The sequence below is a fragment of the Hymenobacter sp. BT559 genome (assembly GCF_017571525.1).
Classification (GTDB): Bacteria; Bacteroidota; Bacteroidia; order Cytophagales; family Hymenobacteraceae; genus Hymenobacter; species Hymenobacter ginsengisoli.
In genome coordinates this window covers 56857-114527 of sequence record NZ_JAGETY010000015.1, presented here as the reverse complement: position 1 = coordinate 114527, position 57671 = coordinate 56857, and the positions used below count along the sequence as shown (strand labels likewise).

The 57671-nt window shown below is 61.1% G+C and carries 47 protein-coding genes and 3 tRNA genes (1 of these 50 running past the window's edge); 30 read left to right on the top strand and 20 right to left on the bottom strand.

Annotation, left to right across the window (positions count from 1 at the left end):
* Positions 1-52: 52 nt before the first annotated feature.
* Positions 53-1057, bottom strand: coding sequence for a VWA domain-containing protein (locus tag J4D99_RS18410; protein WP_208133206.1), 1005 nt, complete (start codon positions 1055-1057; stop codon positions 53-55).
* Between the two features lie 188 nt (positions 1058-1245).
* Here J4D99_RS18410 and J4D99_RS18405 point away from each other — a divergent pair.
* The 4 genes from J4D99_RS18405 to J4D99_RS18390 all read left to right on the top strand — a co-directional run bounded on the left by J4D99_RS18405 (position 1246) and on the right by J4D99_RS18390 (position 2909).
* Positions 1246-1333 (top strand) — tRNA-Ser (locus J4D99_RS18405).
* 76 nt (positions 1334-1409) lie between these two features.
* A tRNA-Pro gene (locus J4D99_RS18400) sits at positions 1410-1483 on the top strand.
* 20 nt (positions 1484-1503) lie between these two features.
* A tRNA-Arg gene (locus tag J4D99_RS18395) sits at positions 1504-1580 on the top strand.
* 348 nt (positions 1581-1928) lie between these two features.
* Positions 1929-2909: a helix-turn-helix transcriptional regulator gene (locus J4D99_RS18390; RefSeq protein WP_208133205.1), complete on the top strand. Its 981-nt coding sequence runs from the start codon at positions 1929-1931 to the stop codon at positions 2907-2909.
* 6 nt (positions 2910-2915) lie between these two features.
* Here J4D99_RS18390 and J4D99_RS18385 read toward each other — a convergent pair whose 3' ends face one another.
* Entirely contained in the window at positions 2916-3416 is a 501-nt protein-coding gene (locus J4D99_RS18385) for a cupin domain-containing protein (RefSeq protein WP_208133204.1), read from the bottom strand.
* A gap of 249 nt (positions 3417-3665) precedes the next feature.
* On the opposite strand from J4D99_RS18385, the gene J4D99_RS18380 reads away from it, so the two are divergent.
* Together J4D99_RS18380 and rhaM are read left to right on the top strand one after the other, a co-directional pair.
* Positions 3666-4604, top strand: coding sequence for an NAD(P)-dependent alcohol dehydrogenase (locus J4D99_RS18380; RefSeq protein ID WP_208133203.1), 939 nt, complete (start codon positions 3666-3668; stop codon positions 4602-4604).
* Between the two features lie 377 nt (positions 4605-4981).
* Entirely contained in the window at positions 4982-5296 is a 315-nt protein-coding gene (rhaM, locus tag J4D99_RS18375) for an L-rhamnose mutarotase (RefSeq protein WP_208133202.1), read from the top strand.
* A 423-nt stretch (positions 5297-5719) separates the two neighbouring features.
* Here rhaM and J4D99_RS18370 read toward each other — a convergent pair whose 3' ends face one another.
* The 8 genes from J4D99_RS18370 to J4D99_RS18335 all read right to left on the bottom strand — a co-directional run bounded on the left by J4D99_RS18370 (position 5720) and on the right by J4D99_RS18335 (position 15895).
* Complete coding sequence (locus J4D99_RS18370; RefSeq protein WP_208133201.1) at positions 5720-6787, bottom strand: DUF6807 domain-containing protein; 1068 nt, start codon at positions 6785-6787, stop codon at positions 5720-5722.
* A gap of 114 nt (positions 6788-6901) precedes the next feature.
* Entirely contained in the window at positions 6902-7471 is a 570-nt protein-coding gene (locus tag J4D99_RS18365) for a LutC/YkgG family protein (protein ID WP_208133200.1), read from the bottom strand.
* Positions 7468-8850: a lactate utilization protein B gene (locus J4D99_RS18360; protein ID WP_208133199.1), complete on the bottom strand. Its 1383-nt coding sequence runs from the start codon at positions 8848-8850 to the stop codon at positions 7468-7470. Before J4D99_RS18360 ends, J4D99_RS18365 begins: the two co-directional genes overlap by 4 nt.
* Before the next feature lie 5 nt (positions 8851-8855).
* Positions 8856-9596 carry a (Fe-S)-binding protein gene (locus J4D99_RS18355; protein ID WP_208133198.1) on the bottom strand — a complete coding sequence of 247 codons (741 nt, stop codon included), beginning with the start codon at positions 9594-9596 and terminating at the stop codon, positions 8856-8858.
* A gap of 156 nt (positions 9597-9752) precedes the next feature.
* Positions 9753-11087, bottom strand: coding sequence for an FGGY-family carbohydrate kinase (locus J4D99_RS18350; protein WP_208133197.1), 1335 nt, complete (start codon positions 11085-11087; stop codon positions 9753-9755).
* 3 nt (positions 11088-11090) lie between these two features.
* Entirely contained in the window at positions 11091-12371 is a 1281-nt protein-coding gene (locus J4D99_RS18345) for a sugar isomerase (RefSeq protein ID WP_208133196.1), read from the bottom strand.
* A 173-nt stretch (positions 12372-12544) separates the two neighbouring features.
* Positions 12545-13555, bottom strand: coding sequence for a GntR family transcriptional regulator (locus tag J4D99_RS18340; protein ID WP_208133195.1), 1011 nt, complete (start codon positions 13553-13555; stop codon positions 12545-12547).
* A gap of 231 nt (positions 13556-13786) precedes the next feature.
* Positions 13787-15895: a bifunctional aldolase/short-chain dehydrogenase gene (locus tag J4D99_RS18335; protein ID WP_208133194.1), complete on the bottom strand. Its 2109-nt coding sequence runs from the start codon at positions 15893-15895 to the stop codon at positions 13787-13789.
* 232 nt (positions 15896-16127) lie between these two features.
* On the opposite strand from J4D99_RS18335, the gene rhaT reads away from it, so the two are divergent.
* The 5 genes from rhaT (at position 16128) to J4D99_RS18315 (ending at position 20960) form a co-directional block, all read left to right on the top strand.
* Positions 16128-17219, top strand: coding sequence for an L-rhamnose/proton symporter RhaT (rhaT, locus tag J4D99_RS18330; protein WP_208133193.1), 1092 nt, complete (start codon positions 16128-16130; stop codon positions 17217-17219).
* Positions 17220-17330: 111 nt separating this feature from the next.
* On the top strand, positions 17331-17459 hold the full coding sequence (locus J4D99_RS22035; protein ID WP_255555149.1) for a hypothetical protein: 129 nt from the start codon (positions 17331-17333) through the stop codon (positions 17457-17459).
* A 408-nt stretch (positions 17460-17867) separates the two neighbouring features.
* A complete protein-coding gene (gene gyrB, locus J4D99_RS18325; protein WP_208133192.1) occupies positions 17868-19889 on the top strand; it encodes a DNA topoisomerase (ATP-hydrolyzing) subunit B in 2022 nt (673 codons plus the stop codon).
* Positions 19890-19999: 110 nt separating this feature from the next.
* Positions 20000-20536: a GNAT family N-acetyltransferase gene (locus J4D99_RS18320; protein WP_208133191.1), complete on the top strand. Its 537-nt coding sequence runs from the start codon at positions 20000-20002 to the stop codon at positions 20534-20536.
* 43 nt (positions 20537-20579) lie between these two features.
* Positions 20580-20960: a RidA family protein gene (locus tag J4D99_RS18315; RefSeq protein ID WP_208133190.1), complete on the top strand. Its 381-nt coding sequence runs from the start codon at positions 20580-20582 to the stop codon at positions 20958-20960.
* Here J4D99_RS18315 and J4D99_RS18310 read toward each other — a convergent pair.
* The gene (locus J4D99_RS18310) at positions 20957-21409 is read right to left on the bottom strand and encodes a nucleoside deaminase (protein WP_208133222.1); all 453 of its coding nucleotides are present in this window, start codon (positions 21407-21409) and stop codon (positions 20957-20959) included. The two genes, J4D99_RS18315 and J4D99_RS18310, sit on opposite strands and share 4 nt — an antisense overlap.
* A 415-nt stretch (positions 21410-21824) precedes the next feature.
* On the opposite strand from J4D99_RS18310, the gene J4D99_RS18305 reads away from it, so the two are divergent.
* The 6 genes from J4D99_RS18305 to J4D99_RS18280 all read left to right on the top strand — a co-directional run bounded on the left by J4D99_RS18305 (position 21825) and on the right by J4D99_RS18280 (position 29915).
* A complete protein-coding gene (locus J4D99_RS18305; RefSeq protein ID WP_208133189.1) occupies positions 21825-22397 on the top strand; it encodes a gluconate 2-dehydrogenase subunit 3 family protein in 573 nt (190 codons plus the stop codon).
* Positions 22384-24108: a GMC oxidoreductase gene (locus tag J4D99_RS18300; protein WP_208133188.1), complete on the top strand. Its 1725-nt coding sequence runs from the start codon at positions 22384-22386 to the stop codon at positions 24106-24108. Before J4D99_RS18305 ends, J4D99_RS18300 begins: the two co-directional genes overlap by 14 nt.
* Before the next feature lie 8 nt (positions 24109-24116).
* Positions 24117-25001: a sugar phosphate isomerase/epimerase family protein gene (locus J4D99_RS18295; protein ID WP_208133187.1), complete on the top strand. Its 885-nt coding sequence runs from the start codon at positions 24117-24119 to the stop codon at positions 24999-25001.
* 174 nt (positions 25002-25175) lie between these two features.
* Positions 25176-27386: a penicillin acylase family protein gene (locus tag J4D99_RS18290; protein ID WP_208133186.1), complete on the top strand. Its 2211-nt coding sequence runs from the start codon at positions 25176-25178 to the stop codon at positions 27384-27386.
* A gap of 60 nt (positions 27387-27446) precedes the next feature.
* Positions 27447-28478: a DUF1259 domain-containing protein gene (locus J4D99_RS18285; protein ID WP_208133185.1), complete on the top strand. Its 1032-nt coding sequence runs from the start codon at positions 27447-27449 to the stop codon at positions 28476-28478.
* Positions 28479-28643: 165 nt separating this feature from the next.
* On the top strand, positions 28644-29915 hold the full coding sequence (locus tag J4D99_RS18280) for a metal-dependent hydrolase family protein (protein WP_208133221.1): 1272 nt from the start codon (positions 28644-28646) through the stop codon (positions 29913-29915).
* Between the two features lie 48 nt (positions 29916-29963).
* Here the strand turns inward: J4D99_RS18280 and J4D99_RS18275 are convergent, their stop codons facing one another.
* Genes J4D99_RS18275 through J4D99_RS18265 form a run of 3 tightly spaced genes read right to left on the bottom strand, consistent with a single transcriptional unit; the run spans position 29964 to position 31645 of the window.
* Positions 29964-30227: an anti-sigma factor family protein gene (locus J4D99_RS18275; protein ID WP_208133184.1), complete on the bottom strand. Its 264-nt coding sequence runs from the start codon at positions 30225-30227 to the stop codon at positions 29964-29966.
* Positions 30227-30829 (bottom strand): sigma-70 family RNA polymerase sigma factor, encoded by a 603-nt coding sequence (locus tag J4D99_RS18270; protein ID WP_208133183.1) that lies wholly within the window; start codon positions 30827-30829, stop codon positions 30227-30229. Before J4D99_RS18270 ends, J4D99_RS18275 begins: the two co-directional genes overlap by 1 nt.
* 39 nt (positions 30830-30868) lie before the next feature.
* The gene (locus tag J4D99_RS18265) at positions 30869-31645 is read right to left on the bottom strand and encodes a DUF1223 domain-containing protein (protein ID WP_208133182.1); all 777 of its coding nucleotides are present in this window, start codon (positions 31643-31645) and stop codon (positions 30869-30871) included.
* A 236-nt stretch (positions 31646-31881) separates the two neighbouring features.
* Here J4D99_RS18265 and J4D99_RS18260 point away from each other — a divergent pair, with 236 nt between their 5' ends.
* A complete protein-coding gene (locus J4D99_RS18260) occupies positions 31882-32589 on the top strand; it encodes a cytochrome b/b6 domain-containing protein (protein WP_208133181.1) in 708 nt (235 codons plus the stop codon).
* A 27-nt stretch (positions 32590-32616) separates the two neighbouring features.
* Positions 32617-33480 (top strand): molybdopterin-dependent oxidoreductase, encoded by an 864-nt coding sequence (locus J4D99_RS18255; protein ID WP_208133180.1) that lies wholly within the window; start codon positions 32617-32619, stop codon positions 33478-33480.
* A gap of 73 nt (positions 33481-33553) precedes the next feature.
* Here J4D99_RS18255 and J4D99_RS18250 read toward each other — a convergent pair whose 3' ends face one another.
* Together J4D99_RS18250 and J4D99_RS18245 are read right to left on the bottom strand one after the other, a co-directional pair.
* Positions 33554-33949 carry a hypothetical protein gene (locus J4D99_RS18250; protein WP_208133179.1) on the bottom strand — a complete coding sequence of 132 codons (396 nt, stop codon included), beginning with the start codon at positions 33947-33949 and terminating at the stop codon, positions 33554-33556.
* A gap of 88 nt (positions 33950-34037) precedes the next feature.
* Positions 34038-34196 (bottom strand): DUF2256 domain-containing protein, encoded by a 159-nt coding sequence (locus tag J4D99_RS18245; RefSeq protein ID WP_208133178.1) that lies wholly within the window; start codon positions 34194-34196, stop codon positions 34038-34040.
* A 103-nt stretch (positions 34197-34299) separates the two neighbouring features.
* On the opposite strand from J4D99_RS18245, the gene J4D99_RS18240 reads away from it, so the two are divergent.
* Positions 34300-35052, top strand: coding sequence for a class I SAM-dependent methyltransferase (locus J4D99_RS18240; protein ID WP_208133177.1), 753 nt, complete (start codon positions 34300-34302; stop codon positions 35050-35052).
* A gap of 16 nt (positions 35053-35068) precedes the next feature.
* On the top strand, positions 35069-35476 hold the full coding sequence (locus J4D99_RS18235) for an acyl-CoA thioesterase (RefSeq protein ID WP_208133176.1): 408 nt from the start codon (positions 35069-35071) through the stop codon (positions 35474-35476).
* On the opposite strand, the gene J4D99_RS18230 is transcribed toward J4D99_RS18235, so the two are convergent.
* A complete protein-coding gene (locus J4D99_RS18230) occupies positions 35452-36024 on the bottom strand; it encodes a DinB family protein (protein WP_208133175.1) in 573 nt (190 codons plus the stop codon). The genes J4D99_RS18235 and J4D99_RS18230 overlap by 25 nt on opposite strands.
* Positions 36025-36185: 161 nt before the next feature.
* Between J4D99_RS18230 and J4D99_RS18225 the strand changes: the two genes are divergently transcribed.
* The 9 genes from J4D99_RS18225 to ppk1 all read left to right on the top strand — a co-directional run bounded on the left by J4D99_RS18225 (position 36186) and on the right by ppk1 (position 51772).
* Positions 36186-37874 (top strand): AarF/UbiB family protein, encoded by a 1689-nt coding sequence (locus tag J4D99_RS18225; protein WP_208133174.1) that lies wholly within the window; start codon positions 36186-36188, stop codon positions 37872-37874.
* Positions 37875-38098: 224 nt separating this feature from the next.
* Positions 38099-39772, top strand: a complete 1674-nt coding sequence (locus J4D99_RS18220) for a glycoside hydrolase family 43 protein (protein ID WP_208133173.1) — start codon at positions 38099-38101, stop codon at positions 39770-39772.
* A 32-nt stretch (positions 39773-39804) separates the two neighbouring features.
* Positions 39805-41736, top strand: a complete 1932-nt coding sequence (locus tag J4D99_RS18215; RefSeq protein ID WP_208133172.1) for a glycoside hydrolase family 97 protein — start codon at positions 39805-39807, stop codon at positions 41734-41736.
* 82 nt (positions 41737-41818) lie between these two features.
* Entirely contained in the window at positions 41819-43126 is a 1308-nt protein-coding gene (locus tag J4D99_RS18210) for a family 8 glycosyl hydrolase (RefSeq protein ID WP_208133171.1), read from the top strand.
* Positions 43127-43156: 30 nt separating this feature from the next.
* Positions 43157-44749, top strand: a complete 1593-nt coding sequence (locus tag J4D99_RS18205; RefSeq protein ID WP_208133170.1) for a glycoside hydrolase family 43 protein — start codon at positions 43157-43159, stop codon at positions 44747-44749.
* A gap of 51 nt (positions 44750-44800) precedes the next feature.
* On the top strand, positions 44801-46147 hold the full coding sequence (locus J4D99_RS18200) for a family 43 glycosylhydrolase (RefSeq protein WP_208133169.1): 1347 nt from the start codon (positions 44801-44803) through the stop codon (positions 46145-46147).
* A 107-nt stretch (positions 46148-46254) separates the two neighbouring features.
* On the top strand, positions 46255-48186 hold the full coding sequence (locus J4D99_RS18195) for an alpha/beta hydrolase-fold protein (RefSeq protein ID WP_208133168.1): 1932 nt from the start codon (positions 46255-46257) through the stop codon (positions 48184-48186).
* 62 nt (positions 48187-48248) lie between these two features.
* Positions 48249-49205, top strand: coding sequence for a glycoside hydrolase family 43 protein (locus J4D99_RS18190; protein ID WP_208133167.1), 957 nt, complete (start codon positions 48249-48251; stop codon positions 49203-49205).
* Positions 49206-49444: 239 nt separating this feature from the next.
* Complete coding sequence (gene ppk1, locus J4D99_RS18185) at positions 49445-51772, top strand: polyphosphate kinase 1 (protein ID WP_236018734.1); 2328 nt, start codon at positions 49445-49447, stop codon at positions 51770-51772.
* A 176-nt stretch (positions 51773-51948) separates the two neighbouring features.
* Here the strand turns inward: ppk1 and J4D99_RS18180 are convergent, their stop codons facing one another.
* The 3 genes from J4D99_RS18180 to J4D99_RS18170 form a co-directional block, all read right to left on the bottom strand.
* Positions 51949-52926, bottom strand: coding sequence for a Ppx/GppA phosphatase family protein (locus J4D99_RS18180; RefSeq protein WP_208133166.1), 978 nt, complete (start codon positions 52924-52926; stop codon positions 51949-51951).
* A gap of 703 nt (positions 52927-53629) precedes the next feature.
* A complete protein-coding gene (locus J4D99_RS18175; RefSeq protein WP_208133165.1) occupies positions 53630-54919 on the bottom strand; it encodes a BamA/TamA family outer membrane protein in 1290 nt (429 codons plus the stop codon).
* A gap of 192 nt (positions 54920-55111) precedes the next feature.
* Positions 55112-57671, bottom strand: partial view of a hypothetical protein gene (locus J4D99_RS18170; protein WP_208133164.1) — the 3' portion only. It continues 1193 nt past the right edge of the window; the window shows 2560 of its 3753 coding nt (coding positions 1194-3753); the start codon falls outside the window, past its right edge; the stop codon is at positions 55112-55114.

Sequence of the window (57671 nt, the reverse complement as noted above, 5' to 3'; positions counted from 1 at the left end):
CGCCATCCCGGCAGGCCAGAGCTTAACAATAAGAGCAGGAGAAGCCAGCTTTTCATAGTTCCAGGCGCAGCACACGCACCGTTATCAGGCTGTCAAGCAATAGTAGCACGAGCGCGGCCCCTAGCGGGTACCGGTAGCGATTGTCGGCCACGGCCACGCTACGGGCCGTGGTAGTGCTGGCGGGGGGCAGGCTGCGCAAGCTGGCCAGCAGGTTGGGCAGGCCGTTTTCGCGGTCGTTGAGCGATACGTAGTGGCCCCCGGTTTGGGCAGCTATCTGCAACAGCGGCGCTTCGCGCAGGCGGCTTACTACCGGCCGGCCCTGGACATCACGCAGCTCGGTGCGGCCCCCGGGCCCGGGCACTGGCCCGCCCACCGCTGTGCCCACGCCCACGGTATATACCCGGGCACCGGTACGGCCCAGTGCCTGCAGAATAGGCTCCAGGTTTTCGCCAAAGTCCTCGCCGTCGCTGGCCAGCACGGCCGCCACTGTGCGAGGTGGGCTAGCGCCAGCGCTGGTGGGGCTAGCAGGAGCGGCGGGCCCCAGCCGCGTCAGCAGCAAGTCGAGCGGCGCCCGCAGGGTAGTGGGGCCCGGCGCCGTGAGCCTGGTACTCAGTGTATTCAGAAAAAGCTGTAAGGACGCCTGGTCGTAGGTGAGCGGGCATTGCACGTAGGCCTGCGAGCCAAACACGATGAGGCCCAGCCGGTCGGCCGGGAAAGCGGCTACTACCTCGCTCAGGGCCGCCTGGGTGCGCAGTAGGCGAGTGGGCGCCACGTCGGCCGCATCCATCGAGCGCGATACATCTACCAGCAGCCATACATCTTGCCCACTGCTGCGCACAGCCTGCTGGCGCACCCCCAGCGCTGGCCCTAGCCACGCGACGAGCAGCAGGGCCCCGGCCACCAGCCGCAGCGGCAGCTTCCAGGCCAGGCGGCCCACCCCCAGCCCCAGGCGCCGCCCTAGCCGCGCCGAGCGCCCCACATAGAGCCCTAGCAGCACCACCAGCAGCGCCAGCCCCGTTGCGGCAAGCCAAAAATCAGGATAAGCCCAGGTCAACATACGTGCAAAGGAAGCCCGAGCGCCCGCAAAACTGGAAATCGACTGCCCCGGGCAATTTACACCGGGTTCCGTAGCAGAGAGTTGCGTGGGCATGACGAATAAAGTTCTGAAAAATTCCTAGAAATCCAGCCCACGTGCATATCTTTGCAGCCGCTAAGGCCAACAGGGCCTCGGCAAGCCACTTGTACGGAGAAGTGGGTGAGTGGCTGAAACCAGTAGTTTGCTAAACTGCCGTAGCTCTAAAGGTTACCGGGGGTTCGAATCCCCCCTTCTCCGCATATGTTTGAGGATGAGGAATTTAGAAGAAAGAATTGCAAATCAGTTCTCATTCTTGATTCCTCATTCAAGTTTTCGGGGTGTAGCGTAGCCCGGTATCGCGCCTGCTTTGGGAGCAGGAGGTCGTAGGTTCGAATCCTGCCACCCCGACACTTTTTTGCACCGGATTTGACCCCATAGCTCAGCTGGATAGAGCAGCTACCTTCTAAGTAGCCGGTCATTGGTTCGAATCCAATTGGGGCCACCAGAACCCCTCAAAAAGCCCCGTTAAGGGGCTTTTTGCGTAGTGCACCCTTATGTGCACCCACAACTACTGCTGAAGCTGACTGCTTCCGCTTCAGCCCTTGCTGGTATGAAAGCTGGTCGGGCACTCGTAGTAAGTGTGTGGTATGCCTACTCGGGCAGTTCGAATTTGATAGAGGCTAGGGCACAGTTGCAGCGCGCTGCCTGGCAGGGCCTCTGGTAGCAGAAAGCTGCCGTTATTGTCAGCAGTTTTCTGGTTCATCCTCTGGGCCTTGCCCTGGCTAGACTGTGCGCCGCCTGGGCAAGCTGCGTTACCGCTCCTGCTCAACCGCCGCGTATTGCCTTACCTGACATGACGTTCAGTTTTTTTGCGACGCCCGATTTTGACTTTATCACCCAGTTTGCACAGTACCTGCAGGTGCCGGCGCACAACGACCAGCTCTTCCTGCCCGCGCACTTGGGCCAGGGCTACGTCCGCAAACTGCTGTTTGGGGCCGACTTCAAGCTTATCATTCATCGCTACGACCTGCGGGAAGACCTCCTTATCAAGCGCCAAGCCTTCGAGGGGGGCAATGACCAGATTACCATCTTCTTCTACAACAACGAGCAGCCGCTCGACATTGCCTACGCCAACCATCCACAGGTCCGGTTTTCCCAGCGCGACGATTCGGCCGTTCAGCTTACGTCCAACGATTTAAGCTCGACCATTCGCTTCCCGGCTCACCACGCCGTGCACTACCTAGTGGTGGCCATCAAAGCTCCTCGGTTGAAGGCGCTGCTGGCGGGCAGCGAGTCTCACGCGGTGCTGGCTACCCTCACGGAAGCGGGCAGCTCCTTCCTGTTTTTCGACAGCCTGGCGGCCGAAGCCAAGCTGCTGCTCAAGCACATCACGGAGGCGAACCAGCACGATAGTCTGAACCATTTCTACACCCAGGTGAAGGTGCAGGAGCTGCTGTACCTGGTATTTCGCCAGCTGGTGCTGCGCGAATCGGCCCCGCATCAGCCCATCAACAGCGCCGACGCGGAGCGGCTGCTGCGGGTGCACAATCGGCTACTCACCGACCTGAGTACGCCTCCTGTGTTGCGGGAGCTGGCCCAGCAGGCAGCCATGAGCGAAACCAAGCTCAAGCAGCTTTTCAAGCAAACCTTCGGTAGCTCGGTGTACACCTATTACCAGCAGGCCCGCATGAGAGAGGCTGCTTTCTTGCTGAAGCAGGGCCAGCACTCGGTGGCTGAGGTGGGCTATGAGCTAGGCTTTTCCAATCTAAGCCATTTCAGCCGGCTGTTTGAGAAGCATTACGGCCTCAACCCCAAGCGCTACGCGCAGTCGTAGAGGCCATTAGTCGAGGTAGTTGGGCGGAAATACTTGCTGACCATACTCTTTGGCTAGGGCCTGTATGCGCTGGATGGCTACCGCATCGAGCACCGGCGGCGGCAAGAACTGGCCGACTTCTACGGGCTGGCCGATTTCCTGGAAAAACTCTTCCAGGCCTGCCGGCACCACCGTGCACAGCAGCCGGGCGGGCAGCGCGCTCTTGTTTTTGAAGCCGTGCACCACGCCCCCCTTCGGGATGCGGATAAACGAGCCGGCAGTGGCCACGTACGTGCCCGCCTCAGATTTGACTTCTACCTCGCCTGCTACCACAAAGAAGGTTTCTTCGATAGCGGGGTGGGCGTGGGGGCCAGGGCCACCGCCGGGCGGCACCAGCATGTCGATGGTGGCGTAGGCGCCGGCCGTGTCTTTGCCACCGACCAAAATGCGGTAGTTGCTGCCCATAACGGCCAGCGTTTCACCCTGCTGAGGCCCCAGGGTGGTGGGAGCTTGCTTGTGCGTTTCCATGTGATTTTCCTGAATTGTGTGCTGCAAAGGTGGGCGAGCCCCAGCCCCAAGCGCTACTCCAAAACGGCACAAAATCAGCTCAATCGGGCAGCCGCGCCGTCGCATCGGACTGTTTTTGCGCCGTTTTGGAGTAGTGCCCGGGGCTAGGGGCCGCCCACCTTTGTCGGGCAGCTCAAGGCCCGCAGCAAGTGGCCGGCACAACTGTCGTGGGCGTCCTGCCTGCGGCTTATTTTCTTAAGCAACAACACCATGCGTAAAGTATTGTATAACCGGTTCGGCGACGAGCAGGTCGTGGAGGTGCAGGAGCAACCTACGCCCACTATCACCGAGGAGCAGCTGCTGATTCAAGTAAAAGCGGCGTCTATCAACCCCCTGGACTGGAAGATTTACCGGGGAGAGATGAAATTGATGTCGGGGTCGAAGCTGCCGAAGGGCGTTGGTATCGACTTTGCGGGCATCGTGAGGCAGGTGGGTGCCGGCGTCACGCGTTTCCGGGTGGGCGACGCCGTATTTGGCCTGCTAGGGGTCTTCAAGGGCGGCGCCCTGGCCGACTATGTAGCCGTCACCGAAGCAGCTATTGCCCTCAAACCGGCTGCTATCTCGTTTGACCAGGCCGCCTCCCTGCCGGTTGCCGGCTTGGCGGCCCTGCAACTTGTCGACCAGCTGGCCGCCATCGGCAAGGGCCACGAAGTACTGCTAAACGGGGCTACGGGCGGCGTGGGCCAGTTTGCTATTCAGCTGGCCAAAAAGCGCGGCGCCCGGGTAACGGCCGTGGCCGGCCAGGCGGGCGCGCCACGCGCCACGCAGCTAGGGGCCGATTTGGTAGTTGACTACACCAGGCAGGATATCCGCCAGCTGACGCAGCGCTTTGACACCATCATCGACCTCTCGGACAAGCTTGTCTTCAAAGTGGCCAAAAAGCTACTGAAGCCTAAGGGTACGTTCGTCAACACGTTGCCTTCGCCGCAGGGCCTGGTTTTATCGTTTTTTCACAACCTTTTTTCGGCCAGAAAGCGCAAGATTCTCATTCTGAAGCCCACGGCGGCAGGCCTCAGCACCCTCGCCGCCCTCGCCCAGGATGAGCTGCAAATTCCGATTGAGCGGGTGTATGCCCTGGCCGACATCCGGCAGGCTTATCAGGAAACCAGCCGGGGCAACGTGAAGGGCAAAGCCGTGGTGGTGCTGTAGCCCAAGGCCGGAGCTGCATTACGCTTCGCTGCCCAGCTTAAAGCTTTAGTCCGGTCATCAGCCGGATAAGGTGGTGCGCTACGCCACACGTGCGGCGGATGCGGTGGAAACCGTGCCCACGCGGCAGCGCAGCCGCCTCTGCGCCGGGCTGACGCAACAGTACAGGAGGGTTCGACAAGAAAGAGGCAGCTTCTTGCGTCGCTACTGCCCGAACTACCGGCTAGCCGGCGGTGCCGCTACGTGCCCGTTCGCCTTCGCTGCTTCGCAGTAGGGCTAGCCCGCACTTTGTTCGCACCCCAGCTCGCTAGCTGGCTGCCGTGCAGCGCGGCATGACGCTCAAGATAGACATTCGTGCGACGTTCACATAACCACCTAGTATGGAAGAATTAGCCTTCACTATGCAACTCAAGCCCGGCGTCGCGGCCGAGTACCAGCGCCGTCATGACGAAATATGGCCTGAGCTAAGCTCCGCCCTTACCGAGGCGGGCATCCGCGACTACTCCATCTTCCTGGACGAGGCGAGCGGGCGGCTCTTTGGCGTGCAGAAGCGGCTGCCCAGCCACTCGGCCGACGCCCTGCCGGACCTGCCCGTGATGAAGCGTTGGTGGAAGTATATGGCTGAATTAATGTTGGTTAACGATGACAGCTCGCCGGTGGTGACGCCGCTGCGGCGGGTTTTTCACCAGGACTGAGGTAGCTGGCCCTAGCAGGTGAGTGCGGGAAGGTGGCCGGGTAGGCAGCCCGCACTTTTGCCTTGCTTCCCGGTCAGCTAGCCTGCGCGGTCGGCCCGGCACTCCATGAAACGCCATTTCACCCACGTACTACCGTTGCTTCTGCTGGTCTTCAGCTCTGGGCACTCCTCAACGCCCACCGACGATACTGACCCGGCAAAACAGCGCAAAAATTAAGTTTTGAGGGATTATTGAAAAGTGAATACTAGAAGCCGCCTCCAATGGGGGCGGCCTCTTTTTTAAGCGGCCAACCATTTGAGGCCAACGGCTGGCTTAGCGCAGATTTACAAATTAGCGCTGATTAATAGGCTGTTTGAGCGACAATAGTGGCGTACACTGCCCAGGCTTCGAAATATGCCTTTTAAAATCGTCTGGTTAAAATGCCTACCTCAGGGCATGCATACTACGCTTGGCGAAGTCGGCAGCAGCTTCGTTCAGCGCTTGCGGCGACAAGGTGCGGCTGCCTTCATCAATGAGAATGCGGTAGCGGAAGGTGACCGACTCCCCTTTTTTAAGGTGCAGGTTTTTGGCCGCCGCACCGTTGGTGAAAACCTTTTCACCCAGCGGGTTGGCCGCAAATAAGCCGTAGCCGCGTGCGTGCCAGAAGGTAGGGTAATTCGGGTTTTGGGGATGGTCGATGATGGCGATGCTGACTGAGTCGGCGCCCATTTTGCCGTATACCTTGCACCAGGTGCCGCGCGTGCTCCAGGCATCGTTGCCGCGCTTGCCCGCACTGGTCAGGTAGTTGCCGTTGGCCACGTGGTCGGTGCCGGCCTTCACCACCGTCACAATGCCTTTGCTGTCCGTAAACTTCTGGTCCTGGTCGGTGGGTAGTTGCAGCTCGTGAGCCAGGCGCAGGCCTAGCAGGCCGTCCTTGGCATCGTTGAAGGCTACGTCTGTCACGGCCTTCAGCGTCGTCACGCGGTCGATGGTGCGCGCCCGGTCGGTGCCGCTAAACTCGAAGCGGGTGGTTTCTTCCAGCAGTACCTGGTTTTGCTGGTTGGTCCAGTTGGCATGGTAGGCCAGCACGCCAACTGGGCCGCTGCTGGTAGTCAGAATCTTGTCGGTCTTTATCCAGCCATACGAGCCCTTTTTCTCCTTCGGAATAGCGTAAGAATTATTCCAGAAGTCCAGCCCATTCACATTCTCGTAGTTGAACCACAGGCCGATATGGTGCGGATGGTCGGTGGGGTCGCCGGGCTGGGGGTGGAGCGGGAAGCCGCGCGTAACTACGGTGCCACCGGCCGCGCGCAGCGGGTACAGCACGGGCTTTTCGAGCGAGTCGGGGTAGAGGAAGCTGGTAAACAGCTTGTTGCCGACAAATACATCTATCTTCTTGGCGGTGGCATCTTTTGCCACGCGAACTGGCGCGGGTTTTTGCGCCAGCGCACCAGAAAGGCAGGCTAGCGTGAGCACCAGCGCGCCGCTGCCGGGTAAAGCAAGTTTAGTCATTGGGTGGGTCTGAGAAGTGAAGTAGTACTTGAGTGCGTTGCCACCAGTCTTCACTTGCGGGGTTCTCAGCAAGGGGCTAGCCCGCAACGCGCCCCAAGAAACGCCACGTTAGCGCTAGTACACAAGCACAACCAGGCTGCGGGCGCCGTGTGCGCCAATCACGAGCGACTGCTCGATGTCGGCCGTTTTGGAAGGGCCCGCCACAAACAGGCCGTAGCCGCCCGGGCCGTGGGCTAGCCGGGCATAGCCCTGGTGCATGGTCGCCACGAGCTGACGGTGGTCGAGCACCAGGGCCAGGTGCTGGGTCACGGTGGGCAGGGCGCGGTGCAGCATGTTGGCCTCGGGCAGCCACACAGCGCCGTTTTCAGCCACGCCAAACTCAACGGGCAGCACCGCCAGGTCCACGTCGGCCAGCACGTCAACCGGCGTCTGCTGGTCGATGGCCAGCGAGCCAGCAAATAGGGGCGAGGCCACCAGCCGCGCTGCGGGGAAAAGCCGCGCCACGGCGCCGGCTAGCCCCTCCAGCGCCAGCAGGCGCTCCACGGTGCCGCCGATACTGGCCAGCACCTCCGTAAAGCGGGCCAGCGAGGCGTCGCCGCCAAAGTCAGGCACGGCCGGCAGCACGGTTTCGGCCGGCTTATTGGCCCTAGTGGCGGCCAGTATGCGTTCGCGGGCGCTGCTCATGCGGTGGGGGAGGCTTGCTGTTGGTACCATTCGCGGAAGCTTTGCTTGGGCGGCTCGGGCAGCTCGCGGGCAATGGCCCAGGCATTGGCCGCGTGGTGGTGGGTGAGGCCATGCGGCAGCAGGCGCAACGCCTTGCGCCCCAGCGAGCCGCTTATCTTGAATGCGGCGGGGCTAGCCAGCAGCCTGCCCATAAACTTAAGCCCCAGCTTTTTGGCGGTAGGCAAGTGGTTGGCTTCGGCCACAATCTGGCGCCACTTGTAGAGCTGGGTGTGAATGTCGATTTTGACCGGGCACACGTCGGTACACGAGCCGCACAGCGTGCTGGCGAAGGGCAGCGTGCTGTGCTTTTTGAGGTCGATGTTGGGCGAGAGGATAGAGCCAATTGGACCCGGCACCGTGAAGTCGTAGCTGTGACCGCCGCTGCGCCGGTACACCGGGCAGGTGTTCATGCAAGCCCCGCACCGAATGCACTTGAGCGAAGCCCGAAAATCGGGCCGGCCCAGCTGCTGCGTGCGGCCATTATCGACGATGATAATGTGCAGCTCGCGCCCGGCCACCGGCTTGGTATAATGCGCGGTATAGGTCGTAACCGGCTGACCCGTAGCGCTGCGCGCCAGCAGCCGTGTAAACACCCCCAGGTCGCTGAGGCGCGGAATCAGCTTTTCGATGCCCATGCTGGCTACGTGCACCGGCGCCAGGCTCACGCCCAGGTCGGCGTTGCCCTCATTGGTGCACACCACCACCGAGCCGGTTTCGGCGATGGCGAAGTTGACACCCGTGAGCGCCACTTCGCCGGCCAGAAACTTGGCGCGCAGGTGCTGGCGCGCGGCCTCGGCGAGCTGCTGCGGGTCGGTGAGGCCCTTTTCGGTGCCCAGGTGCTGGTGGAAGGTGTCACCCACGTCTTCCTTCTTCAAGTGAATGGCGGGCAGCACGATGTGGCTCGGCGGCTCGTCGCGCATCTGGATGATGCGCTCGCCCAGGTCGGTGTCAATCACCTCGATGCCGTGCGCGATAAGGTGCGGGTTGAGGTGGCATTCCTCGGTCAGCATCGACTTGCTCTTGACCACCCGGCTTGCCCCCCGCTGGCGGATAATGCGGAGCACAGTGTCGTTGTGCTCGGCCGCGTCGGCGGCCCAGTGCACTTGCACGCCATTGGCCTGCGCGGCGGCCTCAAACTGCTCCAAGTAAAAGTCGAGCCGGCTGAGCGTGTGGTTTTTAATCTGCGAAGCCAGCTCGCGCAGCTCCTGAAACTCGGGCACGGCGTACACGGCCTTGTCGCGCTTCTGGCGCACAAACCACAGCGTTTCGTCGTGCCAGCTGGTGCGCTCGTGGTCGAGCACAAAGGCCTCGGCGCGGCCGGCGTGGGTGAGGTAGCTCATGCTTATTAGGGCGTGACGCCGTTAAGGATTTCGGCCGCGTGCAGCACGCGCATCGGCAGCTGCTGGCGGCGCACAATGCCTTGCAGGTGCATGAGGCACGACATGTCGCCGCCCGTGAGCACCTGCGTACCGTTGCGCAGATGGTCGTGCACCCGGTCGTGGCCCATCCGGCCCGAAATGGCCGCCTCGCTCACGCAAAATGTGCCCCCGAAGCCGCAGCACTCGTCGTTGCGGTCGAGCTCGGTGAGCTCAATGCCGTCGAGGCCGCCTAGCAGGCGGCGCAGCTGGCCATCGCGCACCGGCGTCATTTCCGACTCGTTGGCCTGGTGCAGGCCGCGCTGGCCGTGGCAGCTCAGGTGCAGGCCCACTTTGTGCGGGTAAGCGCCGGGCAGCTCTTTAATTTCTAGCACCTGCGTGATAAAGTCAATCAGGTCAATAGTGGTAGCGCGCACCCGCTGCACCTCAGGCGTTTGCTCCAGCTTGTCGAAGTGCTTCTGCACGTGGTACACGCAGCTGCCCGAAGGCACCACCGTGTAGTCGTAGTCTTTGAAGGTTTCGACAAAGTGCCGGTAGATGGGCAGCGCCTCGCGCTCGCAGCCACTGTTGGCCAGCGGCTGGCCGCAGCAGGTTTGGGCAGGCGGGTAGGCGGCTTTTACGCCCAGCTTTTCCAGCAATTGGATAGTCGCGATGCCAACCTGCGGGTAAAACTGGTCGACGTAGCAAGGAACGAATAAGGCGACTTTCATAAGGGATAGTTGAAGTTGCTAGCCAACCTACAGCACGTCATGCTGAGCTTGCCGAAGCATCTCTACCACGCCGTTGGATTAGTACTCCTAGCGGCGCGGCAGAGATGCTTCGGCAAGCTCAGCATGACGTGCTGTAGAGGAGCGCATACATTTCCTTTAGCTAAACAGCAGCTGCGTTTTTTTCCAGGCCTCGCCCTGCTCGAGGTGCACGAGGGCCCCTAGCGCGGTGGCCTGCGGCACTTCCAGCGTACGAATTTCCGCCTGCGGAAAATTCCAGCTCAGCGTTTGCATAAACAGTGGGTTACGGGCAAAGCCGCCATCCACGTAAATAACTTTTTCGCCCTGCCACACTAGCTTCATGGAGGTGAGCAGCAGGTTGATGAGGCCATGAATGAGGTGCTGGTAGGCGTCGTTGGCGGTGCGAAAACCCGTGAGGTCCCACTCGCCGGCCGGCTGGTCGGGCAGGGGGCCGCCGCCAGCCAGGCAGGCGGGCACAAAGCGGGTCGAGGCTTCATCGTAGGGCCTGGCCAGTACCAGCGAGCGGTAGAAATCGGGCTTCACGTGGAAGTGCTGCGCGATGCGCTCAACCTGATAGTCGTGCTCACGGCCCAAAAAAGCCCGTGCCGCCCGCATGGGCTGGCCGCGCGGCGTCAGGAAGCTTACTACATCGCGCCGTAGCAGCTCGGGCGTGAGCGGCTGGCTGTTGAAGGGGTTAATCGTGACCCACCAGGTGCCGGTGCTCACCAGCATAAAAGGCTCATCGATTTCGAGCAGATACGGCATCACCGCCGCCGAGCTGTCGTGCAGGCCCACGCCCACCATAATGCCATCGACCACCGAGGCAATGGAGTCCTGGGTGAGGGGGGCTAGCTTTTCATCGATGCCCTCACGGGTCACCCAGTCGTGGTACTGCCCGCGCTCAAAATCCCAGAGCGCCGTGTGGCAGCCTACCGACGTGTAATCGCTAAACTTCTCGCCCGTAAGCAGATACGATAGGTACTGCGGCAAATGCAGTGAGGTCTGCACGCGGGCATACTGCTCGGGCTTGGCGTGTTTAAGCCAGTACATTTGTAAGCCCGAGTTGAGCATGCCCAGCTGCGGCGAGCAGGTGCAGGCCGTGAAGTCGGCCGCCGACTCATCTAGCTCGGCGTAGAAGCGGGCCGTGAGCTCTTCGGGAATGGGCTTGAGGTAGTTATACAGCGGCAGCACCGGCTCGCCATCGGCCCCCAGGTGCACGAAGCTGGCGCCGTAGGCCGTGAAGTTGACGCCTTTTACAGTGTAGTGCGGGTGATGGCGCAGGCGGTGCCAGTGGTCCTGCATCCACTGCGTGAGGCGCGGCAGGTGGTCGCACGGGAAGCCGTCGTCGTCGAGCACGTCGGTGCACACGTGCAGCATCTCGTCAATAATCTGCCGCTCTTCATCGAAGAGAATCAGCTTCTTATTGGTTTTGCCGATGTCGAACACGGCATAAACTGGTTTCTTGGCTGCCATCGCTTACAGGCCGGTTGAGAGGCTGAATTTGCCGCGCTGCGCAATGAGCTGCTGCCGCACGCCGGCCGCGCGGTAGGCCCGCACCGGGTGCAGCGCGCCGCCAGCCTGGCGGTAGGCCTCGGCCACCAGCGGGCGCACATCGGTGAGGAAGGCGTCGCGCAAGATTTCCTCGGCCCGCACGGTGTCGTTGGCGTCCTGGGCTTCGGCCAGGGCGGTGCGGTCTACGAGCAGGGCCTTGGCGTAGGCGCCCATGATGTTGTCTACCGATTGCAGCAGGTCTTCGAGCGGGTCCTTGGTGTTGTGGCTGGCATCTATCATGTAGGCCACGCTGGCGGCAGTCAGGCTAGCATCCTGGTTAGCGTCAACCAACTCATTGAAGATGAGGAAGAGCTGGAAGGGCTTGGCGCTGCCTGTGGTCAGGTCGTCGTCGCCGTAGCCCGAGCCGTTGAAATGAAAGCCCCCTAGCCGGCCTAGCTGGCGCAGGCGGCCCACTATCTGCTCGATGTTGGTGTTGGGCAGGTGGTGGCCCAGGTCCACGAGCACCTGCGCCTGCTTACCCAGGCTCTGGCACAGCGTGTAAGAGGTGCCCCAGTCGGGAATCACCATCGAGTAGAAGTTGGGCTCGTAGGGCTTGTATTCGATGAGCATGGTCCAGTCGGAAGGCAGCGCCTCGTAGATGGCCGCCAGGCTCTCCTGGGTGCGTAAGTAGGCGCGGCGCAAGTGGCTCTGACCCGGAAAGTTAGAGCCATCGGCCAACCACACGGTGTGCACCTTGGCCCCGAGCTGGGTGCCGTAGTTAATGCACTCAATATTGTGCTGAATGGCCTGCTCGCGCACGGCCCGGTCGGTGGCGCTCAGCGAGCCAAACTTGTAGGTGTGCGCCTGCTCTTTCTGGTCCTGGAAGGTGTTGGAGTTCATCGAGTCAATCGACAGGCCCTGGCTGGCCAGCAGCTGGTGCAAGCCGTTACTATCCTGCGGGATATCCCACGGAATGTGCAGCGAAATTGAGTTCGACGAGCCGTTGAGCTGGTTGAGCTGGCCCACATCGCTGATTTTCTCTTCCAGCGAGCGCGGCTCGCCGCCGGCCGGAAAGCGCCCAAAGCGCGTGCCGCCCGTGCCCAGCGCCCAGCTCGGAATAGCCACCTGAAACTCCACGAGTTGCAGAATGAGCTGGTGGGCGTCGACTCCGCGCCGGGCCAGCAGGTCGGCCAGGTAATCGAATTGCAGATGGTGCTCGGCCAGCAGCGGCTGGTTCAGGTCGTGGAGTTGGTCTTCGGTGAGCATGGCGCTAGGGTGGGAAAAAGGCCTTTTTTAAGGAGTAGCAAAGTACCCGGCCCGTCGCATCCGAACTGTTCTGAACTCTCCTGCCTGATTCATTTAAACATTCAACAGTCGTTCTGTCAAGCCAAGAGGTTAGTCAACCAACTGTTAAATGTTAATTGATACCTGTTAAATGATTACAGTGAGCCGCGGCGGATGGTGTAAAAGGGGTTATTCACCTTCACGTGCTTGTTCTCGAGCAGCAGGGTGGCCGCCGTGCGACCCATGGCCACGAAGTCGGTGGTAATCACCGTCATGTTGAGCAGCTCCTTCAGGGGCGTTTCGTTGAAGGAAATAATGCCGATTTCACGGCCTAGCAGGAAGCTGGTCTGGCGAATCTTTTTGACTAGCTCCACCAGGTCAGTTTCGCGGATGACTACGTAGGCCGTGCCTTCGGCAAGTATCTCGTTTTTAGCGTCTTCAACCACCGAAAATTCCTTGTTGCGACTCAGGCAAAACGAGCGGAAGCCCCAGGGCAGTTCTTCGGGGTGATTGGCATCGGAAGGCAGGATGAGTACTAGCCGCGAATACTTGGCCAGTAGGTCTTGCGTATTAACGAGGGCGTTGAAAATATCCTTGTCAAAATCCTGAAACACGCGCAGACAATCGTGCTTCAGCTCGGGCAGGTCTTTGTCGAGCAGTACCAGCTCGTGCGGCGGTATTGTATGTAGGATACTGATGAACAGACTTTTATCCGTGTCAAGCGTGAAGTGCGGCATCACCACATAGTAATTATACTTGCCCAGGTTTTTCTCGATAATCTCCTGAAACAGGTGCACATTGTAGTGGTGAATCTGTAAATCGACGGTAGCCCGGTCGCCCAGCGCTTCAAGAAAAGCGTAGTAGATTTCCTTTTTGTAGGAGCTCAACTTGTTGAAAATCATCAAGATTTTCAGCTTGTTAGTATCACGGGCCTGCACGTAGTAGCCCTTGCCCTGCACCGAGGTGATGAAGCCGCGCTCGCGCAGCTCGCGGTAGGCCTTCTCCACCGTGTCGCGGGCCAGGTAGTGCTCAATGCTCAGCTCGCTGATGCTCGGCAGCTGGTCGCCGTTCTTCAACACACCGCGCTCAATATCCATAATTACCGACTGCACAATTTGCTTGTACTTCGGGGTTTTATCGAGCGGTTTGAGCTGGGGCTTATACATAGTGCAGAAAATTATAACGGGCAGGGCAGGACGCCAAAGCTACTCAAAACAGTAGGCAGAATGCACGCTGTCGTTGAATTTAGGCGCTTTTTAAGAAAAGCGGCCCTAAAAAACAACGTCATGCAGCGCTTGTCGAGGCAGCTCTACCATGCCGCTAGGGCATCGTTCGGTAGAGCTGCCTCGACAAGCGCTGCATGACGTTCTTATCAGGCCACCCGGAGGCGGTAGGGGCTAGCGCACGAAGGCCATTGCCACGCCGCCATCCACGTTGAGCACGTTGCCGGTGCTCTTGCTCAGCGAGCCATCGACGAAGACGAGCACGGCCTTGGCGATGTCCTCGGCCAGTACTTCTTCGCCCAGCAGCGTGCGCTTGGCGTAGTGCTGGGGCAGCTCCTCGACCGAGATGCCGTAGGCCTTGGCCCGGCCGGCGGCCCAGTCGCCTTCCCAGATTTTGGAGCCGCGCAGCACGGCGTCGGGGTTGACGGTGTTGACGCGAATTTTGTCTGCGCCCAGCTCGGCGGCGAGCAGGCGGCTCAGGTGCAGCTGCGCGGCTTTGGCCGTGCCGTAGGCCACGTTGTTGGGGCCGGCTACCAGACCGTTTTTGCTGGCAATGTTGATGATATCGCCGCCCAGGCCCTGCTGGCGCTGAATGGCCACGGCCTGCTGGCTCACCAAAAACTGGCCCTTCACGAGCACGTCGTTGAGGATGTCCCAGTCAGCCTGCGTTGTCTCGGCCAGGGGCTTGCTGATGCTCAGCCCGGCGCAGTTCACCACGATATCGACGCCGCCAAATTGCAGCACCGTCTGGCGCAGGCTCTCGGCGATGGCCTCGGCATCGAGCACGTCGATGGGCGCGGTGAGGGCGCTGTCCTTGCCGAATTTCTTGCGCAGCGAGGTCTGGGTTTCTGCCAGGCGGTCGCGGTCAGTGGCTACCACGCAGGCGCCGTTTTGGAGCAGCAGCTCGCAGATAGCGAGCCCGATGCCGCCGGTGCCACCGGTTACGTAGGCGATTTTGCCCGAGAGGCTTTTGGGCTTGGGCATGCGCTGCAGCTTGGCTTCTTCGAGCAGCCAGTACTCGATGTTGAAGGCTTCCTGCTCGGCCAGGCCCTGGTATTCGCTCACAGCCTCGGCACCCCGCATCACGTTGATGGCGTTGGTGTAAAACTCGGCCGCCACGCGGGCAGTCTGCTTGTCCTTTGAAAACGAAAACAAGCCCACGCCCGGCCACAGAATAATAACGGGGTTGGCGTCGCGCACGGCCGGCGAGTTGGGGTGCTTGCTGCGCTCGTAGTAGGCCACGTACTCCTGGCGGTAGGCGGCAAACTCACCTTCGAGGTAGGTTTTTACGCTGGCCGCGTCGCCTTGCATTTGCTCGGGGGCGAGCACGAGCGGGCGGATTTTGGTGCGCAAAAAGTGGTCGGGGCAGCTGGTGCCCTTGGCGGCCAGGCGCGCCAGGTCATGCGAATTCACAAACTCCAATACCCGGGCATCGTCGGTGTAGTGGCCCAGCATGCGGCGCTGGCTGCTGGCTAGCCCCCGCAGCACGGGCATGATGGCGGCAGCCTGCCGATGGCGGGTGGCCTCGTCGGGGCCATTTGCTAGCTTCACACCGCCGAAAACCGGGCGGTTTTTGCCGTAGTTGGCTTCTAAGTACGTGGCCGCCATCTCAATGACTTCCAGCGTATTCATGTACGACTCGTAGCTCGTATCGCCCCAGGTAAACAAGCCGTGGCCGCCCAGGATAACGCCGCGCAGACTCGGGTTTTCCTGCACGATTTTTTCGAGCTGCAGGCCCAGGTCGAAGCCTGGCTTTTGCCAGGGCAGCCAGCCCATGGTGTCGCCCCAAATCTCGTGCATAATGCGCTCACCGTCCTTGCTGGCCGCAATGGCGATAAGGGCATCGGGGTGCAGGTGGTCGATGTGCTTGAAGGGCAGCAGGCCGTGCAGCGGGGTGTCGATGCTGGGCGTGGCGCACTTGGGGTCGAAGAGGCAGTACTCAAACAGGCCCACCATCTCATCCTCGTGGGCCAAGCCACGGTAGCGGTTTTTGAGCTGGTGCAGCTTCTCCACGTAGAGGTTGGCGCAGCCGGCCTTGGTGAGCGTGCCGATGTCGCCGCCCGAGCCCTTTACCCACATCACCTCGGCGGGCTGGCCACTTACGGGGTCCGTTGCCTGGATTTTGCAGCTGGTATTGCCGCCGGCGTAGTTGGTCAGGCGCAGGTCGGCGCCGAGCAAATTAGAGCGGTAGAGAAACAACGCCACTTCGTCGCCGGCTAGCTCGGCGGCTTTGGCTTCGTCCCAGAGGTAGCTAACGTGCTGAAAGGTGAGCGTGGGGTGCATAAGCGGGATAAAATGAGCAGCCGTAAAAAGTCCTGGCGTAGTTTGGGCACAAAACTCCGGCCCGTGCCCCCCGCCAAACTCCTGCACTCTCCTGCTTGCATGTAAAAAAATAGCCGGGTCGCTGACTTTCGCTAGCCCCGGTTTTCGTCAGGAGAGCACAGGAGGGTTCGGGGTGGGCAAGCGTGCAGCTTTGCGCTCATCCAACCGCGACTTCATTCCCACCCGATTCTCTATGGCCGTTATCTGGGGCGTTATTCTGCACGCACTTGGGGGCTTTGCCTCCGGCAGCTTCTATTTGCCTTACAAGAAAATAAAAGGCTGGGCCTGGGAAAGTTACTGGCTGGTAGGCGGTATCATTTCCTGGATATTTGCCCCCTGGATAATGGGCTCGCTCACGGTACACAACCTGCTGGGCGTGCTTCGGCAAGCGCCGGCTTCCACCCTCCTTTGGACGTATATGTGGGGTGTGCTCTGGGGCTTTGGCGGGCTCACCTTTGGACTGGCCATGCGCTACCTGGGCCTGAGTCTGGGCATGGCCGTGACGCTGGGCCTGTGCGCCGTGTTTGGCACGGTCGTGCCGCCCATGTATGAGGGCACGTTTCCGGCGCTGGTGCGCTCGGCCTCGGGCCAGATGATATTGATGGGGCTAGTGGTGTGCGTGATGGGCATCGTCATCTGCGGGCTGGCGGGCATTATGAAGGAAAACTCGCTCAGCAGCGACCAGAAGAAGGCCGCCATTGCGGAGTTTGACTTGCGCAAAGGCATTCTGGTGGCGGTGTTCTCGGGCATCATGAGCGCCTGCTTTTCCTTCGGCCTCACGGCGGGTAAACCCATTGCCGCTATTGCCCAGCAAGCTGGCACCAACGAGTTGTTCGTGAACAATGCCACCTACATCCTTATCATGCTCGGCGGCCTTACCACCAACGCCGCCTGGTGCGTTTACCTCAACATCAAGAACAAGACGTACACCGACTACTTTAACCCGACCATGCCGGCGCTGCGCAACATCATTTTTTGCGCCCTGGCTGGCTTTACGTGGTACTTGCAGTTCTTCTTCTACGGCATGGGCGACAGCCAGATGGGAGCTTACCGCTTTTCGGGCTGGACGCTGCACATGGCCTTCATCATCGCCTTCAGCAGCTTCTGGGGCCTGCTGCTGCACGAGTGGCGTGGCGCTAACCGCCTGACGATGCGCACGGTATCGCTGGGTATCATGGCCGTGGTGCTTTCTACGGTAATCGTGGGCTATGGCAATTACCTGGGCTCGGAGAAAGAAGCGGCGGTGCAGGCAGCGCGCCCGGCGCGGGCGGTGGCGGCAGAGTAGGGGGTGGGGTTTATGCAAAACCAAGCTAGCTGCTTAGTAAGCGCTCCTACGCCCAAGCCCCGCCTCTTATGAGCTAGCCTTCAGTGCCTTCCGCGCCCCACGCGCTACTTCATGGGCGAGCTGGGCGCCGGCGAGTACGACCAGCTAGGCCCCGAAGAGGTGAAGAAACACTTTCCCAGCTACCACACCCATACTTATGCTAACGCCGCCGGCGCCGAGTCGGTAGCTGAGTGCATTTGAGATAGTAAGCGACTAGCCATCAGCAAGTATATGCGGCCGGTTAGCTGGTGGCTGCCTCTGCTTACTGCTATGAAAACACGCTGGTTGCTCAGCAGTGTCCTTATTTAAATTCGACTTTAGGCCGCGGCGGGCGGCAACTGGCTACCAGCGGGTGCTGCCCACCGCTGCGTACACCAAAGAAGCTGGTTACGGCTTCTGCTTCGGCACTATCGTAGCGGGCGTATACCAGTAGCCAGCATAGCTTTTAGCGTATAAAAAAAGCCCCTGCCGGCCTCAACAGGGGCTTTTTTTGTGTCTGAATTTCCCCTGAAAAAGGTGGGCAAAAGCTAGGCTAAATGGAGCTAAAAGAGTACCTTTGGATGTTCTCTTCCTGACCGTATTTCCGGTCGGTTTAACCCCCTCTCTCGCATGAGTGAAGTAGTAGAAAAGAAAGCCCCCGCCGATTATTCGGCCGATAGCATTCAGGTGCTGGAAGGGCTGGAGGCGGTGCGCAAGCGCCCCAGTATGTACATCGGCGACACGGGTATCAAGGGCCTGCACCACCTGGTGTGGGAGGTAGTCGATAACTCCATTGATGAGGCCCTAGCCGGGCACTGCGACCTTATTCAGGTTACGATTAATGAAAATAATTCGGTAACCGTCCGTGACAACGGCCGGGGTATTCCCGTGGACTGGCACGCCAAAGAAGGCCGCTCGGCCCTCGAAGTGGTGCTGACTGTGCTGCACGCCGGCGGTAAGTTTGACAAAGACTCGTACAAAGTGTCGGGCGGCCTGCACGGCGTGGGCGTGAGCTGCGTAAACGCGCTCAGCACCGACCTCAAAGTAACCGTGCGCCGCAAGGGCCACGTGTACCAGCAGGAGTATACCATCGGCCACCCGCTGTATCCGGTAAAGGAAATCGGTGACACCGACGAGCACGGCACGGAGGTGCAGTTCCTGCCCGACCCCAGCATCTTTTCGGAAACAGAGTACCGCTACGCCACCATCGCCAGCCGCCTGCGCGACTTGTCGTTCCTGAATAAGGGCATCCGCATTACCCTGACCGACCGCCGCGAGAAGCCGCTGGGCGACGCTGCCGTGGGCCACGTCGATGCCGAAGGCTTCCGCTACGAGGAGTTTTACTCGCAGGGTGGCCTGCGCGACTTCGTGCAGTACCTCGATGGCACCGAGCGTCCTTCGCTGCTCGCCGAGCCCATCTATGTGGAAAGCGAGAAGGGCGGCACGCCGGTCGAGGTGGCCTTGCAGTACAATACCTCGTACCAGGAAAACGTCTATTCCTACGTCAACAACATCAACACCATTGAGGGTGGCACGCACGTAGGTGGCTTCCGCTCGGCCGTGACGCGGGTGCTGAAGGCGTATGGCGACAAGAAGCAACTGTTTGAGAAAGCCAAGGTGGAAATCACCGGCGACGACTTCCGCGAGGGCCTCACGGCCGTTATCTCGGTGAAAGTGCAGGAGCCGCAGTTTGAGGGCCAGACCAAGACCAAGCTCGGCAACTCGGAAGTAAGCGGCGCGGTGAACACCGTGGTGGGCGAAATCCTGACGCAGTACCTGGAGGAAAACCCCGGCCAGGCCAACAAAATCATGGACAAGGTGATACTGGCCGCCAAAGCCCGCATCGCCGCCCGCAAGGCCAAGGACATGGTGCAGCGCAAAAACGTGCTGGGCTCCAACTCCTTGCCCGGCAAGCTGGCCGACTGCTCCGACTCGGACCCCGCGGTGTGTGAGCTGTACCTGGTAGAAGGTGACTCGGCCGGCGGCACCGCCAAGCAGGGCCGCAACCGGGCGTTTCAGGCCATTTTGCCGCTGCGCGGTAAAATCCTGAACGTGGAGAAAGCCCAGGAGCACAAAATCCTGGAAAACGAGGAAATCAAGAACATGATTACCGCGCTAGGGGTCACGTTCAACGAGCGCAAGTCGCTGGCCTTCGGCACCGACGACGAGGGCAACGAAACCGGCCCGCTGAACTTCGACAAGCTGCGCTACCACAAAATCATCATCATGACCGATGCTGATATTGACGGCTCGCACATCCGCACGCTTATCCTCACGTTCTTCTTCCGCTACATGCGGCAGCTCGTGGACCAGGGCTACATCTACATCGCCCTACCGCCGCTCTACCTCGTGAAGCGCGGCAAAGAGGAGCGCTACTGCTGGACCGAAGAGGACCGCGCCGCCGCCACCGAAGAGCTCGGCCGTGGCAAGCCCGAAACCGTGAACGTGCAGCGCTACAAAGGCCTCGGCGAAATGAATGCCGAGCAGCTCTGGACCACCACCATGCAGCCCGAAACCCGCACCCTGAAGCAGGTAACCGTAGAGTCGGCCGCCGAGTCGGACCACCTGTTCTCGATGCTGATGGGCGACGAAGTGGCGCCGCGCCGCGACTTCATCGAGCAGAACGCCAAGTATGCCAAGCTCGACGTATAACCCACGCTGCTTGCGCGAATAGCTGAGTAGCTTGCACCCGTTATCCCGCCAGGGGTAGCGGGTGCTTTGCTTTATGGCTAGCCCTCTATTCGAATTTCAATACTACGCCCATGGCCGATTCTACGCTTCAAAAGCAGCTACTACTTAGCACGCCAGCCGATATCGACGAGATTTTTCGGCTCTACCGGCTCGCCAGTGCCTATCAGGTGGCCGTGAAGGGTACTGTGGTATGGCCCGACTTTGACCGCAGTATGGTGGCGCAGGAGCTCGCCGAAGGCCGGCAGTGGAAGCTGATGCTGGGCGATGCCATTGCCTGCGTGTGGGCCATCACGTTTGACGACCCGCAGATTTGGGGCGCCCGCAATGCCGACCCCGCCGTGTACATCCACCGCATTGCCACCAACCCTGAGTTTCGGGGCCACAGCTGGGTCGCGGATATCGTGGCCTGGGCCCGGGACTATGCCCGGCAGCACCAGAAAAAGTTTGTGCGCCTCGACACCGTTGGGGAAAACCACGGGCTCATCAGGCACTACACCGCCTGCGGCTTCACTTACCTGGGGCTAGCGGTGCTCACCGATACGGCCGGCTTGCCGGCGCATTACCACAACGCAACAGTTAGCTTATTTGAGTTGCCGGTGCAGGGCTAGCCGGCGGGCAGCCTTGTTGACTTTATCACTCATTACCTGTTTTATGCGACAACTTATTTCATCGGGTGCGCCCTGGGAGGCTAGCGTGGGCTACTCGCGGGCAGTGCGCGTGGGCAATGTGGTGGAGGTGGCCGGCACCACGGCGCAGGATGGCGATAGTATCAGCGGTGCTGACGAATATGCTCAAACCAAGCGCATTCTGGAGAAGATAGCCGAGGCGCTGCACCAAGCCGGCGCCAGCCTCGAACACGTGGTGCGCACCCGCATTTTCGTGACCGACATCAGTAAATGGGAGGCCGTGGGCCGCGCCCACGGCGAGGTTTTCAGCCAAATCAGGCCGGTGACCGCCATGGTGCAGGTGGCAGCCCTCATCGACCCGCGGATGCTGGTCGAAATTGAGGCCACGGCCATTAAAACGCCCTAATAGTCGGTGCGGCTCTCGTGGGCAGCCCAGGCCTGAAACGACACCTGCGCCTCGTCGCGCAGGAACTGCTGCATGGGCAGCTGGCGCTGGTCGAGAGGCTTCTCTATTTCGTCGTAGATGAATTGGTCGTCGAAGCCGACGGCGGCGGCATCGGCCTTGGTATTCGCATAGAAGACCCTGGCGGGGCGCGCCCAGTAGATGGCGCCCAGGCACATGGGGCAGGGCTCGCAGCTGGTGTAGAGGTCGCAGCCGTCGAGCTGGAAGGTGCCCAGCACCTGGCAGGCCTTGCGAATGGCATCGACCTCGGCGTGGCAGGTAGGGTCGTGGGTGCTGGTAACCTGGTTGAAGCCGCGGGCGATAATCTGCCCGTCTTTCACTACCACTGCCCCGAACGGCCCACCAAAACCGGCCTGCATTTTTTCGAGCGAAAGCCGGATGGCTTCGCGCATAAAGTCGGCCCGAGGCTCGTCGGAGGAGTTGTTTATATTTTTCACTAGTTGAGAATCAGGTTATTATTTTAGGCAGCTAAGAAAATCTTCAGACAGCCGGAATCTTTTGCCAAGTTGTTTGTTGTACCTAGCGTGAAAGAATAGTTTTTTAAGGTGTTTTGGTTGGAAAGGTCAGAGATAATGTCTCTGACCTTTTTTCATGCCGTTTCGACGTTAGCGAATGGCGGCCAAAACGGGGTTAGCTGCCGTAAAAATACGCCACTAGGGTGGGCCGACTGGGTAAGGGTAGCTGGAAGCCAAGGGTGGTACTATTCTAGCAAATAGTACGGCTGATTTATCCGGCAGTAGGGTGTCAGCAAGGTCTGCGGGTTATCGGGTGTACTTTGCAGCATCCCATCCTTTTTCTACTTGCATGATGAATCGGCGATTAGCCGTTAGGCACCTTACCCTGGTGGCGGGGGCCGCCGCGCTGCTGCCCGGCTGCCTGTCGCAGAGCCACGACGAGCAGGCGGCCACGTACCCCCTGAAACACCTGGCGCTGAATGCCAACCAGGAAAAACTGCTCGCGGAGGTCTGCGAAACGCTCATTCCGCGCACCGACACGCCCGGCGCTAAAGACCTGAGCCTGCACCTCTACGTGCTGAAAATGCTCGATGACTGCACCCCGCCCAAGGAGCAGCAAACCTTCGTGGCCGGCCTGGGGCAGCTCGATGCAGCGGCTACCAGGCAGCTAGGGCAGTCGTTTGGAGCGAGCGCGGCGGCGCAGCGCACGGCGCTGCTGCAGCGTATTGATGAGCAGCCCACGCAGTTCAGTGATGAGCTAGCGGCCTTTTATCGGGCGGCGCGGCAGCTGGCCATCGATGGCTACACGGGTAGCAAATACTTCATGACCAAGCAGGTAGTGTACGAGCTGGTGCCGGGGCGCTACGACGGGTATTTTCCGGTGAGTAAAGTCAATTTAGCCGTTCCGCATCATGGCCAATCTTAATATTGACAGCATCAAGGAGCGCACGTTCGACGCCATCGTGATTGGCTCGGGCATGAGCGGCGGCTGGGCAGCCAAGGAGCTGACCGGCAAGGGCTTGAAGACACTGGTGGTGGAGCGTGGCCGCAACGTGGTGCACAACAAGGATTACCCCACTACCAACCTTAATCCCTGGGAGTTTGCCCACGGCGGCAAGGTGCCCTACGACGTGCAGCAGGCCAATCCCATTGCCAGCCGCTGCTACGTGTTTAAGGAAGACGCCATGCACTTTGTGGTGAAGGATGCCGAGCACCCCTACGTGCAGGAAAAACCGTTTGACTGGATTCGGGGCTACCAGGTGGGCGGCAAGTCGCTGCTGTGGGCCCGCCAGACGCAGCGCTGGAGCAACTACGACTTTGAAGGGCCGGCCCGCGACGGCTTTGCCGTGCCCTGGCCCATCGGCTACGACGACCTGGCGCCGTGGTACAGCCACGTGGAGAAGTTTGCGGGCATCAGCGGCAACCGAGATGGGCTAGCGGCGCTGCCCGATGGCGAGTTTATGCCCGGCTTCCCGCTCAATGCAGTGGAAGACCACTTCCGGGAGCATCTGCAGAAAACCCACCCCGACCGCCACGTTATCAGCGCCCGCTGCGCGCACTTGTCGAAGCCGCAACCCATTCACTATGAGCAGGGACGCGTGCAGTGCCAAAACCGGACGCTGTGCCAGCGCGGCTGCCCGTTTGGTGGCTATTTCAGCAGCAACTCCTCGACCTTACCGTGGGCGATGAAGTCGGGCCACCTCACGCTAGCCCCCGATTTGGTGGTGCAGAGCATCCTCTACGACGAGCAGAAGGGTCGCGCCACCGGCATCCGGGTTATCGACGCGCACACCAAGGCCACTACCGAGTACTACGCGCCGGTGCTGTTTGTGAATGCGGGCGCTCTGAATACCAACTTGTTGTTGCTCAATTCGACCTCCAGCCGCTTCCCCAACGGGCTGGGCAACGACAGCGGCGTGCTGGGCAAGTACGTGGCGTTTCACAACTACAGCGCTAGGGTTTTTGCGGAGTATGAAGGCTTGCAGCAATTCACCACCGACGGGCGCAACCCGGCGGGCGGCGGCTACATCCCGCGCTTTCGCAATGTGTTTAAGCAGGAAACCGACTTTTTGCGCGGCTACGCCACCAGCTTTGGGGCCTCGCGCGGCCGGGTGCAGCCCCGGCACGGCTTCGGCACCGACCTCAAAAAGCAGCTTGAAAAGCCGGCCCTGAGCCCATGGTACATCGGGGCGGGCATGATGGGCGAAACCATCCCGAAGGAAACCAACTACGTGCGCCTCGACCCTAGCCGCAAGGATGAATGGGGGATGCCACTGCTCAGTATAGCAGTAGCTTATGACGACAATGATGCGAAGATGAAGCAGGATTTCTTCGAGCAGTTTACGGAGATGTTTACCAACGCGGGCTTCACAAATATTAAAACCAACGACTCGCACCAGGCCCCCGGCCTCGACATCCACGAGATGGGCGGCGTGCGCATGGGCACCGACCCGCGCACCTCGATGCTTAATAAGTGGAACCAGCTGCACGCCTGCCCCAACGTGTTCGTGACCGACGGCGCGGCCATGACCTCGACCTCGACCCAAAACCCCTCACTCACCTACATGGCCCTCACGGCCCGCGCCGTCGACCACGCCGTGCGCGAATTGACGCAACGCAACCTCAAAACCACCTGACCTGAACTATGACGCACCGTCGCGATTTTTTGAAGCAAGCAGGCGCCCTGGCGGCCGTGGCTTGCGCCCAACCTGGCCTGCTACTGGCCGCCCCCGCCCCGATGAAAATAGGCTTGCAGCTGTACTCGCTGCGCGAAACCATTGGGGCCGACGTGAAAGGCACCCTAGCCAAAATAGCCAAGGCCGGCTACCAGGAAGTCGAAACCTACGGTTACAGCCCTAGCACGCACTTCTGGGGCCTTACGCCCGTGCAGTTTAAGGCGGCCCTGGCGGCCAATGGCCTCAGCACATCGAGCGGGCACTACGAGCTGGGCGATTTTATGCGTGATGGCAAAGCCGCCTCGCTGCAACCCTGCATCGACGCGGCCAAGGCTTGCGGGCAGCGCTACGTCATTGTGCCGCACCTCGATGAGAGCGTGCGTAAGTCGGTGGCCGATTTTAAGACCCTAGCGGCGCGGCTCAACCAAGCCGGCAAGCTGTGCCAACAGGCAGGCTTGCGGCTAGGCTACCACAACCACGACTTCGAGTTCAAGCCCATCGGCGGGGTGTCGCTTTTTGACGTGATGCTCAAAGAAACTGACCCGAAGCTGGTCGATTTTGAGCTGGATTTGTACTGGGTGGTGCGTGCCGGCCAAGACCCCGTCAAGCTGATGCAGGCGCACCCCAGGCGCTTTCCGCTGTGGCACGTGAAGGATATGGACAAGGCTAAGCCTGAGCTGAATACGGAGATTGGGTCGGGCTCGATTGACTTCCGCAAAATCTTCGCCCAGGCCCGCACCGCTGGCTTGCAGCACCTGTTTGTAGAGCAGGAAAACTTCGGAATGGACGCCTACCAAAGCATCGCGCAAAGCGCTGCCTACATCAAGAAATCGCTGCTGCCAGTGCTGAAATAGGCAGTAGCACGAAGCCGCTGCTTTGTGCGCGAGCACCGCGAGCATGGTCGCTAGGGCTGTGTCCGGCCCCGCCTGCTCGCTGCGCTCGCGCACGAAGCAGCGGCTTCGTGCTACTGCCTATTTCGTGCTCCTATCTACCTTGCGCCCGGGCTGTGCTCTCGGCCCATTTCATCCATGCGCAAGCTTTCCGTTTTTCTTTTACTACTAGCCACGGCTGAGGCTAGCGCTCAGGCTTTTACCCCCGCCGAAATGGCCCGCTGGCAGCGGCAGGCCCAGCGCGTCAGCATCGTGCGCGACACCTGGGGCGTGCCCCACATCACGGGCAAAACCGATGCCGACGCCGTGTTTGGCGTGCTGTATACGCAGTGCGAAGACGATTTTGCGCGGGTTGAGGACAACTACCTCACGGCACTAGGCCGCCAGGCCGAGGTGCAGGGCGAGGCCGCCCTCTACGAAGACCTGCGCCAGCGCTTGTTTCTAGATTCGGCGCGGGCCGTGGGCATCTACCAGCGCAGCCCGCGCTGGATGAAAGACCTGCTGCACGCCTTCGCCGACGGCGCCAACTACTACCTGGCCACGCACCCCACGGTGCGGCCCAAGCTGCTGCACCGCTTTCAACCCTGGATGCCGCTGCTGTTTAGCGAAGGCAGCATTGGGGGCAACGTGAGCGTGGTACCGCTCGACCGGCTTAAGGCGTTTTACAGCCAGCCCAAGAAAACGTCGTGGCAGGCGCCTTTTCCTAAGGCCGACCCGCTACGGGCCGACGACGAGCCGGTGGGCTCCAACGGCTTCGCCATCGGGGCTAGCAAAAGCGCCAGCGGCCACCCGCTGCTGCTTATCAATCCGCACACCTCGTTCTACTTCCGCTCGGAGGTGCAGATGACCAGCCAGCAGGGCCTCAACGCCTACGGCGCCGTGACCTGGGGGCAGTTCTTTATCTATCAGGGTTTCAATGAGAAATGCGGCTGGATGCACACGTCGAGCCAAGCCGATTCGATGGATGAATACCTCGAAACGGTGAGCGAGCAGGACGGCAAGTACGTGTATCAGTACGACGGCAAGCAGCTAGCCCTGCCCACCGATACGCTGACGCTTTTCTTTACCCGCGACGGGCAGCGCCACAAGCGTCGCTTCACTACCTACCGCACGCCCCACGGCCCGGTAGTAGGCCAGCAGGGCGATAAGTGGGTGACGGTAAAGATGATGGACACCCCGCTCGAAGCTCTGGAGCAAAGCTACCTGCGCACCAAGGCTAAGGACTACGCCAGCTTTCGGGAGGTGATGCGCCTGAATGGCAATGCCTCCAACAACACCGTCTTTGCCGACAACTCGGGCAACATTGCGTACTGGCACGGCAACTTCATGCCCCGCCGCCCCGCCGGCCACGACTGGAACCAGCCCGTGGACGGCAGCACTAAGGCCACCGAGTGGCAGGGCCTGCACAAGGTAGAGGAACTGGTGCAGGTGAAAAACCCGGCCAGCGGCTTCATCCAGAACTGCAACTCGACACCCTATACGGTATCGGGCCCCGGCAGCAGCCCCGAGCGCCTCAGCTACCCGCCCTACATGGCTCCCGACGCCGAGAACTACCGCGGCATCAACGCCGTAAGGGTGCTCAGCCGCAAAAAAGCGTTTACCCTCGATACGCTCATCGCGGCGGCCGACGACCCGCACCTGGCCGGCTTCGAGGAGCTGCTGCCCGCGCTGTTCAATGACTACCAGTTGACCATCGACGCGCCCGGCGGCACCGCGCCCGAGGGCACGGCCGCCGCCATTGAGGTGCTGCGCGGCTGGAACCTGAACTACAGTGCCATCTCCACGGCCCAGACCCTAGCCATCTATTGGGCTGAGCGCTTGCAGCGGCTGGCCCGCACCCGCCTGCCCGCCGGCCAAACGCTGAGCTATATACCCTTCACCCAGTTCGTCATCACCCACACCTCGCCCGAGGAAAAGCTAACCGCCCTGGCCGAAACCCAGGCCGAGCTGAAGCGCGATTTCGGTTCGTGGCAAGTGCCGTGGGGCGAGGTGAACCGCTACCAGCGCCTCACCGGCAAGATTAACGAAACCTTTGACGATACCCAACCTAGCCGGCCGGTGGCATTCACGTCGTCGGCCTGGGGCTCGCTAGCCGCTTTCGGCGCCCACACCTGGCCCGGCACCAAGAAGCGCTACGGCTACGTGGGCAACAGCTTCGTGGCAGTGGTTGAGTTTGGCCCCCGCGTGGTGGCCCGCTCGGTGGTGACGGGCGGCGCCAGCAGCCAGCCCGCCAGCCCCCACTTCACCGACCAGGCCCCGCTCTACTGCGAAGGCAAATTCAAGGACGTGTGGTTTTACCCCGAAGACGTGCAGAAGCACGTGGAGAAAAGCTACCACCCGGGCCAGTAGGGTGGGAGTAGCGGTTTTCAGGGGCTTTACGAGTTATTTCCCACCTTTCCTGCCTGACCCATGAGCCACTCTATTTCCCGGCGCGATGCCCTGCGCGCTTCGGCACTGCTAGGGGCCACTTCCTTGCTTTCTTTCGACGCGACCCTGGCTAGGGCCGCCGCGCTGCCCAAAGGCAAAACGCCGCCGCTCTCAGCCGCCGATATTGCTGGCATCGAAGCCGCGCTGGGCAAGAAGGGTACGTACGTAGAGGCGCAGGCCACGCACAGCACCCCGCTGCCGCGCAACGACTTGAAAATGCGCATCAAGGGTGAGCCGGTGCCGATTCCGTTCGGCTTCGGCGGCTGGGTGGCCATCAAGCACACGCTCGATGGCAAATCGGCCATGCTGATGAGCGACACGGTGCTGCTGCAGGAGGAAGTTAACCCGCTGATGTCGGCCGCGCAGGCTAATGGGCTGGAAGTGGGCGCGGTGCACAACCACTTCTTCTACGAAGAGCCGCGCATTTTTTACATGCATATTCACGGCATGGGCGCCCCGGCCGAGCTGGCCAAGAAGTTTGCCGCCACCCTCAAAGACTCGAAGCTGCTGCCCGCCAACCAGCCGCCGAGTCCGCCGACGCCAGCATCGCAGGCCGGCAACACCGCTAGCCCCTCTGCGGCGCCCACGGGCAAAGAGCTGTTCGACCTGCCGGCGCTCGACCAAATAATGGGGCGCCAGGGCACCGTGAATGGGCCGACCTACAAGTACACCGTGGGCCGCGACGACCTGCAAGTGGTGATGATGAACACCGAAATGACCGCGGCCATGGGCCTGAATTCCTGGGCCGCTTTTGCGGGCAAGCAGGCCGATGCGCACATTGCCGGCGACCTTGCCATGCTCGAACACGAAGTCAATGCCGTCATCAAAACCCTGCGGGCCCACAACCTGGAGGTGGTGGCCGTGCACAACCACATGCTCTTCGACCAGCCCCGCATGATATTCTTGCACTACTACGGCCGTGGCCCGGCTACCCAACTGGCGCAGGGCTTCCGCGCGGCCCTCGACCAACTCGGCCGAAGTAAGCCGCACGACATGCCCGGCATGCAGCACTAGAGCCTTTAGGAACACCGTGTGCTGGGCGGCTGACCCTAATAGTTCATGAAGCCGCTTTAGTTTAATGGGTGCAAAAAGGGGGCTAGTGGTGCAATTACCCGCATGGCGCCCGGAGCCCCGCGCCAATAACCCGTACTTTACTTTTTAACTATCTGCCGCGTGCCTATGGTTTTCCGCCTGCTACTTTTCTGCTTCCTGCTACCTGGGCTAGCCACTGCCCAAACGGTTCAGAACCCCACCGCTACCTTGCTGCACCCGGCCGCCGTCTTCGATGGCCAAACCCTGCACCCCGGCTGGGCCGTGCTGGTAGAAGGCCAGAAAATAACCGCCGCTGGCCCGGCCGCCAGCCTCCCGGCGCCGGCTGGGGCGCGCACTATCGAGCTGCCCGGCCTCACACTTATGCCGGGCCTCATCGAGGGGCACTCGCACCTGCTGCTGCACCCCTACAACGAAACCAGCTGGAACGACCAGGTGCTGACCGAGCCGCTAGCCCTGCGCGTGGCCCGCGCCACGGTACACGCCCAAAAGACCCTGCAAGCCGGCTTCACTACCGCCCGCGACCTTGGCACCGAGGGCGCCGGCTACGCCGATGTGGGGCTGAAACAGGCCATCGATGAAGGCATCATTCCGGGCCCGCGCCTGCTGGTGGCCACTAGGGCGCTGGTAGCCACGGGCAGCTACGGCCCCCACCTGGCGGCCGTCGAAGACCTGCCGCAGGGCGCCCAGGAGGCTGATGGAGTCGATAACCTCGTGCGGGCGGTGCGCGAGCAAATCGGCCACGGCGCCGATGTGGTGAAGGTATACGCCGACTACCGCTGGGGCCCCGGCGGCTCGGCGCAGCCCACGTATTCGGTTGAGGAGCTGACGCTTATTGTGCAAACGGCCCGTGCCACTGGTCGCGGCGTGGTGGCGCACGCCAGCACGGCCGAGGGCATGCGCCGTGCCGTGCTCGCCGGCGTCGAAACCATCGAGCACGGCGACGGCGGCACGCCCGAAGTCTTCAAGTTGATGAAGGAGCGCGGTGTGGCGCTGTGCCCCACGGTGGCCGCTTCCGATGCCATTTCGCGCTACCGGGGCTGGAAAAAAGGCCAGGACCCCGACCCCCAGCGCATTATCGACAAGCACCGCGCCGTGCAGGCTGCCCGCCAGGCCGGCGTGACCCTCGCCATGGGCGGCGACGTAGGCGTATTTCCGCACGGCGACAATGCCTTGGAAATGGAGCTATTAGTGCAGGATTACGGCTTCACGCCCCTCGAAGTATTGCGCCAAGCTACCAGCGGCAACGCCCGCATCTTTCACCTCGCCGACCGTGGCCGCATTGCCCCCGGCCTGCTTGCTGACCTCGTGGCCGTGGCCGGCGACCCCACCCAGCAGGTGCAGGCCCTGCGCCAGGTGCGCCTCGTGATGAAGGGGGGCGTATTGTATCGGCAGCCTTAAAACGCTAAGGGTAGAGTCAGGAAAAATTACGCTAAACCAGCTGCTGCCTCATTCTACCTCTCCGCTAGCCGCCGCAATGCGGGCTTTCCAGCGGGCTCTTAGTTCTGCCGACACGGGCGGTGGCCCTGCGGCTAGCCCTGGCGCCAGGCGGGACAGCAGCTGGCTTTGGACCTGGTAGCGGCGGCAGTACACGCACAGATGCAGGTGGGCCCACAGGCGCAGGCGCTCGCCTGGGGCCAGTGCGGCGTCGGCCCGGCGCTCGATGAGGCGCGTCGCGGTGCGGCAGTCGCGCACGAAAGCAGGCAAGAACATCAGGCGGCGGAGGTGGGGGGTGGGGTGCCTAGCCAGTGGCGCTCGAGGCAGCGGCGCAAACTGAGCTTGGCGCGGTGCACCAAGACCCAGAAGTTGGCCGCTGACAGGGCCAGTTCCTGGCATACTTCTTCGGTGGAAATTTCCTCCACAAAGCGCCGCGCAAAAACCAGCTGCTGGCGCGGCGGCAGGCGCCGCTGGCAGGCCGCCAGAATCTGCTGCAGCTCTTGTTGCTCCAGGGCCGCATCGGCGGCGGGCCAGGGTTGGGGCGCATGAGCCGGCAGCCAGTGGCCGTCGGGGCCAAATAGCGGGCCGGGCGCCTCTTCCTCCGGGTCGGCTTCGGGCGCCGCCGCTAGGGGTTGGCGCGCTTGCTGGCGGTAAAAATCAACGAGCTTGCGCTTTAAAATCACGAATAGCCAGCTCCGCTCCGAGGCCTCGCCTCGGAAGCTGGCCCTAGCGGCCAGCGCACTCAGAAAAGCTTCCTGCACCAGCTCGGCCGCCGCGTCGGCGTTGTGCACGCGCCGATAAGCATAGTGGTACAGTTCGGGCCCGTAGCGGTCGGGCCACTGCGGCGGGTCGAGCAGGGCAGGAGGGGAGGCAGTCATAAGAGGAAAAGCAAAAAAGCGGTCGGTCGCGGGCCCGCGCTACTGCCGGGCCAGCTCGCCGCCTAGCGGCTGCACCGCGGCGCCTACTACTTGCCGGGTGCGCTCGGCTTGCACGACCACCACGGCCCGCAGGTGGGCATGGTTCCAGCCAGCCGCCAGCGCCGGGGTGGGGCTAGCCTCGAAGGTGCCGCCCGGCGCCACGGTGCCCAGCGGCTGCAGGCTGCGCACCACCGTGGCATGACGCAGCAGCGCGCCGGCATTTTCGCCGCCGCTCACCTGAGTAGCCAACCCACTTTCGGTGATGAAAAGTAGCACTTGGGCCGGGCCGGTGCCTGCCGGCAGGCTAGCCACGCGCACCCGCAGCGGCTGGTCGCCTAGGCCACCTGCTACCCTCACGGACGCCTGCGGGGCCCGGGCCGCCCGCCCAATGGCCGCCAGCAAATCGGCACGGCGGCTGCCCACCAATTCTTCGCGGCCCTGCACCACGGCCTGCGGCGTGTAGGAGCCGCTGCCAAACCGGGCGGCATACTGGCGCTGGCGGGCTGTGTAAGTGGGGTCCGAAAACTGGTCTTTCCAGCCCAGGCGGTTCCAGTAGTCGACATGCTGGCCCAGGGCAATGACCTCGGCGCCGGCCACGGGCTGGCTGCTTTCCAGCTCGCGCAGCGTAGCATCGGCGCTCGGGCAGCTCGAGCAGCCTTCCGACGTAAACAGCTCTACCACTACGGGCACCCGCGCCGGTGCGGGGCTCGGCGGCACTGGGGCGGTAAGGCCGACTAGGCCTACGAGCCCGCCAATAGTTGCCAGGAGGAGTTTCATTACATGAAGCGCAAAAAGTGAGAAAGACTGATGAGCCGAGCCGGCTGCCAGGTTAGACGCGGCTGGGTCGCCAACCTTACACCCGCGCCAGCAAGAAATAAAAATAACGATTCTGATGTAAGGTTGGTCGCCCAGCCGCGTCTGCCGCTCCGTCTGCTCGCTAGGCCCCCCGGCCGCGCCCGTCCGTAGTTCAGCGAGCAGCTTACTTTCGTAGGCGCATTCCGCATTCTGGCTTTATGAAAAAACTTGTTGAGAAGCATCCGCTAGCCATTCGCTGGTTTCACTGGGTCAATTTTCCGGTGCTGGCCCTCATGATTTGGAGCGGCCTCTGGATATACTGGGCCAACGACATCTACCGCCTTGGCTGGGGCACTACCACACTCTACAAGTTTTTCCCGCAGTCGTTTTACGATGCCACCCACCTCGACCACAAGCTGGCTCAGGGCATGGCCTGGCACTTTCTGCTTATGTGGGTGTTTTTTCTAAACGGCTTGCTCTATGTGGGTTACACGCTGGTGTCAGGCGAGTGGCGCTACCTGCTGCCCAACCGCCACTCCTTCCGCGAAGCCATTGAAGTAACCTTGCACGACCTGGGCCTGCGCAAAGCCGCCCCGCTGGTGCAGAAGTATAATGGCGCCCAGCGCATTGCCTATACCGCCGTGATTCTGATGGGGCTAGGGTCGCTGCTCACGGGCTTGTCTATTTACAAGCCCACGCAGTTTGGCTGGCTCACGCAGGGACTGGGCGGCTACGAGGCGGCGCGGGTCGAGCACTTTGTGCTGACTATCGGCTACGTGCTGTTTTTTATCGTGCACGTAGCGCAGGTGGGCCGCGCTGGCTGGAACAACTTCCGCTCGATGGTGGCCGGCTTTGAGATTGAAGAGGTGCCGGCGGGCGCCGCTAGCCCCCGGCTGGCCCAGCGCGAACCCGATACCCAGGCCTAATTGTTTACCCGCTAGTCTATCCGCATTATGGCCCTGGAACCCACGCCCGCCCCCGAAAAAGCTATTCCGCCGCACGTGTCGCCCGATGGCGAAAACCTTACGCTGCCGCCCGGCTCGGCCATTGAGCAGGAGGCCACGCGCCGCACCCGGCGCTCGTTTATCGGGCTGGGGCTGGCGGGGCTGGCCGGCGTACTAGGCTGGCGCTACCTGCTCAATCAGCCCGATGCCGAGGGCACGCCCGCGCCTTTCCGGCGCGTGCTCGACGCCAACGGCCGCCTCTCGGCCGCCTATTTCCGCGAAACGCGGCTAGCCCCCGAGTTTGCCAAAAGCCAGGGCGTGCGCCAGGTGCGCACCAACGGTGATGCTGGTCTGAATTCAGAAATCGACCTCGACGCTTGGCGTATGGTGGTGCAGCCCTATGGCGGCGGCAAGGCCCAGGAATTTACGCTGGCCGATATCAAAGCCCTGCCGCGCATCGAGATGACTACCCAGCTCAAGTGCATTGAGGGCTGGAGCATTATCGTGAACTGGGCCGGCGCGCGCTTCGCCGATTTTCTGGCCAAGTACCCCCTAGCCAGCCGCAGCGGCCAGCCCATCAAGGACATAGCTCACCCGCCCGCCGACCTGGCGCCCTACGTCAGCCTCGTCACGCCCGACGAGGAATACTACGTGGGCCTCGACATGCACAGCACCATTCACCCCCAAACGTTGCTCTGCTACGAGATAAACGGCCAGCCCCTGAGCCTTGAGCACGGCGCGCCGCTGCGCTTAGTCACGCCGCTCAAATACGGCATCAAGCACCTCAAGCGCATCGGCACCATCGCCTTTGTCGACCAGCGCCCCGCCGACTACTGGGCCGAGCAAGGCTACGACTGGGACGCGGGACACTAGGAAGTAGCGCGGACTTTTAGTCCGCGACTACCGTGCCTAATACGCCTTAACCCTCGCGGACTAAAAGTCCGCGCTACTGCACCACCCGCACTTCGTAGTGCTCGGCGCCCGAGCCATCGGGGTTGGGCACGCGCCAGGCGCCAACCCGGCTAGGGCCGTAGCCGAGGTTCACTTTCACCCATTCGTCGCGGGTGGGCAGCAGGCCGATAATATCCTGGCGCAAGGCATCGAGCGCATCTTGGGCATCCTGGCGGCGCAGGTTCAGCTCGTCGGCGTGCTGGTCAAATGAGCCCGTGGGTGGGCGCTGCTCAAACTCCTGGGCCGCGGCGGCCACCTCGGCGTCGTGGGTAGCTTCGTTGCGGTCGGCGATGGTGAGCATGCGCAGGTCGCGCTCGGCGGCGAGGTAGGCTTCTACTTTTTCCTCTAGCGGGCGGAGGTCGGGGTTGAGGTAGTCGATGTTGGAGGCCATTTTTTAGCAGGTGGCTAGCAGCAATAGGCTGCTGGCTTTTGTGAAAGTAGAGAAGATAGAAGTAGGAAGATAATAGAGCGGCTAACCACTAGGGGCTAGCTGCTTTCTCTTTATTACGCTGGCATTTCTCGCTGCAATATTTCACCTCCGGCCAGTTATTGCGCCACTTCTTGCGGTACTCGAAAGGCAGCCCGCAGGTAGCGCAGATTTTGGTCGGAAGCTGGCCTTTTTTGAGCTGGGCAGCCATAGAGAAGGTCGAAATGCGAAAAGCAGCCAGACCTTTGCCGGCCGGCCTGGCGCCGTTTACGTTTAAAAGTGCCCTGCCGGCCATCTGCCCCGCGCCTTTCCTTATGCCCCACCAAGCCCCCGACCTCATCGGCCAGGCCCTGCTCGACTACCAGCACGGCCACCACGCGGCCGCCCTCACCGTGCAGTGCAGCGCCGCCGATGAGGAGCAGCTGCCCGCCGCCTACTTCTTCCGCACCCTGCTGGCTATGCCCGAGCTTGAGCGCCAGGCCCTCGACGAGTGCCGCGGCCGCGTGCTCGACCTGGGTGCCGGTGCCGGCTGCCACGCCCTCGAGCTGCAAAGCCGGGGCTTTGCCGACGTGCGCGCCATCGACCAGTCGGCTGGGGCCGTGCAGGTGATGCAGGCCCGTGGCGTGCAGCAGGTAGCCCAGCACGATATCCTGGACAAGCGCGGCAAAGACGAGCGCCCTTACGATACCATCCTCATGCTGATGAACGGCCTGGGGCTAACCGGCACGCTTGAAGGCCTCGACAAATTTCTGGCACACGCCCGCACCCTGCTGGCCCCCGATGGCCAGATTTTGGGTACCTCGTCCGACATAAGCTACCTCTACGAGGACGAAGATGGCGCCCTGGTATTCAACCTCAACGGCCCTTACTATGGTGAGGTCACCTATACCTTTCAGTACAAAGACCAGACCGGCGAGCCGTTCCCCTGGCTTTTTATCGACGCCAGCCTACTCGAAGATGCTGCCCGCCAAGCCGGCTACGAGGTCGAGTTTTTGGGCGAAGATGAAGGCGGCCAGTACCTGGTGCGCCTCACCCTGGCCGGCGGCTTCGAGCCGGCTATCGATTAATTGAACCCCTAGCAGCATGACTCACAGTCAGACCTATACCGTGCGTTGGGCCGAGCTCGACCCCAACGGCCACATGCGCCACTCGGCCTACGCCGACTTTGCCGCCGACCAGCGTGTGCACTGGCTGGCCAGCCTGGGCTTCGACGTTAAGAAGTTTGCCGAGCTGCGGCTAGGCCCCATTCTCTTCCGCGAAGAAACCAAGTACCTGAAAGAGCTGCACGGCGGCGAGCAGATAAAGGTGGACGGCCGCGTGACCGGCGGCACGCCCGACGGCGCCCGCTGGACCATTGAGCACACCATCTACAAGGCCGACGGCCGCGTAGCCGCCACCGTGACGGTGGATGGCGCCTGGCTCGACCTCGACCGCCGCAAGCTTACGGTGCCACCCACCGAGCTCGCTCAGGCGCTCGCCGTAGAAGGCTGACGCACCTGCTTCAGCGCCTTGCTGATGCGGTCGAGCTGCTGCTGGTGGTGCAGCGTGTGGTCCAGGATGGAGGTCACCGTTTGGCTCACCGTGAGCCAGCCGGCGCGTGGGTGCCGAAACACCGTGTGGTTGAGCTTGGTGCCCGGAAACTCGTGCAGCACCTGCTCGAGCTGCCGGCGTACGGCCTCCCATTCGGCGCGCAGCTCGGGCAGCGGCGCAATGGTGCTAGGGTCGGGCGGGGGCGGCAGCGTAGCCGGCACCTTAAACTTGAGGCCCGGCACCCGCAGCGCCAGGCGTAGCAGTAAGCCGCGCACCTTGTGCTTGAGGGTGGCTAGCTGCCACTTGGCGTGGTCGGTGGCTAGTGCGCGGCGCAACCCTGCGGCAATACTTTTTTCGGCCGTGAGCAGGTGGTGAATAACCTGCGCGGCGGCCCACTGGCCCGGCACGGGGTGCACGTAGGCGCGCGGCCCCAGCGCCTCGGCCGAGGCCAGGGCCGTTTCGGTGGCACGGTCAAGCGCCTCAATTAGCAAGTATAAACGATTGGTCATGGGGCGGGTGGGGTAGGAGAGAGGAAGAGTGTAGCTTTGGCTGACCGGCAATCAGCCGCGGGCGCGTTCCTTTGCAGTGGGTAGGGCGCGGGGCTAGCCCTGCAAAATTCGTGCAACTGCCGGTTTGGCTGGTCAGCTAGTCGTTTTAAGCCTCTTGTTCTGTGCTATTTAAAAATACGATATCCAACCTGGCCCGGATTCGGCAAGTGGCCGAGGTGCTGCTGCGCTACGGCTTTGAGGATGTGGTGACGACCACCCCGCTGCGCCGCCTCGTGAGCCAGAACCGCCGCCTGCGCTGGCTGGAAGTAGACGAGCGCCCGGTGTTTGAAACCACCCGCTGGGAGCGTATTCGCCTGATAATAGAAGAGTTGGGCCCCACCTTTATCAAGCTGGCCCAGGCCTTGAGCAACCGCGCCGACCTGCTGCCCCAGGCCCTCATCGACGAGTTTGAGAAGCTGCAAAGCAACGTGCCGCCCTTCCCCACCGAAGAGGCGCGCCAGCTCATTGAAGCCGAGCTGGGCCGCCCGCTAGGGGAGGTTTTCAGCGAGTTTGACGATGTGCCGCTGGGCTCGGCCAGCATTGGGCAGGTGCACCGGGCGCGGCTGCACAGCGGCGAGGAAGTAGTGGTGAAAGTGCAGCGGCCCGGCGTGCGCGAGAAGGTAGAAGGCGACCTGCGCCTGCTGCACGAGCTGGTGCGCATCACGGCTGGTTTCTTACGCAACCAGGGCCTGGCCAACCCCCAGGACGTGGTCGATGCCTTCGAGCGCAGCATGACCAAGGAGCTCGACTACACCCAGGAAGCCCGCGCCATGGAGCAGATGCGCAAGCTCTACGAGCACTACACGAGCTTCTATATCCCCAAGCCTTACCGCGAGCTGAGCACGGACAAGATTTTGGTTATCGAGTTCGTAAATGGCTGTAAGATAACCGATAAAGCGCAGTTGCTAGCCTGGGGGCTGAGCCCCGAAACCGTGGCCGAAACGGGCATGGATATCTACCTGACCCAGATTTTTGAGTTCGGTTTTTTTCACGCCGACCCGCACCCTGGCAACGTGCTGGTGCGCCCCGATGGCACCATCGTGCTCATCGACTTCGGCATGGTGGGCAAGCTCACCAAGCAGCAGAAATACGCCTTTGCGGGCGTGTTTATTGGCATGGCCCGGCAGGATGCGCGCAGCATGGCGCTCAACTTCCGGCGCCTCTCGCTCACCAGCGACATCCCCGATATGCGCGCCTTTGAGACCGACCTCAACAGCCTAATTGAGGATTTTGCGCTGCTCGACGTGCAGGAGATGAGCATGAGCGACCTGGCCGACTCGCTCCAAAGCATTATCTACCAGTATAAGCTGCAGGTGCCGGGCGCGGTGTTTCTCATCCTGCGGGCGTTGGTTATTCTCGAAGGCATCGGTAAGGTGCTGCACCCGCACTTCAACACCTTCGAGTTTGTGCGTCCCTACGGTGCCCGGATTCTCAAAGAGCAATATTCGCCCGAGAATATCCTCACCGAGGCCGAGTACACGGGCACCCAGCTGCTAGCCCTGCTCCAGACGCTGCCCATCGACCTGCGCCAGATAATGCGCAAAATCAGTAAGGGTGACCTGCGCGTGAAGGTGGAGCTAAGCGGCTACGCCAGCCTGCTGCGCAAGGCCGACCAGCTCGTGAGCCGCACCATTATCGCGCTGCTGCTGCTGGCCAGCATCCTGTTTGCGGGCCTGAGCCTGCTCGGACATTACCCACCCGAGATGCCGTACTTCCGAGGTCTGCCCATTATTACGTGGTACAGCCTGGGTGCCGGCCTGTTTCTGCTGCTGCTGCTGACCATGCCCCAACGCAGCCGGCGCAGCGAGTAGGGGCAGAGCCAGCCGCAGGCTAAGTTGGCTATCTGGTAACTGCTTAGTTGATAACGCTTTTAGTGTGCCGTGTCAAGTATTTGGGTGCGGTAAAACCTATCGACACGATTGCGCTAAAAAAAGTGGAGTAGTTTAGCCCGCCCCTGGCTGGCAGCGCGTTGGTGAGCAAGACCACTGACGGCCGTTGGTTTTTGCTGCCATAACAGGGGTTGCTTTTCCACCCCATGAAGACCAAACAGTTTTTTGCGGCCCTAGCCATGGGCCTGCTGCCCGCTACGGCCACCCTCGCACAATCGATTGTGCTAACTAATCCCATTCTAACAGGCTTTTACCCAGACCCTAGCGTGGTAAAAGTGGGGCCTGACTACTACCTGGTCAACTCTACGTTTTCCTACTTCCCCGGCATCCCGGTCATGCACAGCCGCGACCTCAAAAACTGGAAGCAGGTGGGCAATGTCATCAGCCGGCCCTCGCAGATGAACTTCCTGGGCGACCGGATGACCCGCGGGCTGTTTGCGCCGGCCATCGACTACCATAACGGCACGTACTACGTCACCTGCACGCTCATCGACCACAAGGGCAACTTTGTGGTGACGGCCAAAAACCCCGCCGGGCCGTGGAGCAACCCGACTTTCTTGCCCGAGGTGCGGGGCATCGACCCCTCGCTGTACTTCGAGGGCGACAAGGCCTACGTTATTTATAATAGTGACCCGCCCGGCACGCCTCTTTACGACGGTCATCGCTCCATCAAGATTATCGAGCTGAACCCCCAAACCCTACAAACCGTGGGCGAGGCCAAAATCGTGGTGAACGGGGGGGTAGACCTGAGCAAGAAGCCCATCTGGATTGAGGGGCCGCACCTGATGAAGCGGGGCGACTGGTACTACCTCTACGCGGCCGAGGGCGGCACGTCGGTCAACCATACCGAGGTAGTATTCCGCAGCAAGGAGGCCCTAGGGCCTTTCGTGCCTTATGAGAAGAACCCCATCCTCTCGCAGCGCGAACTGCCCAAAGACCGCAAAGACCCTATCACCTCAGCTGGCCACGCACAGTTTGTAGAAGGCCCCGATAGGAAGACCTACGCCATTTTCCTGGCTGTGCGGCCATACGAAGGTAATTATTATAATACTGGACGCGAGACCTTTATTGTGCCCGTGGAATGGAAAGATGACTGGCCCGTAACGGTGCCTGGCCCCAACGGCGTGCAATACTCCTACAAGGCCAACTTCCCCGAAGTGAAGCAGCCCGGTGCCCTGCCACAGAGCGGCAACTTTGCTTACACCCTCACTTTTGAGAAGCAACTCGACCCAGCGCTGCTGTTTTTACGCACGGTCGATAGCACGAATTTCTCGCTGAGCAAGGCGAAGGGGCTCACCCTGAAACTGAAGCCCGAAACGGTGGCCGAAACCGGCAACCCGGCCTTCATCGGCAAGCGGCAGCAGCACATGTATGGCAGCGCCGAAACCGAGCTGACGTTCGCGGCCAAGGCGGCTAATGAAACGGCTGGCCTGGTGGCTTTTCAGGATGAGAAGCACTTCTACTACTTCTGCAAATCGGTGGAGAATGGCAAACCCGTGGTTCAGCTTTTCAAGAGCACGGCCGATGCGAAGGCCCCGGAACTGCTAGCGAAAGCGCCCCTGAAAGCAGCGGCCGGCAAGGTGCAGCTGCGTATAAACGCCGACGGCGACACCTACAGCTTCCGCTTTTCGGAGGATGGCAAGACCTATACGTCGCTGAAAGACAAGGTAGATGCGCGCTTCCTGAGCACGCAGGTAGCGGGGGGCTTTATCGGCTGCCTCTATGGCATGTACGGCACCTCGGCCGGACAGCCTACCACCAATACGGCCTCCTTTAAGTGGCTGAAATACGAGGGCCACGACCCCGTGTACAAGAAGTAATACGCGGCCCGCTACGCTTCTATCCTCCTTCTATGCGCTTATTCCCACTCCTTTGCCTGCTGGCGCTACCCCTCGCCGCGGCTCAGGCAGCCCAGCAGCCCATCCGCATCAGCAGCCCCGACGGGGCTGTGCTGGTGACGGTAGACGTAACTGCCCAGGGGCAGCCCACCTACGCCGTGCGCTACCGCCAAGCTGAGCTGCTACGGCCCTCGCACCTAGGGCTGCGCCTCGCCAACGCCGACCTCACGCAGGGCCTCAAACTGACGAAGGCCGACAAGCAAACCGCCGTGGCCGACGACTACCAACTGGTCACCGACAAGCGTGCCAACTGTCGCTACCGGGCCAACCGGCGCGTGCTGCACTTTGCGGGGGCGGCCGGGGCGCCGCAGCTCAGCGTGGTGTTTCAGGTGTCGAACGATGGGGTAGCGTTTCAGTATGTACTGGAAGGTTCTAGCCAAGAGGTGCAGCACATTACGGCGGAGAGCACCACGTTTCACCTGCCGGCCGGGGCCAAGGGCTGGCTGCACCCGCACGCCAAGGCCCAGACTGGGTTTGCCAACACGCAGCCCTCGTACGAGGAGAATTACCAGCGTGGCATCGCAGCGGGCACGCCGTCTACCATCGGGCAGGGGTGGTCGTTTCCGGCCTTGTTCCAAACCAACGGGCACTGGGTGCTGCTGACCGAGGCGGGCATGGGTCGCAATTACGCCGGCACCCACCTAGCCCACGAGTCGCCCGATGCCGAGTACGCGGTGGCCTTCCCGCAGCCGCCCGAAAAAACCACACCCGATGCGGCTCTGCTGCCCGAAAGCCGCCTGCCGTGGCGCACGCCCTGGCGCGTGGTGGTGGTAGGCAACTCGCTGGCGCCCATCGTAGAATCGACGCTAACGACCGACTTGAGCGCCCCCGCTAAAACACCTTTGCTTACGGAGGCGCCCGGCAAATCGTCGTGGTCGTGGGTGCTGATGGGCGACCAGAACACCACCTACGACGTGCAGCGCCGCTTTATCGACTACGCCGCTAGCCTGGGTTGGCATTATTGCCTGGTCGATGCGCTCTGGGACAAGCAGATAGGCTACGATAAAACGCAGGAGCTAGCCCAGTATGCGCGCTCCAAAAATGTGGGCCTGCTGGTATGGTACAACTCGAATGGCCACTGGAACCAGGCCCCGCAAACGCCTACCAACGTACTTTTTGAGCCCGAAAGCCGGCGCAAGGAGTTTGCCCGCATCAAGCAGATGGGGGTGGCCGGGGTGAAAATCGACTTCTTCGGGGGCGACGGGCAGTCGTTTATGAACTACTACCAGGACATCCTGACGGATGCTACCCAGGTGGGCCTGCTGGTGAATTTTCACGGCGCTACCCTGCCTAGGGGCTGGAACCGCACCTACCCCAACCTGATGACGATGGAAGCCGTGAAGGGCTTCGAGTTCCTGACCTTCGACCAGCGCAACACCGACCAGGAGCCCACCCACTGCGCCACGCTGCCCTTCACCCGCAACGCGGTGGGCCCGATGGACTTCACGCCCATGGCCTTTTCGGAGATTCGGGGCAAGGAGCGTCGCACGTCCAATGCCTTCGAACTGGCATTGTCGGTGCTGTTTCAGTCGGGCATTCAGCACTACGCCGAGGTGCCCGAGGGCATGGCCGCGCAGCCGGCCTACGTGCAAGACTTTGTGAAAAAGCTACCCCCGCGCTGGGCCGATGTGAAGCTGGTGGATGGCTTCCCCGGCGAGTACGCGGTGCTGGCCCGGCAGGCGCCCGGCGGCGCGTGGTACGTGGCCGGCATCAACGCCACCGACGCGCCCAAAACCATTCAGGTTGACCTCGGCAAACTGGGCCTAAAGAGCGGCACGCTCATCACCGACGGGGACACCAACCGCAGCTTCAGCACGCGGGCCGTGGCGGGCAACACCGTCAGCGTGACGCTGCCCGCGCGGGGCGGCTTCGTGGTGCAGCCCTAGGTCCTCCCAGAAATTCTCCTTATCCCCTTACAGAGCGGGAAACCCGTGCGAAATGCTGCCCCTCTACCCTTTTCTCTACTCTATGAATGCCCGCTTTTCTTTCTTCCACCGCAGCCGGGTTGGCCTGCTGCTACTTGGCCTACAATGCGCTGGCCTAGGTAGCGCGGCCGCCCAGCGCGCGCCTAAACCCAAACCGGCGCCCACTACGCAAAAAGGCGCTTTTTACACCGGCAAGTACCCGAACTTGCTATGCGAGGCAGGCTACAGCCAAGCCGCCATCGACCAGAAGGTAACGCAGGCCTACCACGACGTATTTGAAGGACCCAATAAGGTGTACTTCGAGGTGGGCGACTCGATGGCCTACGTGTCGGACGTGAAAAACCACGATGCCCGCACCGAAGGCATGTCGTACGGGATGATGGTGGCCGTGCAGCTCAACAAAAAAGAGGTGTTTGACCGCCTCTGGCGCTGGTCGAAGAAGAACTTGCAGCACCAAAGCGGGCCGCTGGAAGGCTACTTCGCCTGGAGTTTTAGCACCACCACGATGAAGCTCAATTCGGAGGGGCCCGCTTCGGATGGGGAGCTGTATTTCGTTACGAGCCTGCTGTTTGCGGCCAACCGTTGGGGTAATGCCACCGGCATCAATTATTACAAGGAGGCTCGCCGCATCCTGGATGCCTCGTGGAAAAAAGACGGTACTGGCGGCGTGCGTAACCTGTTCAACACCGAGCACAAGCAGATAACCTTCGTGCCAGCGGGCGACGGCTACAACTGGACCGACCCATCGTACCACATGCCGGCTTTTTTGGAGGTGTGGGCCACCTACGCCAAGGACGGGCACGAGGAGTTTTACCGGACCTGCGCCGATACGTCGCGGGCGTTTTTGCACCGGGCGTGCGCCGCGCCCACCGGCCTCAATTACGACTACACCGAGTTTAGCGGCAAGCCCCACGCCACCAAGTGGGCGCCGCCGGCGTTTCGCTACGATTCGTGGCGGGTGCCCATGAACATTGCCATGGACTACGTGTGGTTTGGCAAAGACAAAGCCTGGCAAGAACAGTATGCGCGGCGGTTTCAGGGCTTTTTGCGCGGCAAAGGCCTGAACACGTTCGAAGACCAATTTAACGTGGATGGCTCGCGGCCCGAGTTTATTCTGCCCGCCGGCGACGTCAAGAAGCTGCGGCATTCGCTGGGGCTGGTGGCTACCAGCGGGGCGGCCTCGCTCATGCACCAAGACCAGAACCTCGCCTTCGTGCACGCGCTCTGGAACGCCAAGCTGGCGCCCTACGAGGATGGCTACTTCGACCCCTACTACGACGGCCTGCTGTACCTGTTCAGCCTAATGCACTTGAGCGGCAAGTGCCAGGCTATCAAGCCCGCGCAACCCTAATCTCCCCCTTGCACTGGTTGTTCCTTATCTATGAAGTATTTACTAAAGCAGAGCGTCTTACTTGCCGGTCTGGCCCTTGTCTCTGCCGTTTCTTCGCCGCTACTGGCGCAGGTGAAGCAGGCGCAAAACCCCATCATTTTCGCCGACGTGCCGGACTTGTCGATGATTCGGGTGGGGGATACCTACTACATGAGCAGCACGACCATGCACATGAGTCCGGGCGTGCCCATCATGAAGTCTAAGGACCTAGTGAACTGGCACTTGGTCAGCTACGCCTCCGACACCCTAGGCAACCAGGACGAGCTGGCGCTCCGCAACGGCAAGAGCACCTACGGCCGCGGGTCGTGGGCGAGCAGCTTGCGGTTTCACCAGGGCACGTACTACGTTTCGACGTTCGCCCAGACGACGGGTAAAACCTACATTTATTCCACCAAAAACATCGAGAAGGGGCCCTGGAAAGCCGTGTCCTTCAAGCCGAGCTACCACGACCATTCCTTGTTTTTCGACGATGATGGCCGCGTGTACCTAGTGTTTGGCACCGGCAAGCTGCGGCTGATAGAGCTGACGGCCGACGCCTCCGGCGTGAAGCCCGGCGCCACCGAGCAGGTGATTATCGAAAACGCCAGCGCCCCGGCCGGCCCGAATATCAACCTGCAAGCCGAAGGCTCACAGCTGTTTAAAATCAAAGGCAAGTACTACCTCCTCAATATCACCTGGCCCAAGGAGGGCATGCGCACGGTGGTAATACACCGGGCCGATAAAATCACGGGGCCCTACGAAGGCCGGCTGGGGCTACAAGACCTAGGCGTGGCGCAGGGCGGCCTCATCGACACGCCCGATGGGCGGTGGTTTTCTTACCTGTTCCGCGACTACGGGGCCGTGGGCCGCATCCCGTACCTCGTGCCCGTGACCTGGACCGACGGCTGGCCGGTGCTCGGCAACCCGGCCGGTAAGGTGCCGACCACGCTGGCCCTACCCCCCAGCAAAGGCTTGATTCCGGGCCTAGTGGCGTCGGATGAGTTTGCCCGGCGCAAGGATGAGCCCGCCTTGCCGCTGGTGTGGCAGTGGAACCACAATCCCGAAAACTCCCTGTGGTCGCTCACCAACCGTCCCGGCTACCTGCGCCTGAAAACGGACCGCGTGGACACCACGTTCGTGCTGGCGCGCAACACCCTGACCCAGCGCACCATCGGCCCGACCTGCGCCGGCACCACGGCCCTGGATGTATCGCATCTGAAAGACGGTGATTTTGCGGGCCTAGCCCTTTTGCAAAAGCGGTACGGCCTGGTAGGGGTAGACTTCCGCAACGGCGCCAAATCCATCGTCATGGTGAGCGCCCAGTCGGAGAGGCCCGTGGAAATACAGCGCCTGCCGCTGACCCAATCGACCGTCTATTTCAAGGCGGAATGTGACTTCACGGAGCGCAAAGACGTGGCGACTTTCTTCTACAGCCTCGATGGCAAAACGTGGAAAGCCATCGGCACCCCACTCAAGATGGCGTACACGCTGCCGCATTTTATGGGCTACCGGTTTGGGCTGTTCAACTACGCCACCAAGAACCCCGGTGGCTACGCCGATTTCGATTATTTCCGCATTACGGACAAGACCACTGGGGCCAAATAAGCACCCGACAGCCCTTTTCCACTTCCAAACCCACCCGAAACTCCTACCTCGATGCTGAATCGTAGACTGCCTTATATCCTGGGCGCGTTGGCCTGCCTGTGCGGGGGCGCTGCGCAGGCGCAGAACCCCATCGTTACCAATCAATTCACGGCCGACCCAACGGCGCGGGCATTTAATGGCCGGGTGTACGTGTATCCGTCGCACGACATTCGGGCTACGCCTGGGCACGGGCGGGCCGGCTGGTTTGTGATGGAGGACTACCACGTGTTTTCCTCGGCCAACCTCACGGAGTGGACCGACCACGGCGTGATTGTGACCCAAAACAAAGTGCCGTGGGTGAAGCCCGACAGCTACAGCATGTGGGCGCCCGACTGTATGTTCCGCAACGGCAAGTATTACTTCTACTTCCCGACTACTCCCCGCGATACGACCATCAGCAAGGGCTTTACGGTGGGGGTAGCCGTGTCCGACAAGCCCACCGGCCCGTTTGTGCCGCAGCCACTGCCCATCAAGGGGGTGCGCGGCATCGACCCCAACGTGTTTATCGACAAGGATGGGCAGGCGTACCTATACTGGTCGCAGGGCAATATCTACGGCGCCAAGCTGAAGGAGAACATGCTGGAGCTAGCCTCCGAGCCCAAGACGCTGGGCGAGCTGCCCACGAAAGGGTTGAAGGAAGGCCCTTATCTGTTTGAGCGCAACGGCACCTACTATCTGACCTATCCGCACGTCGAGAACAAGACCGAGCGCCTCGAATATGCCACCAGCACCAGCCCCCTAGGGCTATTCACGGTGAAGGGCGTGATTATGGACGAGTCGCCGACGGGCTGCTGGACCAATCACCATTCCCTGCTGGAGTTTAAGAACCAGTGGTACCTGTTCTACCACCACAACGACCTGTCGCCGGCCTTCGACAAAAACCGCTCGGTTCGCATCGACAGCTTGTTCTTCAAGCCCGACGGCTCCATTCAGAAAGTGATACCAACCCTGCGCGGCGTGGGCCTCACCGATGCCAAGCAGAAAATCCAGCTCGACCGCTACAGCCGCCTGAGTAGCAGCGGCGCGAACATCGCCTTCCTGGATACCGCCAACAAGTTTCAGGGCTGGAAAACCGTGTTCGCCAACAACCAAGGTTGGGTGCAATACAACGGGGTAGCCTTCGGCAAACAGGCCCTCAAGACCGTGACGCTCCGCACGATGGCCGCCGCCGGCGCCACGGTGCAGCTGCGAGCCGATGGCGCCACCGGCCCGGTGCTCGCCCAAGTAACCGTGCCCAAAGGCAGCCAGTGGCAGGAGATAAAAGCGCCCTTGTCGGCCTTCAAGCCCGGCACGCACACGCTAGTCGTTTCGTCCAAAACGAACACACCCGTGGAGATTGACTGGGTCAAGTTCGAGTAGGCCGCGAATAAGCTAGTAGTCCGTCATTCTGAGCTTGTCGAAGCATGACGGTTAGTTTTTCGATTTCCCCACCCGCTACCTAGGCCGCTAGGCCTTCTTTTCGAGTTATGAGAAACATATTTCCCGTTGTACTAGGCGTGTTCCTGCTAAGTGCAAGCAGCGCTTTTGCCCAAAAAATAGCGCCGATGGAAGCGCCCAAGGGCTTCGACCAGCCCGTCGCGGGCAATGCCACCGGCCGCCTCGACAGCATCAGCTACCCCTCCAAAACGGTGGGCACGGTGCGCAAGGCGCTGGTGTACACGCCGCCGGGCTATTCTAAAAAGAAGAAATACCCGGTGCTGTATTTGCTGCACGGCATTGGTGGCGACGAAAAGGAATGGCTGAAAGGCGGGCATCCGCAGGTGATTCTGGATAACCTGTACGCGGCCGGCAAGCTCAAGCCCATGCTGGTGGTGATGCCCAACGGCCGGGCCATGAAAGACGACCGGCCCATCGGCAATATCTACGGACCCGATAAAGTGGCCGCGTTTGCCAACTTCGAAAAAGACCTGCTGACCAACCTCATTCCCTACGTCGAGAAGCACTACCCGGCCCTCACCACCCGCGAGAACCGGGCCATTGCCGGCCTGTCGATGGGCGGCGGCCAGTCGCTGGATTTTGGCTTGGGCAACCTCGATAAATTTGCCTGGGTAGGGGGCTTCTCGTCGGCCCCAAACACCAAGATGCCCGAGCAGCTGGTGCCCGACCCCGCCAAAGCCAAGAAGCTGCTCAAGCTGCTCTGGATTTCGTGCGGCGACGCCGACGGCCTGCTGCCCATCAGCCAGCGCACCCACGACTACCTCTACGAGCACAACGTGCCGCACGTGTACTACCTCGAAGCCGGTGGGCACGACTTTAAGGTCTGGAAAAACGGGCTGTACATGTTCTCGCAGTTCTTGTTCAAGCCCGTCGATGTGGCGTCCCTACCCACCTACACGGTGCTAGGCGCGCAGGCCACTACCAACGTGCGCAACGCCAAATACCCGCAGATTTTGCCCGACAACCGCGCCGTATTTCACCTCAAAGCCCCCGGCGTGCAGAAAGCGCAGTTGGACCTAGGCCGCAAATACGACATGGTGAAAGACAGCAGCGGCACCTGGACCGTGACCACTGACACGCTGAGCCGGGGCCTGCACTACTACTCGCTGCTGCTCGACGGCCTGCCCATCGCCGACCCCGCCAGCGACACCTTCTACGGCATGGGGCGCATGGCCAGCGGCATCGAGATTCCGGGCCGCGGCACCAGCTTCTACGCCCAGCGCGACGTGCCCCACGGCGAAATACGTGAGCGGAAGTTCTTCTCCAAAGTTACCAATTCGTGGCGCCGGTTTTTCGTGTACACCCCGGCTGGCTACGACGCCAATACCTCCGCCAAGTACCCGGTGCTGTACCTGCTGCACGGCGGCGGCGAAGACGAAACCGGCTGGGCCAAGCAAGGCAAAACCGACGTAATTCTGGACAACTTAATTGCCGACAAAAAGGCCAAACCCATGCTCATCGTGATGATGGATGGCAACATGGGTGGCCCCGGCGGCCTAGCCGGCTTCGGCGAGCCGACCCTGAAGCGTTTCGAAGATGAGCTAAAGCAAACCGTGATGCCCGTGGTGGAAAGCAACTACCGGGTAGCCCCCGGCGCGCAGAACCGGGCGCTGGCGGGCTTGTCGCTAGGGGGCCTGCAAACGCTCTACGCCGGCATCAAGAACACCGACATGTTCCAGTACCTAGGGGTGTTCAGCTCGGGCTTTTTTGCCAACAACGCGGCCTTGTCTGACCCACAGTATGCCTTCATGAAGGCTAATGCCAGCACCATCAACACCAACCTCAAGCAGCTGTGGCTCTCGATGGGCGGCCCCGAAGACATTGCCTACGCCAACAACAAGGTGATGCGGGCCAAGATGGACGAACTCGGCATCAAGTACGCCTATAGCGAGTACCCCGGCGGCCACACCTGGCCCGTCTGGCGCCACGACTTGTACCTGTTCGCGCAGAAGCTGTTTTAGGCCCGATAGGGGTAAGGTTAGGGCCTAGCGACGACAGCTTGCAATAGTCTCATGCTTAATTTATGAAAACCAGATTTATAGTTGCCCTATTGGCCCTCGGATTCTACCTGCCTTCGCAGGCGCAGAACCCCATTATCCGCGCCGTATTTACGGCCGACCCGGCACCGCTGGTGTACCGCGACACGCTGTTTCTCTACACCGGCCACGATACGGCCTCGGTGAAGGAAACCAACTATAAAATGCCCGACTGGCGCATCTATTCCACCACCGACATGGTGCACTGGAAGGACTACGGCGTGCGGCTCTCGCCCCGCACCTTTGCCTGGGCTACTGGCGATGCCTACGCCGCGCAGTGCGTGTACCGCAACGGCAAATTCTACTGGTTTGTGGCCACGTTTCACAAGAAAGACGAGAATAGCCAGGGCGGCTCGGCCATCGGCGTGGCCGTGTCGGACCGGCCCACGGGGCCGTTCAAGGATGCCATCGGCAAGGCGCTTATCGTCAATGAAATGACCAAGGACCTGCCGCACTCCTGGGACGACATCGACCCCACCGTGTTCATCGACGATGACAAGCAAGCCTATATGTACTGGGGCAACGGCAGCTGCAAGTGGGTCAAGCTCAAGGACAATATGACCGAGCTAACTAGCCCCATCACCACCTTCAAGCCCAAGAACTACATCGAGGGGCCCTGGCTCTACAAACGCAAAAAGCTCTACTACCTGGTGTACGCCAGCGCCGGCACCAAGCCCGAGATGATAGAATACTGCACGGCCCCCACCGCCACCGGCCCCTGGACATACCGCGGCATTATCCAGGAGAATGTGCCCAACAGCTTCACAACGCACCCGGGTATCATCGACTACAAGGGCAAGAGCTACTTCTTTTACCACAACGGCACCCTGCCCACGGGCGGCAGCTACCGCCGCTCCATCTGCGTCGATGAGATGCACTACAACGCCGACGGCACCATCCAGCCCATCGTGCAGACTACGAAGGGGGTGGCCCCGGTGAAGTAGCATTGGTGGGGCTAGCCTCAACCGGGCCCTAGCCTTGTCGTGCAAAAATGCGTAAGCCAAAAAACGTCTTTTTCGGCCGGTTATGCGTTATTCTTTTGTAAAAGCTAGCTAGCCTGCCGGGCGCGCGCCGTTATTTTGCTTATTCGGCCGCGGTCTGGCCGGGTTCAGGAGCCAGTTCGCCTAAGGCGAGGTGTTTTTGAATCCGATAAATCCGCTTAAATCCGATACCCCCGTGCCTTATGAAGCTATTTAAGTCCGCCGACCTTATCCGCAAGAGCAAATACATCAGCCGTGATTTGAGCTGGCTGCGCTTTAATTACCGGGTGCTCGACCAAGCCAAAGACCCTAGCCGCTCGCTGTTTGATAAGCTGCGCTTTTTGAGCATTACCAGCTCGAACCTCGATGAGTTCTTTATGATTCGGGTAGGCTCGCTCTATAATTACCTCGACTATGGTAAGGAGCGCGTCGATTACTCGGGCTTGCGCGAATTGCCGTTTCGGCGCAAGCTGCTTGACTTTGCGCATCGCTTCGTCAACGACCAGTCGCTCACGTATTTAAATGAGCTCAAGCCGCAGTTCGAGAAGAACGGCTTCAGCATAAAGCGGGTGAGTGAGCTGACTGAGATTGAGCTGAAAAAAGTAGAAGGGTACTTCAAAAACACCGTTTTTCCGCTGCTCACGCCGATGGTCTACGACTCGTACCACGGCTTCCCGCTTATTATCAACCAAGTGCTCACGTTTGGAGTGGTGACGCGGGAGGGTGGGGACAGCAATACCGTGCCGCTGCCCACGGCGCCCGACGTGGAAAAGGGGCAGGAGCGCCTCACCTTCGTGCAGATTCCGCAAAACCTGACGCGCTTTTTCGAAATCACGCGCAAAGACCGGGTGGTGTTTGTGCCCATCGAGGAGATTGTGCGCGCCAACCTGCCCAAGCTTTTCCGCAACGTCGATATTTTGTCGGCCGACCTGTTTCGCATCACCCGCAACGGCGACTTTACGCTGGAAGAATCGGAGGACATCGACAGCAACTTTATCAAGGAAATCCAGACCGGCCTCAAAACGCGCAAGCGCGGCCGGGTGGTGCGCGTGGAGGTGGAGCCCGACGCCTCGCCCTACCTGATGAATATCTTGCGCGAGCGCTGGAATATTGACAACGGCAATATCTTCGTTATTCCCATTCTGCTTGATTTAAAGGGGCTTAACCAGATATTGCGCTACCCGAGCTTCCGGGGCAAAGGCGCCAAGCTGCCGGCCCCGGTGCAGCCGCAGAGCCTGCCCGAGGGCGCCGAGGAGAACATGTTTGAGTACCTCAAGCACCACGATGTGCTGCTGCACCACCCCTACAACAGCATCGAAACGGTGGTGCGCCTGCTGGAGCGCGCCGCCGAAGACCCGCAGGTGCTGGGTATCAAGCAGACAATTTACCGCCTGGCCGAAGACTCGCGTGTGACGGCCGCGCTGCTCAAAGCCGCCGAAAACGGCAAGCACGTATCGGTGCTGTTTGAGGTGAAAGCGCGCTTTGATGAAGAGCGTAACATTCGGGAGGGCGCGCGGCTCGAAAAAGCCGGCTGTTTCGTCATCTACGGCGTGGGTAAGTATAAGACCCACACCAAGATGCTGATGATTATCCGCAAGGAAGGGGAGAAGGTGACGCGCTACGTGCACATCGGCTCAGGCAACTACAACGAGCAAACCTCGCGCCTGTACACCGACCTGAGCATGCTCACCACCAACGACACGTATGGCCACGACGTGTCGGAGTTCTTCAACGTAATCACCGGCCACTCGCAGCCCGACGACTACGAGTACCTCATCACGGCCCCGCGCGACATGCGCCAGCAGCTCATTCACCTGGTGCGCGAAGAGGCCAAGAATGCCAAGAAGGGCCTGGCCAGCGGCATCGTGATGAAGATGAACTCCTTGGAGGACCGCGAGCTGATTGACGAGTTTTACAAGGCTAGCAAGGCCGGTGTGCCCATCCGATTCATCGTGCGGGGCATTTGCTGCCTGCGGCCGGGCCGGGCCGGCCTCAGCGAAAACATTGAGGTGAAGAGCATTGTGGGCGAGTACCTGGAGCACGCCCGCCTGTTCTACTTCCACCATGGCGGCGAGGCACGCCTCTACGCGGGCTCGGCCGATGCCATGGTGCGCTCCTTCGACCGTCGCATCGAGGCGCTGTTTTTGATTACCAACCCCCAGCTGCGCCGCGAGGCTATCAACATCTTGCAGCTCAACCTGCTCGATACCCAGAATAGCTACCTCATGCGCGAAGACGGCGCCTACATCTGCCAGCGCCCGGCGCCCGGCGAGCCGGCGGTCAATATTCACCGCGAGTTTTACCGCCGCCCCGACGAAACCCAGCTGGCACAGGCCACGCCCGAGGGCCTGCTAGCCCTGCTGCACGACCAAACTGCCAAGCGCCGCCAGCTAGCCGCCGAGGCCGAAGCAGCCGAAGCCACCTCCGTTGCACCCGAGGTAGAGGAAGGTGCCGACGACTTTGGCCAGGGCGAAGCCCTGATGGAAGTCGAAATAGAACACGAAGCCGATATCGCGACCGATGTTGTCTGAACCACGGATTGGTCGGATTTTTCGGATTAATCGGATTTTGTGGATGAGCTGCGTATAACTAGCCAGCAAAAAGGCCACCCTTACGGGCGGCCTTTTCTCTTTATAAAAGACGAATTAAATCCGTCCACAAAATCCGATTAATCCGAAAAATCCGACCAATCCGTGGTTCAGACAGACTACACCAGAGGCCCATTTTCTACATCGGCCACCGGCAGGATGGCAGGGTGCACGTTGGGGCTTATTTCGTCGAAATACCGCTCGAACAGCGCCTGCAACATACCGTCTTTCAGACCGATATCGGGCACTATCATGCTGCTTACGCCGGCCCAGTCCATGGCCGAGAGGTAGATGTGGCCGGCCGGTACAATCACGTCGGCGCGGTCGGGGTTGAGCATGGCCACGTTTACGCGCTCGCTCATGCTGAGGCCGCTGAGGCGGTCGAGGATGGCCTGCACGCTGCGCTTGGTGACGGGCTTGTTGGGCGCGGCCGGCGACATGCTGTAAATCTTGTTGATGTTGCCGCCCGTGCCGATGGCGCGCGTGACGTGGTAGCGGCGTGCGTTTTCGCGCACCCAGGCTTCCATGCGCTGCCACAGGCCGTTCATTTCTTCCACGGTGCGGCCGCTTTCCTCCTGCTGCATCCGGCGGATGGAGCCGATTTCGAACGATTGCGCGGCCACCTTGCGGCGGTCATGGTAGATGTTGAACTCGGTGCTGCCGCCGCCCACGTCGATGTGCACATAGTGGCGGTTGTCTTCGAGCACGTGCTCGATAACGCGGTTGATGTAGGCAGCTTCGTCCTGGCCGTCGATTACTTGAATCGTGAGGCCCAGCTCGTCTTGCACGCGCTGGGCCACGGCCGCGCCGTTGCGGGCCGTGCGCATGGCCGAGGTGGCACAGATGAGGTGGTGCGACACTTCGTGTACCTCCATCAACAGCTTGAGCGAGTGTAGAAACTTGACGAACTTATCGGCCTTGCGCGGCGCTATTTCGCCGGTGGCAAATACGTCTTCGCCCAGGCGCAGCGGGTAGCGCACGTACTCAACGCGCTTGAGGCGGTAGCGGCCCTGAAAAAACAACACCGCCGAAATCTGGCAGCGCACGGCGTTGGAGCCAATATCGATGGCCGCGAGCTTGGTCAGCTGATACTCCATCGGGCAAAGGTAGGGCGAGCAGCTTACGCTAGGGGCCTAATTTTCGCCGTTAATCAGGTTGACGACCAGGGTTGCCATTACGTCTTTGTTTTCGGGGCGGCTCTCGGCAATGAGCAGCGTAAGGGCTACCAGCGCGTTGTCGGCAATGCGGCGCGAGCCGTCGCGGTGGTAGAGGCCACGTTAGGGTACATATCTTGCCCGCCAAGGCTTTGGTAGATGGTACGCACTGAGCTTTCCAACGACCGGTCTTTCTCGCGCCCAAACTGCACACGCAGCGCATTGAGGGCTGGCATGGCGCTCTCATACGCCGGCTCAAAATTGGCCCGGCAGCTGGCGCCACGATGTCTTTCGCTACGCGCAGGCGCTGGTGGTCGTATTGTTCGAGCACATTAAGGGCGCGGGCCTAGTCACCCAGGGGTAAGCTTTACCGTCGGTGGCAGTTGTCAAAGATTTCTTGACAACTGCTTTTTCAGCTAATTCTTGTTCCTTGAATAAATTGCGAATGTGCAAGCTAACGTTCTGTTTAGTAGCACCAAATAGCTCGCTCGTCTTGGCCACACGGTATTGTAGGCGAGCTGCACCTCGAGTTGAATTTGCCCGCAGGGCGACTGGTAGCGGAGGACGTCGGAAGGCGTGGGCGGCATGGGGCTAGCGAAAAATGAACCAGCAAAATATAGCGCGTCTTCAGCCAAAGCCAGCTGGCTTAAAATACTTCGCCCAGGTTCAGCGAGAGGCCGTGCGAGCCGTCGAAGCCGAAGCCGTAGTCGATAGCCAGGTTGGTGCGCGAAGCTTTGTTGAGGTTGAGGCGCAGGCCACCGCCCACGGACGGCACTACTTTTTCAAAGGTGCCATCCTGCACCCGGCCGTGCATCACGCTCAGCTCGGTGACGCTTTGGGCATTGGCGAAGACCACGCCCCCTAGCAGGTGGTTGCGGGTGATGCCGAAGCGGTACTCGGCCTCGCTATAGACGAGATTCTTGCCCCGAAACCGGCCCTGGATGAAGCCCCGGCCAGTGTTGCCATACATATCCCAGCCAGTGGAGGGCAGGTCGAGAAAAGGCGGGTTGCCATTGAGCGTAAAGGTGTTATACGACCACAAGGCCAGAATATTAGACGAGTAGGGCGAGGGGTGCAGGTAGAGGCGGCCTTCGAGCAGCAGCGTTTGGTAGTTGGTATCGCTGCCGAGCGCCTTGAAATTGGGGCGGTAGATGGCGTTGAAGAAATAGCCACCCTGCGGGTTGATAGCATTGCCCCGGTTGTCGTGCAGCACGCTGATGGTCGGGCCCGACGAAATAGAGCGGTCCGACACGCCGTAGGTGTAGCGCGAAATGCTGGTGACCTCGCGGCGGCTATTGCGGCTCACGATGTCCCAGTGGTCGTCGAGCTGATAGCCGAAGCCCAGGTACCAGGCCGGGGCCACGCGCCGGTAGGCCGTTTGGTAGAGGCGCAGGTACTTGTAGTCCATCGACACCACGCCGCCGGTGGTGCTCGTAAACATCCCCAGGCCGTAAGTGCTTTGCGGATAGCGCATAATGCGCCAGTCGTTCACCAGGTTCCAAGTATTGTTAGGCTGCCAGAGCGACGACGTGACCGTGAAAATGAGCTGCTCGCGGGCCGTGTACTGGGCCGTGCCCACAATGGTCGATACGTTGGCATTGTGGCGCTGAAAGGCCGCATTGAGGGCGAGCTCTACCACGGCACCGGTTTGCTGCGAGTAGCCGACCACGGGCACCAGCAGCAGCATATGACGCCCGTTTTGCAGGCCTAGCGAGTCGTGCGTATGCACGCGGGCCAGCTGGGCAAACAGGTCGTGGGCCACGTCGGCCACGTCGCGCACGGCGGGGCGCGATGCGGGCACAAGTGCCGTGGGCGGCGGGCCAACGGCGGGCTGGTCGAGCGCCGGAGTGGTAAGCGGGGCCGGCAGCGCCGTTTGGGCCAGGCCGCCACGAGCCAGCAAGCACAGCGCCGCTAGCGCGCTCACACGGCACTTCATTGCTTGTGAAAGGGTAAAGTACACGTGAGCCAAATAGTTGCGAAAGTCAGCCGCTCGGCTAAGGTAGCCATAGCAAAGCAATTTCACTAAGACTTTGGGACTCCGCAAAGGTTCAACGGCGCGCGCACAAGTTCCGCAAACTATCGACCAGCGGCTCAGTAGTATCGGCCGGGCCGCTGGTCTTGGCTAGCCTTATTTGTCGATGCGGAAGCCTAGCCCAAACTGCACGAGGCTGTTTTCTTCCGATACCTGGTAGGAGATGGAGAAAGCCAGCGTTTCGACCACCGGGGCAATGTAGAAACCGCCGCCGTAGCCCGTGTGCCAGCCGCCCGGCGAGCCGCCCTTATAGTACACCCGGCCCTGGTCGAAGAAACCAAACACGCCGTAGTAGAAGGGCAGAAAGTGGTTCTTGCTCTGGCCCAGCGCAAAGCGCAATTCGGAATTATAGTACAGGCTGGCGTCGCCCGTAAAGCGGTTGCGGTAGTAGCCACGCAGGTTTTCGGCTAGCCCCAGGCTGGCAAGTTTATAGAACGGAATGGCCCAATCGGGGCCGTAGTTTTTAGCACCACCCCCTTTTAGGGCTAGCGTAATCGGAATGCCAATCCGGGCCGTGCCCAGGTATTCGGCCGAGGCCTGGGTGAGGCCAAAGTTGCGCTTGTCGCCCGTAAGCTGTTGGTACGAGTCGTGGCGCACTACCAGCCGCACCCCGCGTTGGGCAAACACTTTCCGGTTGCGCAGGTCGATGTCGAGCAGCGCATTCAGGCCTAGCAGGCGCTGGTCGGCCGCATTGGCGCGTTGGCCATCTTGCGACGTATTGCGCAACTCATAGCCCAGCTGGCTGTCGAGGGTGTAGTCCGTGTTGTAGTATTCGTAGCTAGGCCCAAAGCGGAACACGCTGCGCTGCCAGAACACGCGTTCCCCAAATGCCTTCACCGTGAAGCCCCGGTAGCGGGCGCGGTAGTACTTCACGTCGTACAAATCCTGGCTAATCTGGGTGTAATTTCCAATGCCGAAGTAGTTGTAAAACGGAAAAAAATTGCCGTAGCTAGCCTCCGCCCCAAGGTCTACTTTACCAATAGCATAGCGGTGCCGGCTGGCCGCCGTGAGCTGAAGCTGCCCGCCCGTGGAGGCCTGCAGGTCGAAGTCGTAGCGGTTTTTGTAGCCCGGCTTGCGGAAGCCCTGGCGCACAAAGCCCACGCCCAGGCTCAGCCCAAAGCCGTCGTTGCGGTTGTAAAACAGGCCGGCCCGCGGCGCGTAGCTGTTAAACTCAAACGCCTCGCGGTCATACTCGTTCACGTAGCGGCTCACGCTGCGGTGGTCGTCGGTTTCGGGGCCGGCCGTGAGGTCGGTGCCAGGCGTGTCATACACCTTGGTGAGCGTGCGCAGCCCGCTAGCCCGCGAATCGTCGCTGATGTTGTCTTTGCCCGCACCGCCAATCACGCGCACCAAAATGCTGTGCGCGCCGCCGTCGCCGGTCACTTGGAAAATGTCCTGGCCATCGAGGCCGTAGAGGTCAATTTCCTGCGTTTCGCCAGGCTCAAACGTGCGGTCGAACAGCGCCGCGCCGCTAGGCTCCTGGGTGTCGCCTTTGCGGTCAAACTCCTGCACGCGTACCCGGCCGCTGGCCAGGCGCTCGACCCGGAAAATCTCGGCCTTATTCGAGCCTACCACGTCGACGCGGCTAGCCAGCAGCAGGTAGTAGCGGTCGATGGCTTTCGGCAATTCCTGAATGCGGGCTTTGAGCTTGCGGTTGATTTCCTGCCCCGAAAGCCCTTGTATCTCAGCCGGCAGCGTGGCCGTGGCCTCGTCTATCACGGCGGGCGTAAGCTGGGTTTGCAGGTACTGGGCGGCATCCTGCCAATCTTTCCGCGTCAGGCTTTGCAGCAGGAAGCGGTCGAGGTGGCGGGCGGGCCAGTTCAGGCTCTTCATGTCGTGAAACTCGTTGCCGAAGTCCTCGATGCTGGGCACGGCCCACTCGCGGTTGGCCAGGTAGGTGAGCAGGCCGTTCCACTTGGTAAAGGCCTGGTCGCGGTCGCGCGGAATGGGGCGGTACACGCTGCCCTGGCCCTTGCCCTGGTCGTAGCCGGCCCATTTCCAGTTGTCTTCGTGCTTGCCAAAGTCGGCCACGAGCATATCGAAGGCGCGGGCACGGGCTAGCGCGGGGGCATCGACGCGGTTGTTGTGGTCTTTATACAGCTTGCGGAAAAAGCTGAACGAGCGCGTCACCTCATCGGCCTTGCCAAAGCCCGCCAGGTTGGGCTTGGGGTCGGTGGGGCGGTCCTCCAGGGTTCCTAGCAGGCCGGCGTAGTCCTGGCGGTAGGGGCCTAGCTGGCTGTTGTCGGGCAGCCGAAACAGGCGCGGCCGGGCGTGCAGGATGTCGGTGTGGTCGAGCAGCGCGCTGATAGGCAGGCCCGAATACGGGTTGGCCGTGGCCGTGATGTCCTTAAGAATATCCGACACGAACGAGCGCTGTAGCTCGGGCGGCAAGATGCCGGTTACGTCCTTATCCACCGAGCGAAACACGTACTCCGAGCTGTCGGCCGCGATGAGCTTGAGCGAGGTGGTCTGGCGTCCGCCGCCGCGGCCGAAGGGCCGCAAGCCGCCCTTTTCGGTGTTCAGGTCCAGGGTTTTGACCTTCACCGGGGCTAGCCACGAGCTGCGGTACAGCGGCCCGATAAAGAAGCGCTTGGTAGCCCCGGCCTTGTACTCGGGGCCGGGCACCACGGTCGTGAACTCCTGAAAGGGAGCCTCA

Excerpts from the sequence above, each read along its gene's own strand:
- J4D99_RS18410 (WP_208133206.1), bottom strand. The coding sequence starts at position 1,057 with ATGTTGACCTGGGCTTATCCTGATTTTTGGCTTGCCGCAACGGGGCTG.
- J4D99_RS18390 (WP_208133205.1), top strand. The coding sequence starts at position 1,929 with ATGACGTTCAGTTTTTTTGCGACGCCCGATTTTGACTTTATCACCCAG.
- J4D99_RS18385 (WP_208133204.1), bottom strand. The coding sequence starts at position 3,416 with ATGGAAACGCACAAGCAAGCTCCCACCACCCTGGGGCCTCAGCAGGGT.
- J4D99_RS18380 (WP_208133203.1), top strand. The coding sequence starts at position 3,666 with ATGCGTAAAGTATTGTATAACCGGTTCGGCGACGAGCAGGTCGTGGAG.
- rhaM (WP_208133202.1), top strand. The coding sequence starts at position 4,982 with ATGGAAGAATTAGCCTTCACTATGCAACTCAAGCCCGGCGTCGCGGCC.
- J4D99_RS18370 (WP_208133201.1), bottom strand. The coding sequence starts at position 6,787 with ATGACTAAACTTGCTTTACCCGGCAGCGGCGCGCTGGTGCTCACGCTA.
- J4D99_RS18365 (WP_208133200.1), bottom strand. The coding sequence starts at position 7,471 with ATGAGCAGCGCCCGCGAACGCATACTGGCCGCCACTAGGGCCAATAAG.
- J4D99_RS18360 (WP_208133199.1), bottom strand. The coding sequence starts at position 8,850 with ATGAGCTACCTCACCCACGCCGGCCGCGCCGAGGCCTTTGTGCTCGAC.
- J4D99_RS18355 (WP_208133198.1), bottom strand. The coding sequence starts at position 9,596 with ATGAAAGTCGCCTTATTCGTTCCTTGCTACGTCGACCAGTTTTACCCG.
- J4D99_RS18350 (WP_208133197.1), bottom strand. The coding sequence starts at position 11,087 with ATGGCAGCCAAGAAACCAGTTTATGCCGTGTTCGACATCGGCAAAACC.
- J4D99_RS18345 (WP_208133196.1), bottom strand. The coding sequence starts at position 12,371 with ATGCTCACCGAAGACCAACTCCACGACCTGAACCAGCCGCTGCTGGCC.
- J4D99_RS18340 (WP_208133195.1), bottom strand. The coding sequence starts at position 13,555 with ATGTATAAGCCCCAGCTCAAACCGCTCGATAAAACCCCGAAGTACAAG.
- J4D99_RS18335 (WP_208133194.1), bottom strand. The coding sequence starts at position 15,895 with ATGCACCCCACGCTCACCTTTCAGCACGTTAGCTACCTCTGGGACGAA.
- rhaT (WP_208133193.1), top strand. The coding sequence starts at position 16,128 with ATGGCCGTTATCTGGGGCGTTATTCTGCACGCACTTGGGGGCTTTGCC.
- J4D99_RS22035 (WP_255555149.1), top strand. The coding sequence starts at position 17,331 with ATGGGCGAGCTGGGCGCCGGCGAGTACGACCAGCTAGGCCCCGAAGAG.
- gyrB (WP_208133192.1), top strand. The coding sequence starts at position 17,868 with ATGAGTGAAGTAGTAGAAAAGAAAGCCCCCGCCGATTATTCGGCCGAT.
- J4D99_RS18320 (WP_208133191.1), top strand. The coding sequence starts at position 20,000 with ATGGCCGATTCTACGCTTCAAAAGCAGCTACTACTTAGCACGCCAGCC.
- J4D99_RS18315 (WP_208133190.1), top strand. The coding sequence starts at position 20,580 with ATGCGACAACTTATTTCATCGGGTGCGCCCTGGGAGGCTAGCGTGGGC.
- J4D99_RS18310 (WP_208133222.1), bottom strand. The coding sequence starts at position 21,409 with ATGCGCGAAGCCATCCGGCTTTCGCTCGAAAAAATGCAGGCCGGTTTT.
- J4D99_RS18305 (WP_208133189.1), top strand. The coding sequence starts at position 21,825 with ATGAATCGGCGATTAGCCGTTAGGCACCTTACCCTGGTGGCGGGGGCC.
- J4D99_RS18300 (WP_208133188.1), top strand. The coding sequence starts at position 22,384 with ATGGCCAATCTTAATATTGACAGCATCAAGGAGCGCACGTTCGACGCC.
- J4D99_RS18295 (WP_208133187.1), top strand. The coding sequence starts at position 24,117 with ATGACGCACCGTCGCGATTTTTTGAAGCAAGCAGGCGCCCTGGCGGCC.
- J4D99_RS18290 (WP_208133186.1), top strand. The coding sequence starts at position 25,176 with ATGCGCAAGCTTTCCGTTTTTCTTTTACTACTAGCCACGGCTGAGGCT.
- J4D99_RS18285 (WP_208133185.1), top strand. The coding sequence starts at position 27,447 with ATGAGCCACTCTATTTCCCGGCGCGATGCCCTGCGCGCTTCGGCACTG.
- J4D99_RS18280 (WP_208133221.1), top strand. The coding sequence starts at position 28,644 with ATGGTTTTCCGCCTGCTACTTTTCTGCTTCCTGCTACCTGGGCTAGCC.
- J4D99_RS18275 (WP_208133184.1), bottom strand. The coding sequence starts at position 30,227 with ATGTTCTTGCCTGCTTTCGTGCGCGACTGCCGCACCGCGACGCGCCTC.
- J4D99_RS18270 (WP_208133183.1), bottom strand. The coding sequence starts at position 30,829 with ATGACTGCCTCCCCTCCTGCCCTGCTCGACCCGCCGCAGTGGCCCGAC.
- J4D99_RS18265 (WP_208133182.1), bottom strand. The coding sequence starts at position 31,645 with ATGAAACTCCTCCTGGCAACTATTGGCGGGCTCGTAGGCCTAGTCGGC.
- J4D99_RS18260 (WP_208133181.1), top strand. The coding sequence starts at position 31,882 with ATGAAAAAACTTGTTGAGAAGCATCCGCTAGCCATTCGCTGGTTTCAC.
- J4D99_RS18255 (WP_208133180.1), top strand. The coding sequence starts at position 32,617 with ATGGCCCTGGAACCCACGCCCGCCCCCGAAAAAGCTATTCCGCCGCAC.
- J4D99_RS18250 (WP_208133179.1), bottom strand. The coding sequence starts at position 33,949 with ATGGCCTCCAACATCGACTACCTCAACCCCGACCTCCGCCCGCTAGAG.
- J4D99_RS18245 (WP_208133178.1), bottom strand. The coding sequence starts at position 34,196 with ATGGCTGCCCAGCTCAAAAAAGGCCAGCTTCCGACCAAAATCTGCGCT.
- J4D99_RS18240 (WP_208133177.1), top strand. The coding sequence starts at position 34,300 with ATGCCCCACCAAGCCCCCGACCTCATCGGCCAGGCCCTGCTCGACTAC.
- J4D99_RS18235 (WP_208133176.1), top strand. The coding sequence starts at position 35,069 with ATGACTCACAGTCAGACCTATACCGTGCGTTGGGCCGAGCTCGACCCC.
- J4D99_RS18230 (WP_208133175.1), bottom strand. The coding sequence starts at position 36,024 with ATGACCAATCGTTTATACTTGCTAATTGAGGCGCTTGACCGTGCCACC.
- J4D99_RS18220 (WP_208133173.1), top strand. The coding sequence starts at position 38,099 with ATGAAGACCAAACAGTTTTTTGCGGCCCTAGCCATGGGCCTGCTGCCC.
- J4D99_RS18215 (WP_208133172.1), top strand. The coding sequence starts at position 39,805 with ATGCGCTTATTCCCACTCCTTTGCCTGCTGGCGCTACCCCTCGCCGCG.
- J4D99_RS18210 (WP_208133171.1), top strand. The coding sequence starts at position 41,819 with ATGAATGCCCGCTTTTCTTTCTTCCACCGCAGCCGGGTTGGCCTGCTG.
- J4D99_RS18205 (WP_208133170.1), top strand. The coding sequence starts at position 43,157 with ATGAAGTATTTACTAAAGCAGAGCGTCTTACTTGCCGGTCTGGCCCTT.
- J4D99_RS18200 (WP_208133169.1), top strand. The coding sequence starts at position 44,801 with ATGCTGAATCGTAGACTGCCTTATATCCTGGGCGCGTTGGCCTGCCTG.
- J4D99_RS18195 (WP_208133168.1), top strand. The coding sequence starts at position 46,255 with ATGAGAAACATATTTCCCGTTGTACTAGGCGTGTTCCTGCTAAGTGCA.
- J4D99_RS18190 (WP_208133167.1), top strand. The coding sequence starts at position 48,249 with ATGAAAACCAGATTTATAGTTGCCCTATTGGCCCTCGGATTCTACCTG.
- ppk1 (WP_236018734.1), top strand. The coding sequence starts at position 49,445 with ATGAAGCTATTTAAGTCCGCCGACCTTATCCGCAAGAGCAAATACATC.
- J4D99_RS18180 (WP_208133166.1), bottom strand. The coding sequence starts at position 52,926 with ATGGAGTATCAGCTGACCAAGCTCGCGGCCATCGATATTGGCTCCAAC.
- J4D99_RS18175 (WP_208133165.1), bottom strand. The coding sequence starts at position 54,919 with ATGAAGTGCCGTGTGAGCGCGCTAGCGGCGCTGTGCTTGCTGGCTCGT.